This is a genomic window from Tindallia texcoconensis (assembly GCF_055383815.1).
Map to the genome: position 1 here is coordinate 1,095,467 of NZ_AP042431.1, position 57,671 is coordinate 1,153,137.

General features: G+C 41.7%; 51 protein-coding genes, 1 tRNA gene, 1 other RNA gene, 1 CRISPR repeat array and 1 riboswitch (2 of these 55 running past the window's edge). Of the genes, 5 read left to right on the top strand and 48 right to left on the bottom strand.

Annotated features, from left to right (window positions below):
- From saoB to ACZ47N_RS05110, 7 genes are all read right to left on the bottom strand, one after another.
- Positions 1-538: the 5' portion of an ABC transporter substrate-binding (seleno)protein SaoB gene (saoB, locus tag ACZ47N_RS05080; protein ID WP_464888053.1), read on the bottom strand. 296 nt of this gene lie to the left of the window's left edge; 538 of the gene's 834 nt are visible here — the first part of the coding sequence; it begins with the start codon at positions 536-538; the stop codon falls past the left edge of the window.
- A 29-nt stretch (positions 539-567) separates the two neighbouring features.
- A complete protein-coding gene (gene saoX / locus ACZ47N_RS05085) occupies positions 568-1,686 on the bottom strand; it encodes an ABC transporter substrate-binding subunit SaoX (RefSeq protein ID WP_464888054.1) in 1,119 nt (372 codons plus the stop codon).
- Between the two features lie 97 nt (positions 1,687-1,783).
- The gene (gene saoC / locus ACZ47N_RS05090; protein ID WP_464888055.1) at positions 1,784-2,248 is read right to left on the bottom strand and encodes a Cys-Cys-COOH (seleno)protein SaoC; all 465 of its coding nucleotides are present in this window, start codon (positions 2,246-2,248) and stop codon (positions 1,784-1,786) included.
- Positions 2,235-3,347: an efflux transporter SaoE gene (saoE, locus tag ACZ47N_RS05095; RefSeq protein ID WP_464888056.1), complete on the bottom strand. Its 1,113-nt coding sequence runs from the start codon at positions 3,345-3,347 to the stop codon at positions 2,235-2,237. The genes saoC and saoE overlap by 14 nt, the downstream gene beginning before the upstream one ends.
- 2 nt (positions 3,348-3,349) lie before the next feature.
- On the bottom strand, positions 3,350-3,610 hold the full coding sequence (saoT, locus tag ACZ47N_RS05100) for a thioredoxin-like (seleno)protein SaoT (protein WP_464888057.1): 261 nt from the start codon (positions 3,608-3,610) through the stop codon (positions 3,350-3,352).
- A 34-nt stretch (positions 3,611-3,644) separates the two neighbouring features.
- Positions 3,645-4,451 carry an ABC transporter ATP-binding protein SaoA gene (gene saoA / locus ACZ47N_RS05105; protein WP_464888058.1) on the bottom strand — a complete coding sequence of 269 codons (807 nt, stop codon included), beginning with the start codon at positions 4,449-4,451 and terminating at the stop codon, positions 3,645-3,647.
- A gap of 15 nt (positions 4,452-4,466) precedes the next feature.
- The gene (locus tag ACZ47N_RS05110) at positions 4,467-5,618 is read right to left on the bottom strand and encodes a double-cubane-cluster-containing anaerobic reductase (RefSeq protein WP_464888059.1); all 1,152 of its coding nucleotides are present in this window, start codon (positions 5,616-5,618) and stop codon (positions 4,467-4,469) included.
- Between the two features lie 302 nt (positions 5,619-5,920).
- Here ACZ47N_RS05110 and ACZ47N_RS05115 point away from each other — a divergent pair, with 302 nt between their 5' ends.
- On the top strand, positions 5,921-6,574 hold the full coding sequence (locus ACZ47N_RS05115) for a DUF1847 domain-containing protein (RefSeq protein ID WP_464888060.1): 654 nt from the start codon (positions 5,921-5,923) through the stop codon (positions 6,572-6,574).
- A 78-nt stretch (positions 6,575-6,652) separates the two neighbouring features.
- On the opposite strand, the gene ACZ47N_RS05120 is transcribed toward ACZ47N_RS05115, so the two are convergent.
- From ACZ47N_RS05120 to ACZ47N_RS05130, 3 genes are all read right to left on the bottom strand, one after another.
- Positions 6,653-7,861, bottom strand: coding sequence for an iron-containing alcohol dehydrogenase (locus ACZ47N_RS05120; RefSeq protein ID WP_464888061.1), 1,209 nt, complete (start codon positions 7,859-7,861; stop codon positions 6,653-6,655).
- A gap of 142 nt (positions 7,862-8,003) precedes the next feature.
- Positions 8,004-8,204 (bottom strand): sulfur carrier protein ThiS, encoded by a 201-nt coding sequence (gene thiS, locus ACZ47N_RS05125; protein ID WP_464888062.1) that lies wholly within the window; start codon positions 8,202-8,204, stop codon positions 8,004-8,006.
- 5 nt (positions 8,205-8,209) lie between these two features.
- Positions 8,210-10,108, bottom strand: coding sequence for an aldehyde ferredoxin oxidoreductase family protein (locus tag ACZ47N_RS05130; RefSeq protein ID WP_464888063.1), 1,899 nt, complete (start codon positions 10,106-10,108; stop codon positions 8,210-8,212).
- Positions 10,109-10,653: 545 nt separating this feature from the next.
- Between ACZ47N_RS05130 and cudC the strand changes: the two genes are divergently transcribed.
- Both cudC and ACZ47N_RS05140 read left to right on the top strand, forming a co-directional pair.
- Positions 10,654-11,217 carry a choline uptake/conversion transcriptional regulator CudC gene (cudC, locus tag ACZ47N_RS05135; RefSeq protein WP_464888064.1) on the top strand — a complete coding sequence of 188 codons (564 nt, stop codon included), beginning with the start codon at positions 10,654-10,656 and terminating at the stop codon, positions 11,215-11,217.
- Positions 11,218-11,237: 20 nt separating this feature from the next.
- Positions 11,238-12,266 (top strand): ABC transporter substrate-binding protein, encoded by a 1,029-nt coding sequence (locus ACZ47N_RS05140; RefSeq protein ID WP_464888065.1) that lies wholly within the window; start codon positions 11,238-11,240, stop codon positions 12,264-12,266.
- 39 nt (positions 12,267-12,305) lie between these two features.
- On the opposite strand, the gene ACZ47N_RS05145 is transcribed toward ACZ47N_RS05140, so the two are convergent.
- From ACZ47N_RS05145 to ACZ47N_RS05295, 31 genes are all read right to left on the bottom strand, one after another.
- Positions 12,306-12,509, bottom strand: a complete 204-nt coding sequence (locus tag ACZ47N_RS05145) for a DUF951 domain-containing protein (protein WP_464888066.1) — start codon at positions 12,507-12,509, stop codon at positions 12,306-12,308.
- Entirely contained in the window at positions 12,469-13,401 is a 933-nt protein-coding gene (locus tag ACZ47N_RS05150; RefSeq protein ID WP_464888067.1) for a mechanosensitive ion channel family protein, read from the bottom strand. Before ACZ47N_RS05150 ends, ACZ47N_RS05145 begins: the two co-directional genes overlap by 41 nt.
- Positions 13,402-13,437: 36 nt before the next feature.
- Positions 13,438-14,040 (bottom strand): sulfurtransferase-like selenium metabolism protein YedF, encoded by a 603-nt coding sequence (gene yedF / locus ACZ47N_RS05155; RefSeq protein WP_464888068.1) that lies wholly within the window; start codon positions 14,038-14,040, stop codon positions 13,438-13,440.
- A gap of 82 nt (positions 14,041-14,122) precedes the next feature.
- A complete protein-coding gene (locus tag ACZ47N_RS05160) occupies positions 14,123-14,569 on the bottom strand; it encodes a hypothetical protein (protein ID WP_464888069.1) in 447 nt (148 codons plus the stop codon).
- A gap of 197 nt (positions 14,570-14,766) precedes the next feature.
- A complete protein-coding gene (locus ACZ47N_RS05165) occupies positions 14,767-15,042 on the bottom strand; it encodes a hypothetical protein (RefSeq protein ID WP_464888070.1) in 276 nt (91 codons plus the stop codon).
- Positions 15,043-15,086: 44 nt separating this feature from the next.
- Entirely contained in the window at positions 15,087-16,496 is a 1,410-nt protein-coding gene (gene nhaC, locus ACZ47N_RS05170) for a Na+/H+ antiporter NhaC (RefSeq protein ID WP_464888071.1), read from the bottom strand.
- Positions 16,497-16,524: 28 nt separating this feature from the next.
- Complete coding sequence (locus tag ACZ47N_RS05175; protein ID WP_464888072.1) at positions 16,525-17,523, bottom strand: 1-aminocyclopropane-1-carboxylate deaminase/D-cysteine desulfhydrase; 999 nt, start codon at positions 17,521-17,523, stop codon at positions 16,525-16,527.
- Entirely contained in the window at positions 17,520-18,710 is a 1,191-nt protein-coding gene (locus ACZ47N_RS05180; protein ID WP_464888073.1) for a MalY/PatB family protein, read from the bottom strand. The genes ACZ47N_RS05175 and ACZ47N_RS05180 overlap by 4 nt, the downstream gene beginning before the upstream one ends.
- Before the next feature lie 252 nt (positions 18,711-18,962).
- Positions 18,963-20,990, bottom strand: a complete 2,028-nt coding sequence (locus ACZ47N_RS05185) for a sigma-54 interaction domain-containing protein (protein WP_464888074.1) — start codon at positions 20,988-20,990, stop codon at positions 18,963-18,965.
- A 292-nt stretch (positions 20,991-21,282) separates the two neighbouring features.
- Positions 21,283-24,380: direct repeats of the CRISPR family, unit length 30 nt; unit sequence GTTTACATTCCACTATGGTTCTATAAAAAT.
- Between the two features lie 166 nt (positions 24,381-24,546).
- Positions 24,547-24,825 carry a CRISPR-associated endonuclease Cas2 gene (cas2, locus tag ACZ47N_RS05190; RefSeq protein ID WP_464888075.1) on the bottom strand — a complete coding sequence of 93 codons (279 nt, stop codon included), beginning with the start codon at positions 24,823-24,825 and terminating at the stop codon, positions 24,547-24,549.
- Positions 24,826-24,828: 3 nt separating this feature from the next.
- Positions 24,829-25,809, bottom strand: a complete 981-nt coding sequence (gene cas1b, locus ACZ47N_RS05195; RefSeq protein ID WP_464888076.1) for a type I-B CRISPR-associated endonuclease Cas1b — start codon at positions 25,807-25,809, stop codon at positions 24,829-24,831.
- Positions 25,810-25,825: 16 nt separating this feature from the next.
- Positions 25,826-26,329, bottom strand: a complete 504-nt coding sequence (gene cas4 / locus ACZ47N_RS05200; protein ID WP_464888077.1) for a CRISPR-associated protein Cas4 — start codon at positions 26,327-26,329, stop codon at positions 25,826-25,828.
- On the bottom strand, positions 26,322-28,643 hold the full coding sequence (gene cas3, locus ACZ47N_RS05205; protein WP_464888415.1) for a CRISPR-associated helicase Cas3': 2,322 nt from the start codon (positions 28,641-28,643) through the stop codon (positions 26,322-26,324). The genes cas4 and cas3 overlap by 8 nt, the downstream gene beginning before the upstream one ends.
- A gap of 15 nt (positions 28,644-28,658) precedes the next feature.
- The gene (gene cas5b, locus ACZ47N_RS05210; RefSeq protein ID WP_464888078.1) at positions 28,659-29,411 is read right to left on the bottom strand and encodes a type I-B CRISPR-associated protein Cas5b; all 753 of its coding nucleotides are present in this window, start codon (positions 29,409-29,411) and stop codon (positions 28,659-28,661) included.
- Positions 29,398-30,294: a type I-B CRISPR-associated protein Cas7/Cst2/DevR gene (cas7i, locus tag ACZ47N_RS05215; protein WP_464888079.1), complete on the bottom strand. Its 897-nt coding sequence runs from the start codon at positions 30,292-30,294 to the stop codon at positions 29,398-29,400. The genes cas5b and cas7i overlap by 14 nt, the downstream gene beginning before the upstream one ends.
- The gene (cas8a1, locus tag ACZ47N_RS05220) at positions 30,291-32,045 is read right to left on the bottom strand and encodes a type I-B CRISPR-associated protein Cas8b1/Cst1 (protein WP_464888080.1); all 1,755 of its coding nucleotides are present in this window, start codon (positions 32,043-32,045) and stop codon (positions 30,291-30,293) included. The genes cas7i and cas8a1 overlap by 4 nt, the downstream gene beginning before the upstream one ends.
- The gene (gene cas6, locus ACZ47N_RS05225) at positions 32,042-32,785 is read right to left on the bottom strand and encodes a CRISPR-associated endoribonuclease Cas6 (protein WP_464888081.1); all 744 of its coding nucleotides are present in this window, start codon (positions 32,783-32,785) and stop codon (positions 32,042-32,044) included. The genes cas8a1 and cas6 overlap by 4 nt, the downstream gene beginning before the upstream one ends.
- A 472-nt stretch (positions 32,786-33,257) precedes the next feature.
- On the bottom strand, positions 33,258-34,439 hold the full coding sequence (gene grdD / locus ACZ47N_RS05230; RefSeq protein WP_464888082.1) for a glycine/sarcosine/betaine reductase complex component C subunit alpha: 1,182 nt from the start codon (positions 34,437-34,439) through the stop codon (positions 33,258-33,260).
- An 11-nt stretch (positions 34,440-34,450) separates the two neighbouring features.
- Complete coding sequence (grdC, locus tag ACZ47N_RS05235; RefSeq protein ID WP_464888083.1) at positions 34,451-35,989, bottom strand: glycine/sarcosine/betaine reductase complex component C subunit beta; 1,539 nt, start codon at positions 35,987-35,989, stop codon at positions 34,451-34,453.
- A 156-nt stretch (positions 35,990-36,145) separates the two neighbouring features.
- A complete protein-coding gene (gene grdA, locus ACZ47N_RS05240) occupies positions 36,146-36,616 on the bottom strand; it encodes a glycine/sarcosine/betaine reductase complex selenoprotein A (RefSeq protein ID WP_464888084.1) in 471 nt (156 codons plus the stop codon).
- A gap of 115 nt (positions 36,617-36,731) precedes the next feature.
- The gene (trxA, locus tag ACZ47N_RS05245; protein ID WP_464888085.1) at positions 36,732-37,049 is read right to left on the bottom strand and encodes a thioredoxin TrxA; all 318 of its coding nucleotides are present in this window, start codon (positions 37,047-37,049) and stop codon (positions 36,732-36,734) included.
- 49 nt (positions 37,050-37,098) lie between these two features.
- On the bottom strand, positions 37,099-38,406 hold the full coding sequence (gene grdB / locus ACZ47N_RS05250; RefSeq protein ID WP_464888086.1) for a glycine reductase complex selenoprotein B: 1,308 nt from the start codon (positions 38,404-38,406) through the stop codon (positions 37,099-37,101).
- Between the two features lie 83 nt (positions 38,407-38,489).
- The gene (locus ACZ47N_RS05255) at positions 38,490-39,776 is read right to left on the bottom strand and encodes a glycine/sarcosine/betaine reductase component B subunit (protein WP_464888087.1); all 1,287 of its coding nucleotides are present in this window, start codon (positions 39,774-39,776) and stop codon (positions 38,490-38,492) included.
- 32 nt (positions 39,777-39,808) lie between these two features.
- Complete coding sequence (locus ACZ47N_RS05260) at positions 39,809-40,189, bottom strand: GrdX family protein (RefSeq protein ID WP_464888088.1); 381 nt, start codon at positions 40,187-40,189, stop codon at positions 39,809-39,811.
- 168 nt (positions 40,190-40,357) lie between these two features.
- Positions 40,358-40,458, bottom strand: a riboswitch (glycine riboswitch).
- A gap of 336 nt (positions 40,459-40,794) precedes the next feature.
- Positions 40,795-41,059, bottom strand: an RNA gene (ffs, locus tag ACZ47N_RS05265) — signal recognition particle sRNA large type.
- A gap of 21 nt (positions 41,060-41,080) precedes the next feature.
- Positions 41,081-41,168, bottom strand: a tRNA-Ser gene (locus ACZ47N_RS05270).
- A 134-nt stretch (positions 41,169-41,302) separates the two neighbouring features.
- Positions 41,303-42,058 (bottom strand): acyl-CoA dehydratase activase, encoded by a 756-nt coding sequence (locus tag ACZ47N_RS05275; protein WP_464888089.1) that lies wholly within the window; start codon positions 42,056-42,058, stop codon positions 41,303-41,305.
- 38 nt (positions 42,059-42,096) lie between these two features.
- Complete coding sequence (locus ACZ47N_RS05280; RefSeq protein ID WP_464888090.1) at positions 42,097-42,390, bottom strand: putative Se/S carrier protein; 294 nt, start codon at positions 42,388-42,390, stop codon at positions 42,097-42,099.
- A gap of 154 nt (positions 42,391-42,544) precedes the next feature.
- Complete coding sequence (gene tadA / locus ACZ47N_RS05285; protein WP_464888091.1) at positions 42,545-43,030, bottom strand: tRNA adenosine(34) deaminase TadA; 486 nt, start codon at positions 43,028-43,030, stop codon at positions 42,545-42,547.
- A gap of 45 nt (positions 43,031-43,075) precedes the next feature.
- Positions 43,076-43,732: a TVP38/TMEM64 family protein gene (locus ACZ47N_RS05290; RefSeq protein WP_464888092.1), complete on the bottom strand. Its 657-nt coding sequence runs from the start codon at positions 43,730-43,732 to the stop codon at positions 43,076-43,078.
- 145 nt (positions 43,733-43,877) lie between these two features.
- Positions 43,878-45,923, bottom strand: coding sequence for a methyl-accepting chemotaxis protein (locus ACZ47N_RS05295; RefSeq protein ID WP_464888093.1), 2,046 nt, complete (start codon positions 45,921-45,923; stop codon positions 43,878-43,880).
- Positions 45,924-46,326: 403 nt separating this feature from the next.
- Here ACZ47N_RS05295 and ACZ47N_RS05300 point away from each other — a divergent pair, with 403 nt between their 5' ends.
- Both ACZ47N_RS05300 and mltG read left to right on the top strand, forming a co-directional pair.
- The gene (locus ACZ47N_RS05300; RefSeq protein ID WP_464888094.1) at positions 46,327-47,547 is read left to right on the top strand and encodes a hypothetical protein; all 1,221 of its coding nucleotides are present in this window, start codon (positions 46,327-46,329) and stop codon (positions 47,545-47,547) included.
- A 153-nt stretch (positions 47,548-47,700) separates the two neighbouring features.
- Positions 47,701-48,732 (top strand): endolytic transglycosylase MltG, encoded by a 1,032-nt coding sequence (mltG, locus tag ACZ47N_RS05305; protein WP_464888095.1) that lies wholly within the window; start codon positions 47,701-47,703, stop codon positions 48,730-48,732.
- A 197-nt stretch (positions 48,733-48,929) separates the two neighbouring features.
- On the opposite strand, the gene ACZ47N_RS05310 is transcribed toward mltG, so the two are convergent.
- The 7 genes from ACZ47N_RS05310 to ACZ47N_RS05340 all read right to left on the bottom strand — a co-directional run.
- Positions 48,930-50,048 (bottom strand): LPXTG cell wall anchor domain-containing protein, encoded by a 1,119-nt coding sequence (locus ACZ47N_RS05310; protein WP_464888096.1) that lies wholly within the window; start codon positions 50,046-50,048, stop codon positions 48,930-48,932.
- Positions 50,049-50,147: 99 nt separating this feature from the next.
- The gene (locus ACZ47N_RS05315) at positions 50,148-51,923 is read right to left on the bottom strand and encodes a protein kinase domain-containing protein (protein ID WP_464888416.1); all 1,776 of its coding nucleotides are present in this window, start codon (positions 51,921-51,923) and stop codon (positions 50,148-50,150) included.
- Positions 51,924-51,942: 19 nt separating this feature from the next.
- Complete coding sequence (locus ACZ47N_RS05320) at positions 51,943-53,439, bottom strand: Ig-like domain-containing protein (RefSeq protein ID WP_464888097.1); 1,497 nt, start codon at positions 53,437-53,439, stop codon at positions 51,943-51,945.
- A 36-nt stretch (positions 53,440-53,475) separates the two neighbouring features.
- Entirely contained in the window at positions 53,476-55,068 is a 1,593-nt protein-coding gene (locus tag ACZ47N_RS05325; RefSeq protein WP_464888098.1) for a protein kinase domain-containing protein, read from the bottom strand.
- 33 nt (positions 55,069-55,101) lie between these two features.
- Positions 55,102-55,668, bottom strand: a complete 567-nt coding sequence (locus tag ACZ47N_RS05330) for an FHA domain-containing protein (protein WP_464888099.1) — start codon at positions 55,666-55,668, stop codon at positions 55,102-55,104.
- A 12-nt stretch (positions 55,669-55,680) separates the two neighbouring features.
- On the bottom strand, positions 55,681-56,409 hold the full coding sequence (locus ACZ47N_RS05335; RefSeq protein WP_464888100.1) for a PP2C family protein-serine/threonine phosphatase: 729 nt from the start codon (positions 56,407-56,409) through the stop codon (positions 55,681-55,683).
- A gap of 10 nt (positions 56,410-56,419) precedes the next feature.
- Positions 56,420-57,671 carry the 3' portion of a trypsin-like peptidase domain-containing protein gene (locus ACZ47N_RS05340; RefSeq protein ID WP_464888101.1) on the bottom strand. The gene runs 254 nt beyond the window's last position, so the window shows 1,252 of its 1,506 coding nt (coding positions 255-1,506); its start codon lies off the right edge, out of view — the gene reads right to left on this strand; it ends in the stop codon at positions 56,420-56,422.

Here is a 57,671-nt window from a genome sequence, read left to right on the forward strand (position 1 = left end):
CTCCCATTTCATAAGCGTAGGGCAGAGCTGCCGGTAACATGGGAGCCGCATCTGCGCTCTCCCCGAAATGGTGTTCCACTATTTCTTTTTGGTACCAACGATTCTGTGTGATGCCGATTTTTTCCACATTTGCTGTCGGATGTTTCACCAGCATATCCGAATTGGCCAGTACCGGACCTATGATGCGATAGCGAGGATCTTTTTCTATCAACCTGGCGGCAGCGTCCGGACAGATAATCGCCATATGAAGCCGATTTCCACTTAGAGCCCATTCCGCCGTGCTGGAGCAGCAATCACGTATCGTATGGATTCCGAACATATCTTCTTGTTGAACAGTAAAGTCTTTTTCCTTTACCAGGTAATCTACCACCAATCCACCGGCATCATCCGGGACTCCTATGATTAAACTTCCCTCTGCCATGTCTGCCTCGTAATGAAAATGCATCCACAGGAAGGTAGCGCTGATTAACAGCGCCACCAATGTTCCCACTGCATTTTTAAGCTTTTTTCTTGCAGATTCACATTTCTGTGAGGTCATTTTTTTCAGTCCTTGTTGCCACCCAGGCTTTAGGATTCATACCGCTCCATGGCTGCTTCCAGCCAGTCGTCATAGCTCATACCCACAGGAAAGATTGGATCCACTTCTTCGGCGATAAACACTTCGAAGTCCGGTAAGTCCAGCTTGTTCTGAAGGTCATGATACACCCATTCTTCCTGCGGTGTAAACTCCTGCCAGTCTGCCATATCGAAATAATTTTGTGTCATGTCATAGTATCGCTCAACATTTCCATCGTCAATGACCCAGGTCATGGTGCGCCCTTCGCTGACGGTTTTTTGGTAAATGGTTCGGTAACCCACTTCCTCTGGGACATCGAATACTTCTGCAAATATTTTTCCAGACTCAATTGGATTGGTGTAGAGGTATTGGATGGCTTCTACGTGTGCCTGTAGCATCTTTTCAGCTTCCTCTGGTCTTTCTTCAATAAAGTCATCATGCATAATCAGCAGGGTTTTAAAACCCCAATCGCCATCCGGAAGCATTCTGCTTACGGCTAATTCATGGCCGATACCTCGATGTTCTGCCAAAGACCGGAATGGATCACAAACCAGCACTCCATCCAGTTCGCCTATTTCAAGGGCAAAAAAGGCATCCCGCTGTGACATGCTATAGGCTTCGTATTCTTCCGGATCATAAGGAATCCCGGCATCATGTGCAATAATGCGCCACTCCGGGTTTACATCATGAGAATCCGGACCTAAATTAAGTCTTTTACCTACCATATCCTGTGCGGTTTCTATCTCGTTGGAGCCTACCAAATAATAGGATCCCCCTAAATGATTAAAAGCCGTCATTTTCATTGGAGTTCCCTGATTAAGGGCGTTGTTTACCGCATTGCTTCCCATGTATCCAACATCCATCTGGCCGGCAGCCATCAAGACGCCAATATCGCTGGTCATGGTCAGATTTGTGTTAAGTCCATATTTTTCGTAGATTCCTGCATGGTATGCCACGGGACAGGCCACCATCATGTCGCAGTTGAAATAACCTATTTCAATAACGTCTCCACTGGTTGCACTTCCATTTTCAGCAGACCCACTGCCACCACTTCCTCCGCAGGCCGTCATTAGCACTGCTGCACAAATCATCAAAATCAATAAGTTCTTTTTTTCCTTCCAAACTCTCATTTTTCGTCCCCCATCTTCATTCAAATATTTTATTTAATCAATAAGCACTTGCTGCATAAGCCTCTTTCTTAGTAAGGACTTGCTGCATTGCTGCTCATTAACAACATAGAGTCATGTCCATGGAGAATAAGTCCACTAATTCTCCATCCACAATGCGGTAAATTGCATGCCCAACATGAGGCCCTTTTGAGCCAGATATATACAACTCATTGGGAGGTTCATTATCAAAATCAATAAAATCGATGACCTGATTTTCTACAGGAGCCGGGATTGGCTCTGTTATCAGATATCCATCCCCTTGATCCATGACCACCACCATTTGATTTTGTCGAGGCCCTACGCTAAAAAGAATCACCGTATCCATTCGGCCATTGTCCGTTAAGTCTTCTTGATCCCACAGAATTAGTTCGTTGTCTTTATACGTTTCTCGCCAGTAATCAATGGCTGGTGTTGTGGCCAAGTACTGGGTCGGAAAGGCTTCTCGCTGAGAAAAATTCCAGCCTGCCAATCCAATTAGCACGCCGACCAATAAGATTGGGAACCATTTTTTAATTGACTTCATGGACTTTCATCTCCCGTCGTCGATGTGCCCATCGACTGAATGTTTCTCCATATACTTTTAAAGCTAAAGCAATGATGAGCATAGACGCCATATAACGAAGAATCAAAGGCGGAGCAAATATGAAAAATCCTGCCCAATCAATGGTTTGTTGATTACGCGCCAGGTCAAAGACGGGTGTGAATCCTGGCATTAGCAGCGCATTCGTGATGGTCCCCACCAACAATGCACAGGTGAATAGGCTTACGGCATAAATGGTAACACTGCGTTTTCCAATTAATTTGTACATACTAATGAGCTCTGGCAAGTTTGTAGCCGTTCCTGCCATTAAAAATGTCAGCGCGACCCCAGGGGATGCACCACTAGCCAGCAATGCCGCCACAAAGGGAATATGTCCCACAGCGCATACATACATCACCGATGCCAATAAGGCGACCCCGCCAATTGAAATTAATCCAGGTGCTCCCAGATACTGTTGAATAAACTGGGTTGGAACAGCCATAAATAATAGTGCTACCAGAACCATTGCTGGCACTACGTATTTACTGACTTGGGCCCCCATATCTGCAAAACCCCAGTGAAGACCCCCTTTGAGTTTTTGATAAAGAGTTTCTTCACCTTCTGTTTCCAAGGTCACCCGTTCTTCTTGATTTCCATATTCCATGCCTGGCAAATGCAATTCTGGCCCTGCCAACCAATTGCCCAATACTCCCACTATAATTGGAACCGTAAACCCTGCAATCAAGTAGATAATGGCAATTTCAGGTCCTAAGAGGCCAAACGCTAAAATGAGGGATGCCGGGTTGATGATGGGGGCTGCAATGTTAAAAGCAATAGTAGGCCCTATATATGCGCCAGAGTAATATAGACTCATGCCCAGGGGAATAACCCCACAACTGCAAATGGGCAAAAACATTCCAGAAACTGTTGCTCGAAGGATCGAGGATAGTTTGGTGTTGCCCAGCATTTGATGCAATTTTGACGGACTCATAAAATTATGCAGTAAGCCAGCAATCAAAAAACTTGCTACCAGCCATACGGAAGCTCCGTTGAGCAAGTCTATACTGACTAAAAACACTTCTTTTACAAAGGAAACAAGCACCGCTATTCGCCTGCCTTCAATGCATCACGAATGGCATCCTCAATGGTTTTTTGATTTAGATTATCGTATTTTTTTTTCTCGTTGATAATCATCGTTCCTTTAGTTACCATGCCATATTTCCGAACATACTCATAATCTTTTCCAGCGTAATAAACTTTAACTTCCACCTGATCCCCTTTTTCCTGTGCTGCTTTTCGGATCATTTCTTCGTATCCAACGCAGGTTGGACAGGTATTGATGAATTCTATGAGCACTTTCGCCATTCTTTTTTCCCTCCATTGCAATATCCTGATTGTTTTACACAGCCCATTTATCTTCTTTGTTCTCTTTGGGTACTTCTTTAAGATTTTTCCCAGAAGAATTTTGCTGTATTAGCTCTGTTAAATGTTCAATGTACTCTTTATACTTTTTATTGTCCCTTTTACGAGGGCGAGGGAGGTCTACTTGTAGGTCTTCCACGATTTCCCCTTCATTGGTGGACATAAGCAGGACTCGATCACTCATAAAGACCGCTTCTTCAATATCATGACTCACCATCACAACCGTTACCTTGTCTTTCATAAAAATGCCTTCCAAATCTTCTTGGATTTGTCGCCTCATCTGGTAGTCTAGAGCTCCCAGTGGCTCATCCATCAAAAGTACGCTAGGCTGACATGCCAACGCCCTTGCCACTGCGGTTCTTTGCTTCATCCCACCAGAAAGCTGATGAGGATAAAGAGATTCTTTTCCCTCCAAGTTAGATAATTTTAGAAGTTCTTGTAATTTTTGTTCCTGTTTTTCCTTAGGTACTTTAAGTTGTTTCATTGGATACATAATATTGTCCCGGACGGTTTTCCAGGGAAACAATGCATATCCCTGAAAAACAAAGGCTCGATCTGGTCCTGGCTTGGACACCATCTGATCCTCCACTTTAATACACCCGGAATCTGCGGCCTGAAATCCAGCCATAATAGTCAGCATGGTTGTTTTTCCACAACCAGATGGACCTAGCAAACTGACAAATTCCCCTTCATTGATGCTAATATCAATGTTTTTAAGTACTTTTGTAATCTCTTTTCCATTGGAATAGGTTTTACAAATTTTTTCTGCTTTCAGTTTATTCACTTACAAACACCTCTTTCAGGACACCATTTCTAAAGTAGCTTCTATACGAACTTTTAATATTTCAAGATCCGAGTTTGAGTAATCACTTTCTAAATGAAGATACGGTAAACCCAACTCCTTGACCAGTTGATGTACACTGTGGGCTTCGATATTATAGGTATGACACGCCTGCCAGGTTAAGTCGATAACAATATCTGCAGAGAATTCCTGGATCATCGATTCTATTAGTTCCAACCGATATTCATTAGGACTCATACATGAACATGGAATTTTAAGGTAACTTTCTGCCAATGCTTGGATAGGATCTTCTTTTTCTTTGCTTACCAATAAATCCAAGGTTTTATAACTGCTACAATTCTCTAAGGCCACTACGGAAGCTCCCAGCTCTTCCACAATGCGAATTACTTTTTCGCTGCCCAATCCAGTGGGACATCCCGTCAACAACACTCTAGGTTTTCGTGGCATCGCTGTTTGGCTTGAGTCAATTGTTTTTCTTTCCTGCAATAATTTGCCTCGTAAATCATTTAACATTTTAATCGATGCGTTTTTATCCGCACTAAAGCCTTTAGACCATACGATGGTCAACAATTCGATGCCTGTTAAAGGTGCCGGATCCATTTTGTTCAGATCGCAAATCCCTTTAATGGCTTTGCGTTCTTCGTTTCTGGTATCTATGGCTTTCCAGATTTTTTCGTCGGTTATGGTTACCTGAAGCTTCTCTTCCAAGTATCGCCTTAACTCCCTAACTTCTTCCACCCACAACTGCAAAGAAGCACTGCTGTTTTTTCGGTGAGGCAGTTGCATAACGTGAACAGGCTTGATCGCTTCCATCAGTTCAAACATTTTCTTCTTTCCATCACAGGTGGTTTCTCCAATGATAAGGTCTGAAAAATAGAAAAACGGACAGGTATCCGTAATGGCAAAGCCGTAAGAAGATTTTATCAAGGGACACAAATTCCGTGGCAGGTCTTTTTCTGCTGCTGGAATCGGATCTTCCTTGGTCCCACATAGGCTTACAGGAATAGCATCTGCGGCTAATACCAATTCCGAAGGGCAGAACGTACAGTAGATACCCACCACTTTTTTCCCTTTTTCCTTCATGTCTTTTATTCGTACCATATTATCGCCACGTAAATTTTGAAATATTTCCAGTTCAGCTTGTTGCATTTCGCACCTCTTTCATGGAGACTTTTATTCTAATACCTCTATTATGCTTTCATCCCAGGATTGAAACCGTGGTCTTTCCGCCCTAATACTGTAACTATGGAGACTGGCCTATCCTAAGGATATTCGTCCTTTCAATGCTACACATCAGTTTAACAGGTTCTTTTCCTTAGGTCTAATTGAATATTTCTATCAAATTGACTTATTGCATTGTTCTTTTCTATAGCAGAAGACTTTTATCCACATCTTGTGTATACTGGCAAGAAGTGGGTCTTTTCCCATACCATTAAAGGAGGGTTATTCTATTGAATCAAATCAATCCATTAACCGAAACTGGATGTTGCCAATGCAAGGCTAAGGCGTGTCAAAACAACTCGGAACACTTGCCAGAAGCCTGTGTTACCACCTCTTTGAAATCAGCATTAATTCATGAATCTACTAGCGCCTACGCTGAAAATCCTTCTACTGTACAAATAATGCACACTGCTGCTGAAATCGAAGGACAATTTTATGGAAAATTAACTCGAGTGGAAGAAACCATTGAGTTTATTAAGCGAATGGGGTATCAAAAGGTGGGAATTGCTTCCTGTGCTGGTCTTTCTTCGGAAACCCAGGTATTTTCTACTCTTTTAACCCATCATCAGATTCCTCATTTTGGTGCTCTCTGTAAGGTGGGGGCCGCTGATAAGAGTCTGGTAGGCATCCCTAAAGAAAATCGAGTGAGGCCAGATAAGCAGTACGAAGCTATGTGCAATCCTATTTTACAAGCGGCTGCCCTTAAAGAGCAGCAAACAGATTTTAATATCCTCATTGGCTTATGTGTTGGTCACGATGTTCTTTTTTCTATGCATACGGAAACACCTATGACGACTTTAATTGTCAAAGACCGTGTTACCTGTCATCACCCTGCCGCTCCTCTTTATCATGTAAATGGATATTACAATCGTTTAAAGAAGTAAACACAAAAGAACCAGACAATGGTTCATCGCCTGGCCCTAATGCTATCTTTATAGTTTAAAGGAAGATAAAAGGATTTTTTAAAGAGTGGATGGGACTAAATCAAAGCACCGGTTGTAAATCCACTTGTAGGAGTCTTCGTTAAGAATTCTTGGATTTCCTACAGTTTGTGGATCCTTCATGGCTTCTTTTGCCAATCTTGGAATCATGTCTTGGGATACACCCATTTCTTCCAAACTTGGTACTTCAAGATCTTCTGCCAACTGATACACTTCTCGAACAGCGGCTTTTGCCGCTTCTTCTGTGGACATTCCAAAGGTATCTACGCCTAATGCTTGAGCAATTCGTGCAAATTTCTTAGGGGCTGCTTTCCAATTGTATTCCATTACTGGTCCCATCATGGTTGCTACGCAGTCTCCATGAGCAACTGGTAGAATACCGCCTAAGGTTTGAGCCATGGCATGACCAGCTCCTGCTGATTCACTACCGTAGGAAAGCCCTGCCAACATGGCGCCTTGGGCCATGCCGTAACGTGCTTCAATATCGTTTCCATTGGCATAGGCTCTTCGTAAATAGGCTCCGGTGTATTCGATGGCCAATAGTGCTACGGCATCGGTTACTGGCTGTGCAAAGTGCATGGTATAGCATTCCACAGCGTGGGACAGTACATCCATCCCTGTCATAGCCGTTACTCGTGGCGGCATGGTGACATGTAGTTCTGGGTCGATAATGGTTAGATGGGCTGCGATTAACGGACCACCGGTGTTGAACTTAAACTCTCTCTCCGTATCCGTGATAACGGCCCATTGGGTTACTTCCGACCCTGTCCCTGCAGTGGTTGGAATGGTAGTAAGGGGTGGAATTCGATTGGTTAAAGGTTTTTTACCGTCTGCAGCTTCATATTCCAATACAGATTCGCCATGAGCCACTTCTACACCAATGGCTTTGGCTGTATCCATGGAGCTTCCTCCACCTACGGCCACAAGACCGTCACAGTTGTTATCGTTATACATCTTGCTACCCATGCCTACTACTTTTACTGCCGGATTTGGTTCTACTTCTTTAAAGACTACCACTTCTATTCCCGCTGCTTTTAGGGATTCTTCTACTGATTTTGTAATCCCTGCTCCATAAATCCCTGGATCCGTTACTAATAATGCTTTGCTGACACCCAAATTCTTAATTTCTTCCCCTGCATACTGAATCGAACCAATGCCGTGCTTGATAACCGTCGGCACCTCAAAGCTGTGTAAGTTAGTCATGTTTTCAAATCCCATGTTCATTGCCATTTATAATTCCTCCTTAGTTTTTGTTGATTATCTTAAGCTTCCAGTCACATAAGCCACGGGGACGGTTCCATCGTCTTTCCTGCGGCTCTACGCTTCACTCCGAGGACGCTCGAACCATCCCCATGGCAGAGCGGTGACTCTGTTATCCACCACCCAGGATCCGTAAAAGCTTTACCTGATCCTGATCTTCCAATACTCTTTCTGAATACTCCTTAAGAAGCACCTGCCTGTTATTAATCCAAACCGAAGACCGAGGAGCATAGCCTTTTTGTTCCAATAATTGCTCCACGGTACAACCAGTTTCAAGGCTGATTTTTTTTCCATTAACATCAATTCGTATCATGACCTTTATCCCTTTTCTTCAAGCAACCATCCAAGCGATAAGTTTTTCAGAGTTTCTTCACTTGGATTTCCATTATCATCCCAATTTACCAGTTGATAATAGGTGTCTCTGAAGTTCATGAAGGTTTCTTTATCAAACTGAAAGCCTTTCTGTGGCCCATCTGTAAGCGGTTCATACATACGCTCTGGCAGATAGTCATCCTTTTTATCAAAGCCTTCCCTCATGTTGAAGTAACGCATCATATTGATTCTACGCTCTCCCACTTTCAGAAGCTCTTCAATGGAGGTTTCCCACCCTACGCCTACCTTACAAAGATCTATTAAATCGTCTGGCCCATAGAGTTGCCAACTTGGTCCCCAGGCAAATTGACATAGTCCGAGGGTATCTAAGGTAGAGAAAAATTGCTGGCCAGTTATCGTAAATCGAACCTTATCCTCATCCATGGAGAAAGAATCTTCGTATCCTTTTTCGATGCCGATCATGGCCAGTCTTTTTCGCTCAAAAGAATCTTCCGGCATGGTTAAGAAAGGATCGTGCTCACAGGATTGATGATCTGCTCCAAAACTATTGACCGCATACAGCAGTCCAATGGCCGGCTTGTAATGGGGCATATGGGCTGGCATTTCCTGCTTTTTTACACACATACTAAGTGGCATAGCTTCTGGCCCCATTTTTTCTGCTACCCTATGGGTGCCTTCTGCTAGTAAATCTCCAAAGCCTTTTCGAAGGGCTATTTTTTCGATCAGCTCTGGGAAGTACTCCGACTTACCAAATGCCAATTCCATTCCGTCTGTATCTTCTTTTGTAAGAAGACCTTTTTCATAACATTCCATGGCAAAGGCAATGGTAGCTCCACAGGAAATAGTGTCTAAGCCGTACATATTGCAGTACTGATTGGCAATAGAAACATCTTCCAAGTTATCTACATCGCAGTAGGAACCAAAGGTAGCTGCGGTTTCATATTCGGGACCGCCGTAAAGAGGGTCCACTTTACCTTCGATTTCTACTACACGTTTACAGCGAATGGCACAGGCAAAACAAGTGTCGCTTTCTTTGAAAATGCTGTTCATCATGGCATCGCCGCCGATTTTCTCTACTTTCTCACCAAAGTGCCCAGAAAGGAAGTTTCTCGTTGGTAAGAACCCTTCATCGCTGGTAGGAGCAAGTTCCCCATTGGTCCCACTGGCACCCAAGCCTTGAATGTTTGGATTATCCTCAATTCTTCCCTTTACGTTGCCGCTGAGTTTCTTAAATCCTTCGGCATCGTAAGGCTTTCGTGGCTTCACCTTTTTTACGGCGATGGCTTTTAAATTTTTTGACCCCATTACCGCACCAGTTCCATTGCGGCCGTTGGCTCGATTGGCCATATTCATAATGGCAGCGTATTTCACTAGGTTTTCACCGGCAGGGCCTATTTCTGCAATTTCAACCTGATTTTCACCCAGCTGGTCTCGAATAATCCGCTCGGTTTCACCAGTTACTTGTCCCCAAATTGCCGAAGCATCTTTTAAGATGGCTGTTTCTCCGTCAATGTATAGGTATACGGGCTTTGGAGATTTCCCTCTAAATACAAGGGCATCATATCCGCTATTTCTTAAGTGAGCTGGGAAAAAACCACCAGCCTGGCTATCCCCTATGGTATCTGTCAGCGGACTTTTAGTGGTAATCATTACTCGGCTTTGCCCACTAATAGGAAGACCCGTTACCACAGACGTTGAAAAAACGAGCATATTCTCTGGTGATAAAGGATCGATTCCTGGCTCCATCTCTTGAAGAATCAAGTAAAGGCCCAAGGCAGATCCACCCGGATATAAGCGGTATGTTTCTCCGGGAATCTTTCTGGTTTCAATTTTTCCAGCTGTTAAGTCAATATCAAGAATGGTAGCCTCTGGAAATTGTGTCATCGTTAACCCTCCTCACATTATTTCTACATTCAACAAAGAATTTTGTTAAATTTCTTTTAAACGTTTTAAATATATTTAACACATATGACTCTACCATAGTTTATTTTTCTCTGTCAAGTCATTCCAAAAAAATCCTTTTCTTTTTTACTCCCCTAATCCGGTTCTCTTTGTTGATTTTTCTTAGTCGGTAGAGTCCTTCTCCCATCTATTGTTTAATGTTTAACAAAGTCTGGTTTGACAAATCTTTCAAAAGTATATATGATGATCCCGATCCGTTAAGTTTGTTTAATAAATTCTTAACAGATTATATTTATTTATTTTTCGATTTCTTTCGACGATTTCTACCCAGAAGGAGGTGAAAGAGACCAGCACAAAAGCAAGCTTCCAAGATATGATTTCTTTTCTATCAGATTGCCTTTCGTTGACAAAAGGAGTAAAAAGAACTACTATATTAAGTGAATTTAATAATTTCTAAATCCACTTAATTCATTTAATTCGTCAATACAAGGGATAGAAAAGAACAATTGAGGGAGGCTATTCTTATTATGTCAGATCCACACGCTAGGGAAAAACAATTGGAAGAAATTGAACGTGCCAAAGACATTGTCATTAACTCCATTGCCGAAACCATGGATGTATATGGTGCGGCACCATCCGTTGGCCGCCTTTACGCTACTATGTACTTTGAAAACAGTCCTGTTACCTTGGATGAAATGAAAGACATGTTAGAAATGAGTAAACCTAGCATGAGTACTGGTGTGCGTGCCTTGCAGGAAAACGGTATGGTAAATCGAATCTGGGAAAAAGGATCCCGAAAGAACAAATATGCAGCAGAAAAAGACTTCTTTAAGTCGTTTATACGTTTCTACTGCAAGCGTTGGGAAAGGGAGTACAAAGAAAATCTACAAGCCATTGCAGATGCTCAGTGCCTCTTAAAACAAGTCATGGACAACCCTGCCAGCGACGAATCCATACGCCAGGAAGCAGCGGAACAATATCATCAAATTGATGATTCTAAAAAATACTATCGCTGGCTAGAACGCTTGGTGAGTAGCTTTTATTCCCAAGAAATTTTTGAATTGATTCCGAAGGAAAATGAAGGAAAATAACGAAGGAGGATCTATTATTTATGAAGTACCACAATCGCAACGGAAAGAAATTACTGGCATTGGCCTTGGTGCTTATGCTTTTTGCTACCTTGGCATTCACTGGATGTGGAGGCGAAGAAGCAGACGTTGAAGAAGCCCCAGCTACAGAAGAAGAAAGCACATCAGAAGAAACAGCCCTTGAGGATGAATTGGATATTCCAGAAGAAGTAAACCTTGCTATGGTTTCCTGGACCTGTTCTACGCAGAAAAATTATATTCATGCAGAAGTTCTTAAAACCTTGGGCTATGACGTGAACTTGCAAAGCTATGCCTTACCAGTCATCCTGGAAGGACTTAGCGATGGTCAGATCGATGTCTTTACAGATGCTTGGTGGGTTACTTGGGGTACTCCGTTGCAAGAAGCCGTCGAAGAAGGTCGTGTCATCCATTTAGACACACATTTAGAAGACGTAAGCTATGCCCCAGCAGTTCCTGTTTATGTATATGAAGCTGGTGTTACTTCTCTCACAGATTTAGCAGACCATGCGGAAGCTTTTGATCACACTTATTACGGATTAGAGCCAGGAAACGACGGCAATGAACTAATGCTGGAGGCTTTCGAGAACAATGTATATGGTCTGGGTGATTGGCAAATGCTTGAAAGTAGTGAAGCTGCCATGATTACCGAAGTTGGCCAGTTAATTGAGCAAGAAGATTGGGTCGTCTTTAGTGGATGGGAACCTCATTATATGAACGTAATCTTTGATATGGAATACCTAGAAGATCCAGAAGGTATTTGGGGCGAAGAGGCAGAATTTGTCGCCACTCTTTCTCGTCCAGGCCTAGAAGAAGACCGGCCTAACCTGGCACGATATATGCAACAGTTTAAGATTGAAATTGAAGATGTCAACGAATGGGTTTATGCCTTTGGATATGAAGAAAGAGATCCTGAAGAATATGCAGTCGAGTGGGTCAGCGAAAACGTGGATCTGGTGCTAACATGGGTTGACGGCGTACAAACCGTTGATGGCAAAGATGCCAGTGAAGCCATTAAGGCCACTTACCAATAAATCGAAAAAAGCCGTCGAATTTAATTCGGCGGCTTTTTGTTATGCTTTTTCCCGTTCTTCTTTGGTTTCTACTTTCCGGACTCTCCGTTCCAAGTTTGGTCGAGTAATCCAGATTTCATGGCCGCAGCCTACGCATTTAATGCGAAAATCGGCTCCGGTTCGAATAATATCAAAATCTTTGCTTCCGCAGGGATGGGTTTTTTTAAGCGTTACCCGATCCCCGGGATTCAGCTGCATGGGCATGGCCGTCTCCCTCCTCTTTCTCCCCATTTGCCATGATTACTACTCTCCGTGGATATGGAATCTCAATGCCTGCTCGATCAAAGGCTTGCTTGTAGGCTTTTCTCATGGCTCTAGCCACAGACCACTGGGTCATGGGGGCTGCATAGGCCAGGGTTGCTATCAAGACTCCCGAATCGGCCAATTCATTGACGCCTAACACTTCTGGTCCTTCTACAATGTCTCCATTGGTTTTGGCCAATTCCAGACTAGCTTCCTCTAAAACCTTCATAGCCCGATCGATATCCTCTTCGTAGGCAATAGGCATATTTACCCACGCCCACATTTTTCCACTGCTTTTATTGACCACTTTAGATATAACTCCATTGGGCATAATATGAAGGTCGCCTGTGAAGTCTCTCACCTTGGTGATCCGCAAGCCCATTTCTTCTACAATTCCTCCCGCACCTTCTATTTCCACATAATCTCCCACGGTAAACTGATTTTCAAACAATATAAAAAAACCAGTAATAATATCTCTTACCAAGTTTTGAGCACCAAAGCCAATGGCTAAACCGCCGACTCCTGCCGTTGCCAACATAGCCCCCACTTGAACGCCCATGGAACTTAGAATCGATGTACCCACAATAAAATAAACAATGTAGCGAACAATGCTTAACATTAATCCTTCTAGGGTTTTAATACGAGCATCATCCAAATCAATTTTAAAATGCTTTTTAGAAGCAAATAATTTTCTAATAAAACTTTTTAATACCCTAAGGGCTACTTTGGCCAAAATCAACAAGAAAATCGTTTGGAGCAAAATAGCAATCATTCCGCCAATATAGTCTAGTTCCGTAATCCTTTGATAAGTGGCGATAACGGGGTCCAGCATGCTGGATATTCCTGAAAACATGAATCAACCTCCTGCATTTTAAGCCTTGGCTTCGCTTTACAATTGAACCGTATTTTTAGATTTGTTCATGGTTTCTACAATGGTGTACATATTGCTAATACCACCTACCATTAAATCCTGCTTTATTTTGAAATAATCCAAGCAGGTTCCGCAAGATAAAATTTCCACTCCCCGTTCTTCCAGTTCTCGAAGATTTTTCAAAGATTCTGAACCAGCGCAGGCGAGTTTTACCCCACTATTAATGAAAATAACCGATTTTGGCAATGGCTGTACCTCTGTCAAGGTATATAGATAGCCTTTCATTAATATTTCTCCCAACTCTCTAGATCCTTCTCCTAAATAGTCTTTCCCAATAACAACAACTAAATCACCAGTTATATGGGATCCTGCTTCTAGATCCATCATATTAACTTCCCTATATTTATATTCTTTAAATATATCGATGTAAAAATCCCCCTGGCTTTCTTTAATCGCTACTTTATAATCCATACTCTTGGCAAATTTTGAAATGTTTTCCCTAGCTACTTCACTATCCACAATGGCTGTAACGCTGCCTTTTTCAATGGATTCTAAGGCTTTTTTTGTTTTAATAAGAGGCATCGGACATTGCAATCCTCTGGCATCCACTTCTGTGTTCATCATCATTCCTCCTGGATATTGGTATTCAAGGCTCTAAGAACCTCTTCTAAACTATATCATATTCCACTTCCCACCAAAACCTTCAAACTTTTTTTTGAATCATTTGACGTAATTCCTTGGCGGTGGCTTTAGGATATGCCTGTTGGCAACTTCCTCTTTTCCCCTTAAACCTAAGCACGGCTTTTTCGTCGGTTTCCTCTACGTATGCTTCTTTGATTTCTTCCCATTTTTCAATCCTTAGCAATACCGATGGCCCATGTAAATAGAGAATCCCTTCTGGATGAATTCCTGCAGAAGTAGCACCAGAGACAACAAAAGCTCCCGCCATGAGCGCCAACATATAATGGCCCCCTTGATTCCCACCTACCAGTGCCACCAATGCCAGCAATAAAACAGCTGCAGCGGCTTCCACTTTTCGAAACACAGGCAACTCCGCTTTATAGAGCCGCTTTCTGGAGCGTTGAATATTATTGGAGGCTCCCACAATAAAACCAAGCAACAGGATTAGGCCTACAAATAAATCGTTCATATTGGATCTTCTCCTTTGGGAGACAGCCACTCTGTCTCTTGTTTTTTTAGATAAAGAATCCTCCTTGTCATTCTTACATCCATGAACGCCATGCTTGCAAGAATATTACATTTTTATTATAGCATAGTTTCGAAGTAGAACAAGCCCACCCATTTTGGGTAGGCTTGTTTATCACCATGAATTTATCCATCCAATCTTTATGAGACTTCTATCCAATTCACCAACGTCCCCAAAAGCCTTCCAGTGATAAATAGTCCGCCACTCACTGCCCAGGTTTGCCATCCCCAAGGAAAAAAAAGCAAATTCCCGCCTGCGGCTGCCAACAATAAGCTTCCCACCATACACACCATATAGACCCGCTTGATGCCTCTATTTTTCATCATCACAAAGTACACCTGAGCCAATCGAATGCCCATGGCTATGATCAATACGCCTAAGATATCCTGTATCAGAAAGTAATATGCAAACCTCATTGACCTATCCCCTTCATCTGCTTGCTTTTCCTGCAACCCTCTTTTTAAGATGCTTCTATGGAACTCTCCGAATCCATTTCTTCTTTGGTCATGGCGATGCCAGTAATCGCATAAAACAACGTCACCAGTGGTGTCAACCAATTAAGGAAGGCATATGGAATATACTGCATCGGTGTAACGCCAAGCATCCCCGAAACAAAAATGGCATTGCTATTCCATGGAATTAATACACCGCCCAAGGTTCCACATGCTTCAATAACCCTGGAAAGATTTTCTGGTTTTAGTTGGCGTTCCTTATACAGCGGTGCCATCAAAGTACCTGTCATGACAGCGGAAAAAGTCATGGAACTACCAATAGCGTTGGTGACGTAGCTTACGATCATGGTGGAACCAACCAGACTACGATCTGATTTCACTTTGCTTGTTAAGGGCTGAAGCAAGGCATCCATCATGCCGACATGATGCATCATTCCTGCAAAGCCAAAGGCAAATATCATGATGAGAACAGGGCCTACCATACTCATCACCCCACCACGATTAAGCAAACTGTCTATAAATGCTGTGCCGCTTTCTATGCTAAATCCAGTATACATATATTGCAAAACTTCCCCATAACCAAAACCTTGGTTCACCATGGCTACTACAGCACCAGCCACCGCACCTGTAAGGATGGATGTAAAGGCTGGTTTTTGCATGACTAATAAAGTAAGGACTATAATTGCTGGAATTAAGGCAACCAAGCCTATATCAAATTGCCCCCCTAGAGCCGCTAATATGGAATCTAATTGTGCTTGATCCACGCTGCCGCTCCCGTATTTAAAGCCTATGGCTGTATACAAAACAGCAGACAACAGATACGCAGGCCCCACGGTATAAAACATGGCTTTCACATGAGGAATCAGCTGCCCCCCCGATACCGCCGCTGCCAAATTAGTCGAATCTGATAAAGGGGACATTTTATCACCAAAGTAAGCTCCAGATATCACTGCACCTGCTGTGATGCCAGCCGGAATACCAAGTCCTGCTCCCACCCCCATTAAGGCCAGTCCTGCAGTACCAATGGTGCCCCAAGATGTCCCAGTTGCCAAAGAAGTTAAAGAACAAAGGATTAAGGCCGTCAAAAGAAAAAACCTAGGTGTAATTACCACCAGCCCACCATAAATAATGGTTGGAACGGTTCCTGCTGCAATCCACACGCCGATCATCGCACCTACGGCTAATAAAATCATCGTAGGTTGCAAGCACTTCTTTATCATTTCAGAAGCGGCTTCTTCGATCTCCTTATAGGCGTATCCAAGTTTCATACAGGCTGGAATCACAATCAACCAAGCTAAAAAGAAGACAATTTGCAAAGACGCACCAAAACGAACCATACTTATTAGCATAAAGGCAACCACGACCCCTAAGGTTCCTAGGGAATACATAAAGGATGGGCTTAGTTTCTTCTTCTCCATTCGAAAAACCTCCTCATTTTTTGACCCTTTATTCTTCACTTTTCAGTTCATCAATACGAGCCAGTGCACCCCATTGGCCACCAGTATGGATAAATAGTATGTTTCCTTTTAAAACATTGTTATGGGTGGCAAATTCTCGAAACAAACCATGCATGGCTTTTCCTGTGTAAACTGGATCTAATAAAATCCCTTCTTCTCTAGCAAAGTTTTTGATAAACTGAATTCCTTCTGGTGTTGTAAGGCCGTATCCACCCTCCACATAATCATTTAGAGTGGTTACTTGATGGAAATCCAGCCCCTCCAGCAGACCTTCATTGCCAGTTTGTTGAAGTCCTTCTGTTATAATAGATTGGGTAATACGGGGAAAATCTTTTTCTTTGTCATAAATATTAATGCCAATTATTTCTTTGCCTGCCTTGAAATACTGATTCCCCAAGTATAAACCTGCATAAGTTCCTCCAGATCCAGACGCCACACAAATGGTATCAAATTCAATTCCCATTTCCTTTTCTTGTTTTAATATTTCCTGAAACCCATGATAATAACCAAACATCCCTAAGCCACTAGAAGCTCCTTCTGGCATCACATAGGCTTTTATGCCTTGGGTTTCATAGGTTTTTTTAATGTCCTCCATCATCTCTGTCCGACTTTCTCGGTACTGTTTTTCCGTGATGAGCTGGCATTCTGCTCCAAATAGTTTGTCTAAAAAATAATTTCCCGTCTCTTCTTCACCGGAGTCTTTTAAGAGCAAATGGGTTTTTAATCCCAGTTGTGCACCTATCGCCGCTGTTGCTCGACAATGATTGGACTGAACACCTCCACAGGTAATCAGTACCTCCGCTCCATATTCCAAGGCATCAGGAAGAATAAACTCCAGCTTTCGTACTTTGTTTCCCGATACTTCCATGCCAGTATAATCATCCCGCTTCATAAAGAGCCGAGCTCCTTGTATCTGCTTGGTGCTTCTTGTTAATGCTTGAATCGGCGTTGGAAGGTTTGCAAGTACTCTTCTGGTTGGTATTTTCACGATACATCCCCTCTTTCTTTTCTCCATTTGATAACGGCTTTTTCTATTCTGTGCATGGCTTCTTCCACTATTTTTCGCGGACATGCCGCATTAAGCCTCACATAACCAGAACCAAGAGCCCCATATCCCGCTCCCATATTGATGGCAATTTTAGCATCCTCCACCATCAATTTACTTAAAGCGTCGTCGCTTAAGCCTAATCCTTCGCAGTTGATCCACTGTAAATAAGTACCCTCAGGAAGAGTGGCCTGCAGTTCTGGCATTCTAGCTCTACAAAAAGCTTCTACAAACTCCATGTTTTCCTTCACGTATTCCAACATGGAATTTAGCCAGTCCTCACCATGGTTAAAAGCTGCTTCGACGGCTACTAAACTAAAACAATTATTCCGTTCCAAATCCATTATAGCAAAAAACTCTTGGAACTTTTGGCTATAGGCTTGCTGTGGCACATGAATAAAAGATGCTTGCAAACCGGCAATATTAAAGGACTTAGTCGCAGAAAAGCAGGTGATGGTTAAGGCCTGTACTGATTCAGACAAGCTAGTCATCGGGGTGTATTTTCCTCCGTCAAACACTAAATCTCCATGAATTTCATCGGCTATGATGATCACCTGATGTCGCACACAAATGTCTCCGATTCTTTCTAATTCTTCTTTGGTCCAAACCCTTCCTACCGGATTATGAGGATTACATAGAATTAGCATAGAAGCTTTTTCCGCCAGTTTTTCTAATTCCTCATAATTGATTCTGTATGTCCCTTCCTGTTGAATTAAAGGGTTCTCTACTAATACCCGCTGATTCTTCTGGATGGCATCATAAAAAGGGGGATATACTGGTGTTTGTATGATAATTTGATCTCCTTTTTGCGTAAGTTCTCGCACGGCTACATTCAAAGAAGTTACCACCCCTGGACTATGAATCAGGTCTTCCCTCTCCATTTTTAACCCATAGCGTCTTTGATACCAGTTGATGGCTGCCTCCCAGTAACTATCTGGTCTGGAGGTATAGCCATAAATACTTTCCTTACTCCTAGCTTCCACCGCCTCCTTAATGGCTGGCGCTACTTCAAAGTCCATGTCTGCTACCCAAAGCGGCAACAAATCACGACTTCCAAATTTCATCTCTAGTTCATCGTACTTTGCTGAAAACTGTCGTCTTCGATCAATGACGAAATCAAAATTTTTCATCGTCTCTTCTCCTCTTTTCTCCTTGGATTCTATTAAGCTGTTTCTCTATAAGCTCTAAACTTTTATTTCTTTATTTTCCGACACTTTTATAAAGAAGCAATTTTCATGCCAAGCTGCTAAGTCCATTGCTTTGGCTTTTTTAGGTGGCTTCTTAGGATCTAAAAGGGATCGAATTGGGATTTAGATCCCTTTCGATCCCTTTTTAAAACCCATTCATTCTTTTTTCTACCCTAGGGCCACCCTAAGATACGTCTAGCTTGACCTATTCTTACCTTTCCTTTCTAGAAAGACCTTTACCCCTTGATCCGTCAGAAACGTACCCTTTCTTCCTTTCCTTACAGTTACCCATTCTTCCTCTTCAAACTCCTGCAGGATCTTTCGAATCCCCCTCTCGGATAGACGGATTCCTTCTTTGGTTGCCAAATTCACCATGCCACGCCGCCCTAAACCTTCCCCCTCTTTTCTTGCTTCATAAAGACAGCCTAGGACAAAGTCTTTGCCAGAGGCAGGAGTGCTTTCCCAGTCCTCTGTTTCCTCATAAGAAAGATCTGGCAAGCTTTCTTTTATATCTTCTTGATGAATCCTCTTTTTATCCAAATAAACCAGGTATTCCACACAGTTCTGCAATTCTCTGAAGTTTCCCTCCCAGCAATATTGGGTTAAATAGGTTTTCGCTTCCTGACTCAAGACAAAACTAGCTTGCATTTCTTTCTTGAAATAGTCAAAACCTGTCATAATATCACCAATTCGTTCTCTCAACGGAGGTATCTTCAAGGACAGCACATTAATGCGATAGTATAAATCTTTTCGAAATGCGTTTTCTTGTATACGCTTTCTTAGATTTTGATTGGTGGCTGTGATAATTCGTGCATCCACATGGATGACACGATCGCCACCCACACGCATCACTTCTTTTTCTTGAATCGCCCTTAACAACCGACTTTGAAGATGAATAGACATCTCCCCAATTTCATCTAAAAAAAGTGTTCCTTTATGTGCCAATTCAAACAACCCTATGCGGCCACCTTTTTTAGCACCTGTAAATGCCCCTTCCTCGTATCCAAACAGTTCGCTTTCCAGTAGTGGCTCCGGTATACTGGCACAATTCACCGCCACAAATTGATAATTTTTTCTTCGCGACCCGTTATGAATAGCTTGGGCGAACAGTTCTTTTCCTGTTCCAGTTTCCCCAGTGATTAGCACCGACGAATTGGATCTAGCCATTTTTTTCGCCGTGTCTCTTGTTTTTTGTATTTCTTTGCTGGTTCCTATAATGCTGTCAAAGGTATATTTGGCTTTATGCCCCTTGCCTAATATTTTTGTTCTCAGTTGATGCTGATATTTTTCTTTTTCTTCAAATTGATTAATTACCATTAAAATACTGGAAATGATTTCACCGGTTACTACCGGTGCAGACCGAAAGGTAATCGTGGTGTTATTAAAACGGATTAACTCTTGGTCGACAATTTGTTTGGAACCAATGGCTTTTTTTACCACATCAAATTCAAAAACTTCCAAAATATTTTTTCCAATGCTTTGATTGTTTAAGGCCAGTATTTCATGGGCTTTATCGTTCATGCCTAAAATAAACCCCTCTGGATCTGTGGTGATAATCCCTTCATCAATGACATTAAGCAATTTAAGAAATCGACTATCTGAAATATTAAGACGATCCAAAAGTGCCGAGGCCACCGTCGACACTTTGCACAAGCCATTAAAGTGGCTTACAAACCGTTGGCTCTGCAACAAATGCTCCATCTCCAAACCTACGGCTACGTCCATAATGGTGGTTTCATCCAAGGTTCGATGCCCTGTATCAATAATTTTTTCCACAAAAGCCGGCACCTGCTCCCTTTCTCCCAAGGTGACCGCTGTAGGAATCCTGGGAATATCGGCTTTGCCTGGATATACGGGGAAAAATTTATAATTGGTTAGACCAATTTGCCTCAGCAATGCCATGCTTTCCAAGGTCATTTCAGGGCTATAGTTCACCAGTAAGACTTCCGAATCCTCTTGAATTCGCATAATCATATGGCGTTGTTCTTTGGTTAAGGTAGTGGTCAGAATCATTACTTTCGTATGCAGTGGAATGAGTTCTTTTATTTCTACATAAATAGAGTACAAAGAAATAAGCAGCACATCCGCATCAATCTTCTTGGAGATTCTATCTTTATCAAATCCCAGCGCAACAATGGATATCCCTGGAAAAAGATGATGCAACACAGATTTATGAAATTCTGCTACACCCCTAAAATTCGTAATGATCGTTACTTTTTTCATGCCTTCACCTTACAATGGGATGCAGCCACAACACCAACCCCTTGGGCAATTAGCCCTGTTACCTCCCGATCCTTGGGCTTTGCTCGTAACTGCATCTTGCATCCCTTTCAGCATTTTAGGTCTGATTCCAAACCTATTTCCATTATAGCATTCCCACTCTGCCTCTTCCATCAAAGCCTTTTTGTTTGTTGAGGTGTTTTGTATTTTCAATAAGCTAGTTTTATTATGCAAATATCCACTATGGTTCTATAAAAATATTGTTGACAGAGCACTGCTTTGATGTGCGAACCTTGTTTACATTCCACTATGGTTCTATAAAAATATTTAATGGAATCCGAAAGAGCGGAACAAAGAAGGTTTACATTCCACTATGGTTCTATAAAAATGGAAAAATGGCTTGAAAAATCATCAGAATGGTTTGTGTTTACATTCCACTATGGTTCTATAAAAATGCCATACCCGCAATAAAACTCAAATTCTATTATCACGTTTACATTCCACTATGGTTCTATAAAAATTCAAGTACAATTTAGGGTCTACTGGGCTTTTAGAGGTTTACATTCCACTATGGTTCTATAAAAATTCAAGTTTCATTATTACATTTATAAGCATGTAAGGTGTTTACATTCCACTATGGTTCTATAAAAATGATAAAAGCAGTTATTACTACAATTTTGGAGATGGAGTTTACATTCCACTATGGTTCTATAAAAATAGAATGTTATAGATGTATTGATCGAAGAGTACACACGTTTACATTCCACTATGGTTCTATAAAAATATTGCTTGATCTGGTCAGCTACTCTTTCGTAAAGTCGTTTACATTCCACTATGGTTCTATAAAAATGGTTTGTGTCTTAGTTCTGTCCTTATGCGGCGTAGTTTACATTCCACTATGGTTCTATAAAAATTCTAAGACAATTTCTTTCATACGTCTCCCTGTTTCGTTTACATTCCACTATGGTTCTATAAAAATCATGCAGGAAAAAATTGAAATATTAAAACAAGGAGAGTTTACATTCCACTATGGTTCTATAAAAATGTAAAGAAGCATCAAAAATACGCAGAAAATCAAAGTTTACATTCCACTATGGTTCTATAAAAATGCACATCCGAACAAGTTTAAGGGCGAAATAACTAGGTTTACATTCCACTATGGTTCTATAAAAATGGCACAGAAATTACTGGTCTGCTATGGTTCCAGAGTTTACATTCCACTATGGTTCTATAAAAATTGGAAGAAGCCACCGACACTATGAGAAAGTTGAGGGTTTACATTCCACTATGGTTCTATAAAAATACGCCGAACGAAAATAGATCGTCAACCGTTATCGTTGTTTACATTCCACTATGGTTCTATAAAAATCCTCTGCCCCGAGGTGTCTAGCAATGAAAGACAAGTTTACATTCCACTATGGTTCTATAAAAATGGAGAAGCTGATTGAGGAATTGGAGGAGTAGAAAAGTTTACATTCCACTATGGTTCTATAAAAATGCAGTTAATCAAGCAAGACAACGTTGTAGTCACTCGGTTTACATTCCACTATGGTTCTATAAAAATCGTAGGAGGAATTTATGATAAACACAATCATTCACGTTTACATTCCACTATGGTTCTATAAAAATACGTCTACGGCTTCCTCTATTAGCCTAGCGTTGTCGTTTACATTCCACTATGGTTCTATAAAAATGTAGAACTAGACGGCAGGACACTAGCCAAAGCAGTGTTTACATTCCACTATGGTTCTATAAAAATCAGGCTGAAAGCATCCGAATACATCGCTAAGACTAAGTTTACATTCCACTATGGTTCTATAAAAATATAGCAAGTGTCACACATAATAACTGTTTTGCCATGTTTACATTCCACTATGGTTCTATAAAAATTGTGAATCCTTCATTTATGGCTAAGTCTGCTAGTGTTTACATTCCACTATGGTTCTATAAAAATGGTGGAAAGACAGTAGAGCATATGGGCTACAAAGTTTACATTCCACTATGGTTCTATAAAAATTGGTGATCGGAAGGCAGATCATCGGGACGGACAGAGTTTACATTCCACTATGGTTCTATAAAAATCAACCCTCCTAAAAGAAAAAGCCACTGGGTTAATAAAGTTTACATTCCACTATGGTTCTATAAAAATTGTTCGACATCGGAATGTGGGCAATAAAGGCAGGAATGTTTACATTCCACTATGGTTCTATAAAAATAATGACGCCGCACCGCTTAACATTGAATCTTTTGCGTTTACATTCCACTATGGTTCTATAAAAATTTTAAGCGAGAATATCCCGTACTCGCTCGAGATGTGTTTACATTCCACTATGGTTCTATAAAAATAAAGAGTGTGAGGAATATTGCAACTGGCTAAACAAGTTTACATTCCACTATGGTTCTATAAAAATACGTCTACGGCTTCCTCTATCAATCTACTATTGTCGTTTACATTCCACTATGGTTCTATAAAAATTCAGCTTTCTTTTCCGATACCCACCGCAACTTTCTCAGTTTACATTCCACTATGGTTCTATAAAAATTCGGCAGCGTTGTCCTCTAGTGCAATTTTTGCCATGTTTACATTCCACTATGGTTCTATAAAAATAGGGTCTCCGCTATAACACATACCTTCAACAGCATTGTTTACATTCCACTATGGTTCTATAAAAATTATGAATCCAAATATATGTCAATTGAAGAATCTTGTTTACATTCCACTATGGTTCTATAAAAATCGGATTTCCAGAAAAGCAATTCAAAAACGCCGCTACTGTTTACATTCCACTATGGTTCTATAAAAATCTGCGTACCATCGTCAAATCTAATATATCTACCGTGTTTACATTCCACTATGGTTCTATAAAAATAATCTGCCGCACCGTCAAGGTCATCAATGGCTGGCATGTTTACATTCCACTATGGTTCTATAAAAATTCTGCAGCAGCGAGTTATACGTAAAGGAAGATCTGTTTACATTCCACTATGGTTCTATAAAAATACTATCACCGGTAGGCGTACCATAACCGCATATCCCAGTTTACATTCCACTATGGTTCTATAAAAATAATACAGGAGTGGCTGGAAAAGGAAACGAAGCAAGTTTACATTCCACTATGGTTCTATAAAAATAAACCATCGAGGTCACGTTGCAACACTTGCAAACAAGTTTACATTCCACTATGGTTCTATAAAAATTTACCAACGAATGTGAGTACGAGGATATGGAATATAGTTTACATTCCACTATGGTTCTATAAAAATGGTGGCAAAAGCCAAGATCCTGTGCAAATAATATGTTTACATTCCACTATGGTTCTATAAAAATGAAATAGCCATACGGGATAATAAAAATGTAGTTTAGTTTACATTCCACTATGGTTCTATAAAAATCCTCATCTCTACATATGTTGAAAACAAAGACTTATAAGAATCACAACAGTCAACCTACATTAAATTATAGCAAATATTATTTAAAATTCAACTCTTTGTTTTTACCACTGGTGAAATTCCAATAAAGTCGAAGTCCTAGATATTTTGCATTTCCGATGGTCGACTTTTATATAAAATTATCCAGTAAGTTATCTTCCTTCCCTAAAATACTACGTTCTATTCCATTATAATATTTTATTTCATAAATGATAAAAGAATCCAAATCTTTACGAACGATACTTCTAATCTGTTTTTTAAGAATAACAACCTGGCTTGCCGTAAGGTCTCCTTCAAACACAGAATTTTGAACATGGTTAAGGTATTGTTTGCAGCATTTATACACTTTTCTCCATACTTGCGCCCCCTTCTCATCAGAAGCAATATCATAAACAGCTATAACATACATAAACTACCACTCCATTTTAAAAGAATTGTAAGGTGCATCTTCCATTAAATGCTTAACAATTTTCCAACACTCTAACCGAATCAACGTTCTATATGAGACATTTCTATTTAATTCTTTATTTTTTATTGTTTCTTTTAATTTGTCATCAAATGCCCTTGTAATGATCTTAGTAGCTTTTTCAGACATATTGATTCCATTAAAATCAGCTAACTTAATTTGTTCTCGATTGATCAAACTAAAAATAAGACGATCTGCAAGAACAGGCTTAAAAACCTCCGCTATATCCAAACATAATGAAAACCGCCTCGTTCCTGGTGCGTGCAAATAACTAATAGTAGGATTAAGTTGGGTCTTATATATTTCCGTCAAGCAAGTTGTGTATATAAGCATATTTACATAGGAAATCATCGCATTAACTGGACTTGTTGCCGGCCTATATTCCCTCTTTTCTAAGTCGAAGCCTTCTTTAAGAATATAACTCCAAGCAGAGTAATAAACTTTTCTCAAACTACCTTCTACACCCATAAGTTCTTCAACCGAATTACACCTATCAATACCTTTTGATAATGATTCCATCGTTACAATGGCATCTTCAAGGTTTTTACCTCTTGTTCGATAATATTTTAGATTACGCAACATGTTTTTAAACGAAGCCAAAATAAATTCTTTTGCAATCAAAACTCTATGTTGCATATCTTCAAAAGCACGCACCTGTTTTATCAATAATTGCCCTGAAAAAAAAGATTCTCGTGGTATATATGAGCCATTATAGTGTCCATAATAATCAAAAATATGAAGATTTATATTCTTTTTCCCTAAGAAGCGCAAAACAGATAAATTTACATCCGTTTCAGAAAACAAATATATGTCACGCACTTTTTCAACAGGTAAAGGACGAAAGCTATTATCTTTTAAAATAAGCACTAATGTATCGTCTTTTCGTTTCAAAACTCTAGCACCAAAAATGTAATATGTTTGATCCATATATGGATTTCCCTTTCTAGCAATAGCATAATTCAAAATATGAACACTTCTTGCAAAATGCTGTCGCTTTCGTTTTTTGGGGTGGTCCTTCCTTACCTACAATATCAGCGATATGCTTTTTTATACGTTCCCATATCACAAAAAAATCTTCGTCATAATGAACGGTTACTGTCTTCCCTTCTTCAGGGTAATGTAAAACTCCTTTTTTGACTTCAAGACCTCGCTCATTAGCTCTTTCCATATAAAATCTAAGCTGCAACAGATGTGCATTTTCATTTTTAGAGCTTTTTTTTACTTCGTGAATCGTTTGATCTTTATCAATGAAATCGATTCGAAGATTAGCATCCACTTGTATTTCTTTCTTCTTTCGCGGATAAGCGTATTCATGAATCGCTTTTCCTATCTTTACATCTTCATTGAATGCCTCTAGACAGATCCCTCTTGAAAAGTACCAAAGCTTCCGATGACATATCGCATAATAATGTATATGTGTACCTGTAATATTTATATTATCATTCAATAAAATTACTCCCATCAACTTTATCTTTTTTGCGTAGTCCCACACCCATCATAGCTTCAATAGAAAATTCATACGTATAATCTACAATACTTATTCCTAATTGATCCAAAAATGAATAGCCAGAGGAATAGCTCGCATCATAAGTTTTCCCCGAGAGGTTTACTGTAAAATCCTGAATCTCTGATATAGTTTTAATCTTTTCATGGTACGGAACTTTATCTTTCTTAAAAGTATTTTCCCATTGTTGAATCATACCAGATCTCGACAATTCATCAAACACTTCCAATGGAAGCACCGTATCGCTCACAATATTTCTCAAACTCCGTTTTGCCTCACTGGTATTTACGTTGTATAAAACTGCATTTTCCAGCGACTCTAAAATAGATCGAATTTCATCTTCAAAGTACACAATCTCTTTGTTGAACTTTTCAGAATAAACTCGATCCATCAAGTCTCCTTTATCTTTTTCCGATACCCAAGAATCTGGATTTTCCCTAATAAATGTGGTGATAGAATGTACAGATGCATCATAAATAATTGGATGGATAACGTTGTTTTTACCTCTCCCATTTCTAGTATCGTGAATCACAACATTAGGAAATATACAACCTTCTTCTCTTGAACGATGCCTCAAAATTCGACCCATACGCTGAATTATACTATCAACACTGCACATTTCTGTATATAAAATATCAAAATCAACGTCAACAGATGCTTCAACAACTTGAGTTGTAACCCAAATACCAGCTTCAGCATGTTTAGGATTACCAAACTTCAAAATAGAATCCTCCAACATTCGTCTATCTTTTTTCAAAAAACTGCTGTGCAACAATTTCACAGGAACACCCTTGTTGCCACCAAGTAAATTAAGGCTTTCAAAATGAAGTTGTGCTTTTTTAACTGTATTAGCAATCACAAGAACCTTATGCCCCTGACCTTTTTCTAATATTTCTTCATAATCCATTTCATCTTTCCGATAACATAGCTGGTGTTTTTCAGGGTTTACATCTAAAAAAGTTTTTCTAATAACGTTAGCATCCGCTAATTCACGTTCTAATAGTCCAAGTAAATAATTAGGTACCGTAGCCGTCATGATAGCAAATTTCCCGCCCATTCGATGGATCAATTTTAAACCATACAGTAAAAAAGCTACCATTGCAGGATCATACATTTGAATTTCATCAATAACTACTTTGCTGTACGCTAAAACTGCTAATATTGGCTCAAACCCGTTATGTTTAAAACTAAAATAAAATAACTGATCTACCGTGCAAACCGTTAGAGGACTAGACATTAAACGTGCAGCATTCATACGCATAGGAATATCCATCTCATTGCCATCTTTGATTTCCCGAAGATAGATTTCACCAATCCCTGAGTGAAGCACTTCAACAGGTTTATAACCATACTGTCCTTCTTCATCTCCTTTAATGCGTCGATAAATTGCATTAATAGCAACCTTTAAAGGCAAAGTGAAAAAACCTTTTTCTTGACCAATCCAAAGAAGAGCAGCCTCTGTTTTACCTGATCCTGTGGATGCAGTCAAAACGATGTTGCTATTCTGATGATCTCTCATCCATTTTTGTGCTGGTCGGAGCATAGATTCAAATGTATTGGCAGGATTTCTGTCAACGAATACTTTTTCAATTCGTTCTGGCAAACTCAACCCTTCAGAATCAATCGATGATTTTTCAATTTCATAATTGGTCAAATCTGCGCTTGCGACATAATCAATGCGGTTAAGTAACCCTTTAATTAAAACGTAACGTCGGAAACTTTCTAAGCGAAATGACTTTTTATTGCTCATGTTCTTTAGAAATGTTTTTGCTTTTCTTAAATTTTTTCTATTTAGATGTTCCGCACGATAAATCAAATCATCATATTTGAAATCCTTAAATAAACATGGCAATTGATTTAAAATCATATTTTTTCGATATTGTACACCTTCTTTTTCATTGCCTTCGATATCTTCCCGATCGTGATGATAATAAATACTCGCGAGAACAAGATCAGCATCTTTTTCTCCAACTTCACTAGCAAATGCTTCGTAATCCAAAAAGACCGGGCTCAAAAAGTTATGCGGTATTTCAAGCGGATTCTTTCGTTTTTTAAATTTGTTCATAATACCGAACATTTTCGCCTGAAAATCAGGGTTAATTTTTCCAACATCGTGGTAAAGAATGGCTACTTTCAAAAGCAGCCATTCCTCTTCATTTAATAACGTTGAATATTTTTGTTTGAATACCTTATAATGAAAAAGCAGATCATTAGTATGCTCCTGTATGCTTTTGTGCGGTTTCGCATAGTTTACGATATGATCGTCCTCCTTCTATGCTAAATAAACCGGAATACCATCCTCATCAACGGGCAATTCTCCACCATCAACAAGATCAAAGTTAGAATTGGTGATGTAAACTGCCTTGACTTTTTCCTTCCAGATTCGCAAATACTTCTTTCCCTTTTTTACGTAATCAAATTCTTTGTTTAGCCTATAATGCGTACCCTTTGATGGCATAAGAGCTTCATCCAATTTGAGTTTCTCATATGGCCAATAAGCATTGTAAGGTAACCTTTCAATTTCATATAACTCGTAATCAAAATCTACTATTTTAACTTCATCAATGCGGACTAAATCTTCGAAACGACCTAGCGAAAGAAATGTCATCGGAGTTTTTATTTTTTTAAAAACCTCATCCAGTTTTGAGGAATCATGCACATGGATATGAATAACCAACTGCACTTCCGACAAAATATTAACCTGCGAAAGTCCCCTTGTAACCCCCCTGAAAGTACCATCTTCTAAAGGAATTTTAATGGAGTAACGTCTCTGAGCATCAGCATCCCAGTTTTTAGGATTAGCTGTACCAAACTCATATCTTGTAAGTTCTTCCATCTTTTTTTCAGTATATTGGCCTTGGATACTAACATCCATCGCTTCATATTTAGTAAACCCGCAAGCAGCATGAACCATTCCGATAACAGTAGAATAAGGTGGTAGCGGATACGTTTCTTTAATCTGCATACTTCCTGGACGTTTATAATTGGCGAAAGGTTGGTACAGTTTCACTCTAATTAGTTTCATAATACTCATCCACCTTAGTTTTAAGATGTTCAAAAGCACCTTTAACATCTTTCACCGCAAGGACTTTTTCTTGCAAGGCATCAGTTAGAAACTGATCTCTTTGAAAAATACCTTTTGTCAATCCAACTATGGTGTTCGCAGATATGGATTCATCCAGACTTAAAGTATCCAAAATTGGGTTGGCAACAATAGCACCGTTATCAAGCTTGATTCGTCCTTCAAAAAACGGATTCTTACGTTCGTAAACACCACCAATGATAAACAGCGGAGTCAAATTTTCCCTACGACCTTTAATATCTCGATAGAGAAACTTAAAGCCGTCTAACAAAGTTTTAACACGATTTGCTTTCTCCGGATCATCTACTTCTAAATCACCATCAATACCTACACGATCCAGATCAATTGTCGCTGTATACGCATAGAAAGACCGATGCGACTCACTTTGAGCAATCGAATTATCGAAACCACCGCGCTTTGCTAATCCCATATTGTTTAAAAAATTCATATCCATTTGAAAAGGCTCCAGTGATATGGCATTGCTTAGTCGACAAACTGCATTACGTGTTTTTGTATTTCCACTCCCTTCTGCTGTTTTCATATATCCACCGAGATCAATTTCTGGATAGTCAATAATGGTTGCACTAGGATCATATTGAACCACCTTATTATCACCAGACCCACTTGCAATCACAGGCGTATCATTCCACCCAATACCATTTTTCAGACTGTAAAAAAGAGCTTCTCTGGAAACCTTAGTGCTAATGGATCCATCACCACGAGTTGAGGTTTTTAGCGTAGATAAGTTGCCAAATCCTTCACCATGATTCATGCTTTCACCTTCTACAACTACTGTCATTGTCAAACCACATATTCTTTTTTTCATTCACTTTTTCCTCCTTCTAAAGATTTTTGGAGCTTCCCCTCATCATTTCCCAAACTCTTTTCAGTTCCTTTTAAACCAGCAATATAGGAATATCCTGCTAAACGCAACTCTTCAATTTCTCCCTGTGCCTGAACAAAAACATCTGGAACTGGCTTGCCAGCACCAATGTAATATCTCAGCAGTGTATCCATAAACAGCTTCTTATCTCCTGCTTTTAATGAGTTTAGAAGTCGATACGTGAACCCACTCATTCGTTTATGAGCGTTTTTAGCACCACTTCCTTCCAACGCCACTCTGATATTACTGCCTGCCGCTTTTGCTTCTTTAATAACCATCCAATTTTTCTTTTGATACTTTTCCGCCATAGCCTTAGCTCCTTTCAGTTGTATCCCTACCACTTTCCGATGCATTTCAATGTTCAATAACTTTCCGACTCCAACCATTTCCTGTTTTCCTCCGATACGAATGAGTCTATCAATCTCTTGATATAAAGACCCACCCTCAGACACCGTTTTAACCGTCTTGCTAAACAACGGTCTTCGAACAGAATTTTTAGACGTAGAGCCAGGCTGCTCGACCCAAACTTTACTAATTGCCGTTAAATCTTTTGCTGCCAACTTAATAAGTTCATAAAGCTTTTCCGAAAGATCTTTTATCTCATACTTAGGCACATTATTCGCACTAGTAGTTCTGCGAATAATCTGTATCCCAGACGGAAGATGATGTTCATGTTTAGATAAGTGTTTTTCTTTATAATATTCAGCAATTCCGTGGTACAGTTTACTTTCAATGTCATCGATACTTCTTGGCTCATCTTTTATGGCATCAAGTGAATTGTAACGATCCAAATTAGATATGCAATCGTTTGCATTAAGAAAAATAGATTCCCCATTTGTGGTTTGAAATCCCGCTGGCATGCAAAGATAGACCAGCCTGCACACAGGGCACAGTTCCGTATCCGACTGTAAATTCCAAAAATGTGATTGTTTGCGTGAAATGTCAACACCTACATCATTGATCCATGTCAATCCCCAACTACCAACGGTTGGTTCCCCACACTCAGAACAAGCCAATGCGTTTCTATTTCTTTTTCCTTGGTATGCATCGATGATGGGTTGAACAAAGTCTTTTTTGATAAGCTGATCCGCTGGTTCCTTCACTTGAACAAAGAAAGATTTGCCTGATAAAAAGCGACTTAAAATGTTATAGGTGGCTTCTTTGAAATAAAATACATCTTTATGCTGATTTAAATAACCCAAAATAGATTGATGTATTTCTTGAACCTTCCGATAATCTTTTTCTTTGAGTCGAGATGACGCTTCCTTCACAAGCAATGAGATATCCGTTGAATCCATGTAATGCTTGGTAACGATCTCATACCCTGATTTAAAACTCGCCCTCTCCAACTTAGCCTTTAGATATTCGTGATATATCTTTACAGGATCCTTTTCTTTTTTAGTAATCCTCTTCTCCCGTGCTTGATCTTCTGACTCTTGATAATCCAAACAATCGAAATCATCAAAAATTTTCTTCAAAGGCATACTTTGCTTAGCTGCAGATTTCACAAAATAATCGATGTATAGATTAGGAAAGGTTTCCAAAGAAGCTACCGGAATTTCAACCACATTTGAGTGATCTTTTTTAATAATCTGGGCTTCAATATCCTTATCTTGTGACAGTACCTTTATTAACCCAAGAACTCCAGCATTATACAATGCATGATCCAACATGATTGTCATTTGATCGCTCATTCTGAAACCACCTCCTGCAACACATCAATCAAGCCAAATCCTGCAGATCGATGACTTCCAATCCCATAATCATAGATATGTTGCAATAATAATGTATGTCCAGATAGTTTAAACGTACCAACCATTGCGTCTTTTAACATTCCATAGTGATGCACCACAACTTTTTTCAAGTTAAATGGTTCAATTTTCAAAGTGTCCACATAAGGTAAAAGCGCTGGCGCCATGGTTTCCAATTGATAGCGTGTATTTTTTTGTAGACATTGGATAGCTTCATCTCCATCCGAAAGCAAAAAATAATGATCTGAATTGTCACTACGGTTGTGCTTCCTAATTAAAATAGGAGACATTGTTTTTACCAAAATATTCTGGGTATTTAACTGATGATCAGGCAAAAGTGTTATTTTTTCAAGTGTTAAGTAATCCGAGTAAAAATGGTGTTGTTGACCTTTTTGCTTTTGAAAGGCATTATACAGCATCATGCCTGTGTAGGGATCACCGGTTGAAATAGTAATAGACATTTTTGGTAAGGATAATGCAATATTTTGATGATTAATATTACCGATAGGCACATATGGTGCAAAACAATACTTTTTTTGAAAACTTCCATTTGGCTCAAATAAATCATCATAATATCCTTGATTATAGTCTTTAATCGATGCCTTAAAAAAACTAAGTATCCCAGATCGATAATCCGTTGGCATATTCAATCCCTCCGTTTTGAATATAAGCCTAAATCTCATTCCATCAACTCCTTTCTATGCATATAATAAATCTTACAAATAGGGTTGTTTAAAACATACCATAGATCTATATATAAAGCAAGGGAAAAGCCATAAATATTATTGTGCTTTTCCCTTGCTTTGTATGCTTTTGCTATTTTCAGTTCACTATGAGTCTATAAAACACCTGCATTCACATGATAAATCTTACAAATTTTTACATTTCATTATGAGTCTATAAAGGTTTTTAATTCACATTAATATATCATATTTTAGTAAATATGCCAACAAACATTTACTTCAACACTAAGCTTTAAGGCAATCTTCACCATTAATAAAAAATCCTCATTTGAAAGTTAGTTTGTCGGAAAGTCAGAAAAGAACATCAAGATCAAATCTTTTAACGCCTTATCTACCTCCAAGAAAAAAAGACGATGGCTGGGTGTCTCTATGCCATCGTCTTTTTTGGTTTCTTTTTTAAAGGTTTTTAACCCTAGCACACATCGCCTTCGCCAGCTACATAGCCAGCTTTTGAAAGGATGGCTGCGGCTTTAGAAACTTTCTCCTCGGCCACCATCACAACTGGACCAGTGCAACCCATGCCACTTTCGGCATAAATCCCTTGTTTCCAGAGCACTTGTACGGCGTCTTCAATGTCCATTACTTCGATTCCTGAAATATTGCCTGTGACGATCTCTTTTGGTGGTGCTTTTACTTCTTCTTCTTTTTCTTTTTTGGTCTCTTTGGTAAATCCTTCTAAAATATCATCTAATCCGGCTTTTTTCGCTTTGGCCATTTCTTCTTCCATGACTTGCTGTACCTTCCCTTTAACCAGTGCTGCTGCATATTGCAGGGCATTGGCCACTACGGGAGTGCCTGAAGCTCTGGAAAGGATCAAAACAATGCGTTGCTGCCCTTCTCCAATGCCAGGGCCATAGCCAGCGCCTAAAGATTCGTAGCTGCCGCCGGTGGTATAGGACGAAAATACTTTCATCATGATATTTCCGGTCAGACTGTCTGTTACCATAACATCCGCAGAGCCGGTCAGTAGATCATTACCTCGCATGATGCTGCCGCCATCTGAACGAACAGATTCGGAAAATTCTATGTCATAGCCATTGGCTTTTAAGGTATTCAATGCCCGTTCTACCTGTCTTGCGCTATCTAAATTTAAAATGCCTACGGTGGGTTTTTCGATGCCCATGGCTTTGGCGGCCACGATGCCATAAAGTGCATTTTTTAGCATTGCAGAGGCTCTTTGTGTAGCAGCGGTTCCGGTAGTAGTGGCGATAAACATTTCTCGACCAAAACCTGGTGTCACTACTTTTCCCACAGTTGCAACGCCAATGGGGAAGTTGTAATGCATGGTAACGCAGGCTTGAATTTTACCTTCGTCCAGCAATGTTTCCATCACTTGGTGCATTTCTGATTCCTCTGTGACTTCTACAGTTTCCAGGGTTGTTTGCTCTTTGGGACCAATCAACACTACTTCCAGATCTGTCGATCGTCTAACAGCTTCCTCTGCACCTTTTACCAGATGAGCTGGTTCCAGTTCGCTGCCCAAGGTGGTTAGTCCAACTCTGATTTTCGGACCGAAGTCTTCCCGATCCAGGGACTCGGTAAAGGAAAGAAGGGTTCGGCCGATTTCTTGCTTTATTGCAGTTCGATCCGTCATTCGTAGCCCTCCTATTCCTTCATTAATTGATTGGCAACGTCTTTCATGGCTTCCAGAATCATTTCTTTTATTTCTTCTCTGGATACGCTTTCTCCAGGAGTTGCCACAGTACCTGTGTTTTTCTCTAAAATAACGGATACTCCGTCAAAAAGGTTGGTCATTCGCCCAAGGAACAGGCTTCCTTTTCCAACGATCATGGCTTTATTAAGGGATCCTGATGTCAAATCTTGCTGTGCAAACCCTAGGTAGGGAATACCGGAAGGAATATGGCCTTGGGTAGGTGCCCAACCTGGCATTCCGTGTTTGGTCACAAAGTTCGGTAGTTCTTTTCGTTCTATTTCGCCTCGTTTAACTCCTAGGGCTCCAATCATTTTATAGTTGGCTTCTGGAACATCACCAGCTCCCGCAGGTTTGGTGACGTCTGGATTTTGCATTTCTACGGAATATTTATCGATATCTGTGATTTGCAGTCCACCTTTTTCCAGAGGGGTCGTGATCAGACTTGTGATAACAGCCTGTGGAGATGAACCGGTACCAACGGTGTGGCGTCCGATCAGGTCTGTTCGAATAATGGGGTTGATCCCATCATTGGCGGTTACCAAAAAGGCAAAGGCTCCTAATACATCTTCCAGTAATGGCATTTCTTTTTTCATATGGTCTTTGCCATTCATCCCCAGTTTAGCTGTAGCACCACCAGCTACAACGACTACATTTTCGTAGACCCCTGCTTTCACTAGAGCTGCAGCTTCAATCAAAGCGTGGGTAGGCGCCGCACAAAAACCTCGAACATCGGATCCTGTAGCATTAACGGCTCCTACGGATTCTGCAATGGCTTTGGCAAAGTTACCGCCGCCTCGCTGGTTCATATCGCCGCAAGCTTCTTCGGAGCATTCGATCACATAATCGATGCTGTTCACATCTATCTCTGCTTTATCAATCAAGTGTTTCATTGCCAGCATCCCAGATGCTTTTGATACTAAGTTTTCGAAAATGATATGGGCTGTTAGGCTTAAGTCTACATCGTGAGCTCTTTTTACGCAGCCGATCAGTTCTCCTTCATGATACATCGGATCTGCATGGTATTTATCAATGTAAGTCTGAATATCGCTTAGGGTTTCGCCTTTTCCCATTTTTTCCGTATCCGCAGCAAAGAGAGGATGGGCTTGGAGTTTTGTCTTTGCTTGTTGCCAAAAGTTTTCTTCTAGGCTGACAAGGTCAAAAACATCGGCAATTTTCATTAAGCCGTAGAACTCATCCTGTGGCATGATTTCGCCTAAGGGGCCTTGTCTATCTGCATTTTCTACTGGATTTTCATACCATGGTTTGGCAATATCTCGCAGTTTTTCTGGGTGCAGGGCGCCAATATAGGTTTGGTTTGGTGCATAGGCTACGGCTTCTTGAAAAGGTCTCGTATGCTTGGTTAATGCTTTTAAGTATTCTGAATCTGGATGTGCTGCCCTCTCTAGACTTTGGGTCGTTCCATGCCAATGCATGATGTCTGGTGTATATACCAGGGCGTATCCGGTTCCTTTTATCACTGGAAAATCCAATTAACACACCTCCATAATAGTGGTCAGGGTTTAAAATAAGGGTGATGCAACATCCATCACCCTTATCATTTAGCTAAAAGCAACTTGTGGTTTGCTGGTTCAGCACTTTGTCTTCTACTTTCCAACTTTCCACTATCAGCTTTTCCAACTTTTTCCTTAGTATTTACAGAACTGCTCTCGAATACTGCTCATTTCTTCAATAATTTCATCGACGTCTAGTACCATTTCCATCATGCCGATTTGCTCTTCATATACTTCTTCCTTGACAGCTTCTTTAAATTCTGGTTCAACTGCGTGGTATACTTTGAGTCCTAACTGGACTCCTGCTAATGGACCTGCAAAAGTAGGATCCCCATTGGTTACGGTTTCGGCGGCCAGTCCGGCAGATTCTGCCTCTGCTCCTCCAAGGAGAATTAACATATTCTCCGCTCCGTGTTTTTCCGTCAGGGTATTCACTCGATTTTGATTTTCTAGGTCCATTGCACCTGCAGCCGTTCAGACGAAGCATTCTGTGGAAGAGAATACTACTTCTGCTCCGGTACCCTGCAGGCATTCTTCCATTGCCGGTGCCGGAATACCATCTCGGTCGCCAATGATAATGACTTTTTTGCCATCCAAGATACTCATTTAGAACCATCCTTTCTTTTTTTATTTTTTTGTGTTTTCATCTTATTTATGAGATATCCAGAAGCATGGAAAGGCCATCCTTCTGGATAACTTCTACGCCTTATGGTGGATCTGTTTATGCATGATCCGTTATCATTTTTTCGATATTGGCTTTTGTCGCATCATCTTTGGTTACTTCTGCTGCTTTTTCTCCATCTTTGTATAGAATAATGGTGGGCAGTCCCAATACTTTTTGGGAGATAGCCAAACGACGGGCGCCTGTTATGTTTAACTTAGTGAATTTCACTTTGTCTCCATAGGCTTCTGCCAAGGCTTCAATATCTGGAAGCAATGCTTTGCATGGTTCGCATCCATCGCTCCAATAGTCTACTAATACAAATCCTTTTGCATCTAACACTTCTTCTTGAAATGTGTTCTTATCTAGTTCTAGCATTGTGACCCCTCCTGTTTTCATTCTCTTCAATAGATTGTTTGTTAGGACTTTATTCTATAACGGTTTGGGTTTCAATATGCATTTTCAAGGAGTTCATTGCTTTTTCTACTAATCGACGTCTCAGCATTTTCTCTTCCTTCGGCTCCAGAACTGGATTTCCAAATGGATGAGGAATGGCTACTGCTGGGATAATTCGATTAGCTCCTACGGTCATAGAAATAGGTACTACCGTGCATACATGAACCACTGGAATTCCAAAACGTTCAATTTCTTTAACCATCGTTGCACCGCAACGTGTACAAGTACCTCATGTGGAGGTAAGCAAGACCGCATCTACCCCTGCTTGCTTTAGTTCTTTTCCAATAGAGATTCCAAAGGCTTTTGAATTTCCTACGGAGGTTCCGTTGCCCACAGTACTATAGAAATATTCAAAGATACTTCCAATAACCCCTTCTCGCTCCATGTCTCTCAGTACATCTAGGGGCAGTACTCGATCTGGATCTTCATTGGCATATATTGGGTCATAGCCACCATGAGCGGTTTCATACATTTCTTCCGTTAAATCCTCTACTCCTTCGATGGAATATTTTCCAAATTTAGAAGCACTGGAGGATTCTACTCGATCTGGGTTTTGTTTTGGCACTATACCACCAGAAGTAACCATGGCTATCTTGAGATGACTAAGGTCTTCCAACGGATCCGCTGGTGGTACTCGGTCAAATTCTGGCATGGCATATTCGGTTTGGTACTCTTTGCCGCCTAGCTTGGCAATCATCATGTTTACGGCTCGGCGGGAACCTCTTTCTTCCATAAAGACATTTTTCCGAATGCCTCTCGGAATATATCCTTCTTCTTCTGGCTTACCAATTTCTTCGCCATTAAGCATTTTCTTCGCCATTTTCACCATGGCTGGCACTGCCTTACGCATGGCAGCAGCGGAATTGCCGGTTTCAATGATATAGATTCCCTTTCGGAACAAATCTGCCCCTGGGTTTTCTACGTACATTCCTGTTAATACTGGAATGTTTAATTCTTCCTGCACCATCCAAGCCACCGTAGCGCAAGCAACTCCATAGCGTCCCGCATTAAAGGCCGGTCCTGCTATAAATAGGTCTGCTTCGTAGGGTTTGATCATTTCAAGGATTTTTTGTTTTGATGTTTCAGGATTTTCGTTGAAGTAGGAATCGCCGCAAATAATGGTGGCTACAATTTCTGCTTCCTCTCCAAAAGCTGAATTGAAGGCCATTCCAGGGCCCACTACGCCTTCTCTTAACTCTGGTGGTATATCTGCTTTTTCTTCGCCACCAATACCGGCAAAGAACTGATTCACATAATGAATAATTCGCTTTTTGGCCATCGATACCATCCTTTCTTTGTATACCCTTTATCATTAAAAATAACGTTTATCTACCTATTTTTTGACTATCTGTGTCTTTGTTTTTAATAGGCTACTGCTGACAGATGGCCGAATCCAGTTTCGTTGGTGGCACCTGTAATCGCTTGTAGCTCTACTTCTATGGATCCATCTTCTCGAAGACTTCCGGAAAAACCGCCGGCAATAGAATCAATGTAGGCTGTTGTTCCAATCAGTCGGTTCATATCTGGAAGAAGGATGGTTTCGTTGGCGTTTCCGTTGGTGACAACGGCATTTGCTTTTGGATCTGCATCTGCCAAGGACTGGGATGCGCCATCTCTGCCGGCATATTCGTCTGTCACAATTACGGTTTTAATTCCTTTTTCTTCGATTTTTCGGCAATTCATAATTAAGTCTGTATCTGGATTTCCAAAGCCTTCCTGTGTCACAATGGCTCCGTCTAAGCCCATAAATTCGCAAAGCTTTGCTGTCCAGTTAGAGGATCGTTCTTTGTCTGCCAGGGTAACGTTTTCGTTGGTGATGATGACTCCCAGAAAGTTAATGGTCTTTCCATGTTCTTCGTATAAATCTTCAATAACCGGATTGTTGAGATGAATATAGGTAGGGTTCTTATCGCAGGCAGAAACGCAGTTTCCACTAACAATAGCGCCGTCCATGATTTCTGTTGGATACATGACAGTTGGAACCAATTTCTTAGCATCTACGCCATATACGTAAGTGTCATGAAGCAATCCTTGGGTTTGAAGCATATACACATATCCTACCCGTGGAAGGTCTGGATATAATTCGGCTGCTTCTCTTGGTGCAAGGGTTTCGTATACCTTCACTTCATCTGGCTCTACTTCTTTGATGGCTTGTCCCAAAAATGCGGCTGCTTTTAGTCCCACGGTTCTTAAAGCGGCTTCGTGGTCGTGGGCTTTGATGCCTGGTTTCGGCTCTGCTGTAATGACGACATTATGGGTCTTGGAGAAGGGGGTATAGTCGGCGCCTGGACCGGACATATCGATAATTCCCTCCTGAAAACCAACTACTTTTCCTGCGGTTACCACTGCTACGTTTTTCATGGCATGGGTTCTACCATTTCCTACGGTGTGTACTTTGCCCAACATGCCTGGGAAAATCTCCCCATGTCCTTTTACCTTTACCCGTGGTTCAATCACATCTTTTACGGGTGTAATACGCACAGATTCTCCTGGATGGGCTAAATCTACTCGGATTTTCCATAGGTGCTCATCGCCTCCAATGGCTTCCAGCAGCTCTCTGTGATCCACAACCAACACGTGTCCGTCCACATGGGTTTTTTCCCCAAACTGAACGTCTTCAATAAACACTTTTCCTACTTCGAGTTTCATACATTTCGCTCCTTTCTTTTCTTTTATCGTTTTTAATGTTCCTCTATAACAGACTTGATTAAGTCCAAATCCACTAATTGAAGGTCTGGCAAATCTTCTTCTCTGTACGTTCGCAGAGAATGAAGTTTTCCATCTTTGCCTTTAAAGGATGCTAGCAATGCAAATGCCTGCTCTAAGGTTTGAAGGGACGGCATGTGCAAGGTGGTTTTTTCGTCGGAAATCACCACTGTACGGTAAGGCGTCTCATAGGGCTTAACGCTGCCCGCTAAGGGATGGGTAAGCATTTGATGTCCTTCATGAACTCGATTTCGTACCTCTAACAGTACGTCCTCGTAATCCCCTTCTACCCAAAACAAGGGCTTTCCCTGCTCTTCCAGATAATGTTTTACCATTGGATTATTTGTTGTTACCATGCCACCACCGCCTAGGTAAAAGAATGTTTAGGCCGATTTCCTTGGTCGCAAAAAAGAGCAAACAGGAAATTCATCCTATTTGCTCTGTATTGGGACCTGAGAGTTTCTCCCTGTTAATGAAATCATTAACAGGACTTGCTCCTTCGGTGCTTTCGCTTTCCAGAGGTCTGTCAACACACGGTCTTTTTGCCTGAGAAATTCACTAAGGATCTTAGCCATTAGCTTTTACCTTCGGCGGCTCATTTCGAGCTCTCTCCCGCATGCGTCATCCAGTGTTCGTATGAAATTTTGTCGATGCACTATATTGATATCGATCTCTGCAATAATTATATAACGTTTTCCTATAAAAGGCAATCCTTTTTTTGATAAAAAATTAACATGGAAAAGAACGCTGGATCTATTGTAATTCAGCCCTCTGCGATTTCCTTGGTTAGTTGGAAAGGAAAAACAAAGTCAAAGTCACAAAATAATCCACACGTTAAATGCGCATGCTATTTCCTTAGCCACAAAAAAGACAAGTGTATTATCACTTGTCTTTTACGATCATTTTTTTTGGTTTTGGTCTTTTTTATTACGCTTACTCTTTTAACTGTAATTAATAAAAGCTGTGCACCCCGATTCGACAATGCTTCATAGCCGGTACCCGAACAGTTAGCTCAAATCAGGCTGGCCCGCAGCACACAAAAGGGATCACTTACCGCTGCTTCCTTCCGGACCTGACGGGGTTCATGAGCTTTCGTTGAGCGGGACCCAATCGTCATAACCACTTATCCGAGTCTGCACCACAAATACAATGCCTCCACGGGGAATTCAACCCTGCTATAGCGGTTTGCAGGTTATAGGGCACCGCTACCTCCCCATCTAGCACAGCAACCTTTATGACAAATTTAATGGCGGAGAGAGCGGGACTCGAACCCGCGGGGCCGTTAAGCCTTACACGCTTTCCAGGCGTGCCCCTTAGCCACTCGGTCACCTCTCCTTGATTATCCACAAACAGATCTTTTAAACAGATCCTCTATTAGGCTTCCTTTGATGAATAGCCGCACAATCTATTATAAAGAAAACTCTTGTCTTTGGCAAGGCTTTTTTGTAAATTGATTGTATTCACTCCTTTTACCCTAAAAGCGCAGCCCCAATGGCTCCTGTATACTGAGCCATGGAAGACACTTCTATGGCTTTTCCCAGGTTTTCTTCAAGCTTCTGTTGTAGGTATCTATTCCTCGCCAAGCCTCCTGAGAAAAATATGGATTCCTCCACGCCTATTCTCATTGCCTGGGTAGAAATTCGACCAGCCGTAGACGATAGCAGTCCGGAGGCAATGCTTTCCTTAGAAGCCCCACCCGCCAACATTCCGATGATTTCTGATTCAGCAAAAACCGTACACATACTATTTATTTGAGCTGGTTTATCCTGCAATGCCATTTTTTCTAGATCCTTAACATCGACTTCTAAACGGGTAGCCATTACCTGTAAAAACTGCCCTGTACCAGCTGCACATTTATCGTTCATAATAAAATCCACTACATTTCCAGCATCGTCCATCCGAATTACTTTGCTGTCTTGCCCTCCAATATCAATGACGGTTCTGGATGTAGGACTAAGGTAAAAAGCACCTTTGGCATGGCATGTGATTTCTGTTATTTTTCGAGTAGCAAAGGACAAGGTTTTACGTCCGTAACCAGTGGTCACCACCGAACTAATTTCCTGTTCCGAAAACCCTTGCTTCTCTTTTAATTGTTGGATGAGGGCCTCTCCGGTTTCTTTTGGGCTCCAGCCAGTAGGTAACCGATGGTATGCGATAATGTCTTGTCCTTGCAGTACCACTGCTTTTGTAACCGTTGAACCAATATCTATTCCAATACGAACCACAATGATCCTCCTAAGCTACATCCAAGTAGTTTCTTTGTTTATTCTTCTCCTGCCACTAGAAGTTTCCATTTCTTGCCATTTTTCGGGGCTTTCTCTGGTAAGTATACGCCGGCCCAAAGAATTCTTTTTTCCTTCAGTTTCTGCATCACCGTTGCTTGGTCAGTCTCCGTGGAGACTGGAAAATGTAGCGAAAGGCCACAACTAGCTGAAATATCCCTTGGGGTAGGAATCATTTCCATGGACCATCCAGCCTCTTTTCCCAAACGTTCTGCCGCTATAGCGTGGTGAGTGGAATGAAAGGCTACGAGCCATTCTTCTTTCACGTTTATCATCCCTTCATCTTCCTATGTATTCTGTCAAGGTTTATGGACATCCTAAGGACGAAACCGCCTATAGAAAGGAAGTCTTCTAAACAGGATTCATTCGATACTTTATCATGGAGCTGCTTTTAATTGAAATAGATTTTTTCTATGGGTATTTGAATTTCTATAGTTTTTTTGAATAGGTCTTTTTCTCTCGAAGCTTCATGAAAAAATTTTTCATTATGCGAGAACACTGATCTTCCAATACCCCTGTAATGATTTCTGCTTGATGGTTCAGTCGTTCATCTTGCAAGGTATTCATCAAAGAACCACAGGCTCCGGCTTTAGGATCCATGGCACCAATCACCACTCTGTCAATTCGACTTTGGAAAATAGCTCCTGCACACATAGGGCAGGGTTCTACGGTTACGTATAGCGTACTTTCTGTCAGCCTCCATCCACCAGCGGTTTGACAAGCCTGTTGGATGGCCAACAGTTCCGCATGGGCCGTTGCCATTTTATCTATCTCTCGCTTATTATGGGCCCTGGCAATGATTTCTCCTTTTCGAACCACTACAGCTCCAATCGGCACCTCTCCTATGGCTTGGGCTTTCTCGGCTTCTTCTAGGGCTAGTCTCATATAGTATTCATCTTTATGTTCTTCTATCATTTAAAAACTCCTTTGCCAAAGGCTTCCAGCACTTTTTCTGGCTTTTTATGATTCTTTCTTTTTCCGCATATATCTTTTGTAGCCATGAGGTGCTATGGCCATCGCCAGTAAGATCCCATAAACCATCAGGGTACTCGGCGATAAATAATTGTCCAGATTTTCTCCTAAATACGTATAGAGAATTCCCTTGGGCAGCATTCCCAGCATGGTTCCCACCATGAATTTTTTAAAGGGAAGGCGAGCCAGTCCGGAAGCTGCTGTGATGGAGTCAAAGGGCATTCCTGGTGTTACTCGGATGGAAAAAATCTTAGGCATAAGGTCTTTTTCTGTTACATTATAAAGCATCCTGATGTATTTATACGGCACCATTCGACGAAAGATCCGATGAAACCGACTGGAAAACAAATAGATAAGGGAGGTGGAGCCAGCCATTCCCCCTAAGGCCCAAAAGCTTCCTTCCAAGGTTCCAAAAGCCAGTCCGCCGGATACAAAGAAAAAGGAAACAGGTATTGCCATTAAGGGTCTAAAAATAGAGAGCGCTAAAAAAACCAGTCGACTCCAGCCTCCATAGGCCAAAATCATTTGCTGAATTTCTTCTACATCGACCCTAAGCAACCAAGCACGGCGGCTTTCTGTCATCATAGCGAACCCTACCATCATAGCAAGGAAGATTGCCAGCAACAAGTATTTTTTTCTTTTCACGCCGGAACGCTCCCTTCTGTTCCTAAAGGAATCCCTTGAAATAACAAATGGACCACAAAAACAATTTGTGACCCAAGAAAAAACTAAGTGTAGTGAAGTAAGAGGCGAAGGAAAGAATCCTTCACCTCTTACTGGATATCAAGGCTTAAACCGTAAACTCTTTCACTCGTTCTTTCATTTCGTCTGCTAGTTTCGAGAGAACTTCACTGGACTTAAAGATGTCATTAACAGACTCTCCTTGAGTGGTCATACTTGCAGCCACTTCCTGGGTGCTGGCAGCATTTTCTTGAGAAATAGCTGCTAGATTATCAATCACAGCGATAATCTCGTTCTTTTTATCCGTCATTTCTTGGCCCGAGGTGTTGATGGCTTCTAAGGATTGTTTCATGTTTTCCAAGGATTTTGCAATGTCCTTGAAGTTGTCTGATGTATGGGTCACACTTTGCATTTGATGATCCATAATCTTTTCTAGATCTTCTACGGTGGTTACTCCTTCGTCGGTTTCTACCTGTAGGGTGTTGATGACCGTAGTAATTTCTTCGCTAAAGGTATTGGATTGTTCTGCAAGTTTTCGAATTTCCTCTGCTACTACGGCAAAGCCTTTACCAGCTTCACCAGCTCGAGCTGCTTCAATGGAAGCGTTTAAAGCCAATAGATTGGTTTGCTCTGCAATGCTTCCAATGTTTTCAATGGCTTGAGTAATGGTATTGGCGCTTTCATTGGTTCGATTAATCAATTTCTTTACCATTTTAGAGGCTTCATCGCTTTTTCTTGCATCTTCTACCAGGTTATCTACGGTTTTAAGGCCATAATCTTTGAGTTCTGATATTTGTTGGATCGAAGTATTAAGTCTTTTCATTTTATCCTCGTTGGAGTCCATTACATCTCCTAAGGCACGAGCATTTTCTGCTCCTTTTTCTGTCTCTTCTGCCTGTTCTGTGGCTCCTTTGGATATTTGTTCTACCGCATCTTCTACTTCTTTAGACGCCGTAAAGGAAACTTTACTAATTTCTTCTAACTCATGGGAAGAGTTTGAAAGTTGCTCTGCTCGCTGAATAATATCTTCTATCATCGATTTATTGCTCTTCTGGGTTAATAATAAGGATGTTGAAATTTCTCCCAGTTCTCCCTTATCTTTTAGGAGTGCTTCATCCATTTCATTGGTAAAGATCCCCTCGCCTAAGCTTTCGACAAAGGTTTTAATCTTGCTTAAGCCTTTTACCGATTTACTGACATTGAAATATAACACTAGGGCAAGAATAATGAAAATAACCACTGCTGTCATTAAGGTAATCCGAATTACTTGTTGAATGGATTCGTTTACTTCTTTCATCGAAAAACCAATATTAATCGCTCCCGTAATGTGACCATCCACTTCAACGGGAACCGCCACGTCAAACACTTCAATTTCCTCTTCTGTATATAAAAAAGTACTGGAGTATCGTTGGTTCTCGTTTATGGTACTAATGGCGGCTTGGTCATCGGAAAGGTCCATGCCTATTCGGTCTTCATCGCTATGGGCAAAGGCTGTAAAGTCATTATCAATAAATAATGCATATTCAATGCCTTCCGTATTGCTAATTTGCGTCACTAAGGTTTGATATTCGGCACTTTCCAATAGTTCATTTACTACGCTGGCCTCTAAGCCTACCTGAAGAATATTGCCGTTTTCCAGCCTAAGATAACCAAATTTAAAGGATTCATCGGTTTCTGTACTTTGGCGAATTTCTTCAAATAAATAGGGTTCATTGCTTGGGATAAACTCCGTTAATACATGATCCTCTGGGAGCTCCAAGCCTTCAAAGCCATCGGTGGCAGAGTAGACAATTGATTGATCTTCAGCACTCCAATAATGAATACGATGAACAGCTAAATCATTGGCTAGTTCTTCGAGCCATGCACTGTTCACTCTTTGCTCTTCTACTGGTAAAGATAACTCTTCTTCGACAACCCGAGCAGTCCCAATAATTTTATCTTCTAACAAAGCATTGATGGTTTCTGTAGCCAGAAAGCCATCATTGGCTCTTGCTATAAAATCGGTAGCTCGGTTAAAGCCTTCTCTCTCCATCTCATTTAAAATTTGATCTCTAACCAAAACAATAGAAATACTCGATAAGACAAAAATTCCTATAAAGATAATCATCAAGGGCAAAATCATCAAGCGAAATTTTAGTTTTGTCAATAGTTTCATGAATGTATCAGCTCCTTTAGTAACCATTAAAAATTCGAGAAGTAAAATCGTTTATTAAACATACCCCAAAACTACCTGTAAAATCACCTCTTTGGAAACTCTCTAAAAATTCCACAAATTCCAACTCTTTGCCTGGGGCAAGTAGTTCCGACACAGGGTTCCATTAATCTTTATAAAGTAAGGAAAAACGCCTATTTTTTATTTTTACGCTGGCTGTCGTGGGCATTTTAAATGATCTGTGTTAGAATGAAGATTACTTACATTAAATTTCTTTCGTCATCCTTGAAGTGCTTTAAAAACCAATAAAAATCCTAAACTTCAGCAAAACAAAAAACTTTTTATATTCTGTCTCGTAGTGAGACATGTATATTGCACCAAAAAATCTAAAAGGAGTGTTGAATGCATGAAAAAAAACCTACTAATTCTGTCGCTGGTGGCAATGATGTTCATAAGCATTATTCCTGTATCAGCAGAAACCACCGCAGGCCAAGACTACTGGAATGAAATGAAGAAGATTTACGAAGAATGGCAAGGCATCGAAAGCCAAATGACCATGGAGATGGAACTTGCCTTTCCTGGTTTAGTAGAAGAAACCGTATCCATTAAAGCTACTGGTATTTCTGACATGGAAGAGTTCGACAGCTATATGCAAATCCATGTGGAAACGAGTGATCCTGAGATGGTGATTCCCACCATCGAACTGTATATCCAAGGCGCCGACATTTATTTGAATCAGGAATTCGTCTTGTTCCTGGCTGATATGACTGGCATGGGTGAATCTGTCACGATTGAAGAAGACTTTGTTATGCTGCAGGATAACCAGACAGATTTTCAGTTGGATTCTGGTTTCTTGGTTCAGATTCTTGAATTTATGGAAGGAATGAACTTGGATTTCGAATTGGATATGACCTTCGAAGACGAGACCTACCATTTATCCATGGATGCTGATGACATGATTGATTTATTAAGTGCTTATATCGTCTATGCTCTCACCAATATGGAGGATATGGCCATGATGATGGGCATGCCTTCAGAGGATTTGGAGCTAAGCGACGAAGAACTTGCTGAACTCATGGCCATGTATGAAGTCTATGTTGCGCCCATGCTAGAAGAAGCTCGAACCGCTATTGCCGGCAGTACTTATGAGCAAAGCACCGTATTTGAAGATGATTCTTATCACGAAGTTGCTACCCTTTTACTCAAGACCCCTGACGGAAATATGAACCTAACCATGGAAAGCAGTGCCCTTAAACTGGAAACCCCTGAGATTTCCTTACCAACCTCTGTTAAGGTGGTAACCGAAGAAGACCTTGCCATGCTAATGCTTGGGGGCATGGAAACCACTGTTACCAATGAAACCTCTGTTGTTGCTGTGTTCGAAGTAGATGCTGACCTAGTGTATCACTTTGATCACTATGACGTTTCCGAGCATGAAGCCAATATGACCATTTCTACGGATGGACGTTCTTCTATTCCCACCAGCTTAGCCAGTGAATTATTCCAACTGGACACAGTGCCTGATGAAGAAACAATGGCTATTAAATCCTTAGAAGATTATGGATACACCATTGAATGGGACGAAACTTCCAGAGTGATTATGGTATCCCTTGAAACGATTTACTAACGTAGGTCTCTCTCCTACCAAAGAGCCATTTCTGATTTTTCTCAGAAGTGGCTCTTTTTTTCCTCTGCAAGGATGCATTCATCCTATGATCATGGTAAACTATATTTATTCGATTTACTGATTCTTAAATTCTCTTTGGAAGGATTGTCTCCTATGAAAAAAGGTTGTTTGATTGTTGTTGCACTTTTGTTTGTCTTGATTGCTGGTGCCACCCTTGGTGCTTTCTTGTTTGCTCCCTCTCTATTGACAAAAACCCTTCATGAAGAACCGATTGTTCTAACCATCGAAGATGGGGACAGCTTGCATCGAGTTTCTGAAAACCTAAAAGACCATGGGGTAATTCGCAGCGCTATGTGGTTTCGAAAAGAAGCCCAAGCTGCTGGAGCGGATCGAAATATCCGTCCTGGTGAATATGAAATTCAGCCTGGCAGTAGTTTTGAAGAAATTTTTACGCTTATCCAAACCGGACAGCAACGGGAGCAAATACGCATTACCTTTCCAGAAGGCTATACCCTCTATCAGATGGGAAGTCGCTTAGAAGAAAATGGATTAACCACACGAGAAGCCTTTTTAGAAGCCACTCATGGGTATTTTCAAAATGCCGACCTTGATTTTGATTCATCCTCCTTGTATTTCCCTATGGAAGGCTATTTATTTCCCGATACGTATTTTTTTGAAGCAGATCAGACGGCAGGTCAAATCGTCTCTATCATGGCCAATCAAATGGAAAAAGTGCTGGACGATTACCAAGAACAGGCCAAACAAGCAGGCCTTAGTATCCACGAGCTCCTTACGATTGCCTCTTTGGTAGAAAAAGAAGCCTTTGGTGATGAGGAGCGGGATACCATTGCAGGTGTTATTTATAACCGGCTAGAAATTGATATGTTGTTGCAATTTTGTTCTTCAGTTTTGTACGGACTAGACGAAGGGAAAGAACTGGCCAACCGTCTGTTGTACCGAGATTTGGAAGAAAAGCATCCTTTTAATACCTATCAATTTAAAGGTTTGCCTCCTGGCCCTATTGCCAATCCGGGCCGAGCTTCTATCCAATCCGCTTTACAACCAGAAAGCCACGATTATCTCTATTTCGTGGTTGGCAACGGTGGCCATAATTTTAGCAGGGATTATCAGGACCACACCCAGAATGTTGAGGCTTACCGAAGTCAGAGGACTTTAGACCAATAGTGCTCAAACTCATCAAAGATCAAAGAAGCCTCACGTCTAATAAAAAAGACGCTTCGCGTCTTGTTCGTTGGAAAGTTGGTTAGTTGGAAAGGAAAAGCAAAGTCAAAATCACAAAATAATCCACAAGTTAAATGCGCATGCTATTTCCTTAGCCACAAAAAAGCAACTCCTCTTTATCAAGGAGTTGCTGAGATTACCTATTTCTTTTTCTTGGAGGTTACCAGTAAACCGCCAGCTCCCATCAGGCTCATGGCTAAGATCATGCCCATGTTTACAGCGGTTCCACCATCGGTTTGAGGCAAGGCTACCGGTGCTTCCGGCGTGGTTTCTGCTTGCTCTACTGGCATTGGTGCTGGCTCTGGCTCTGGAGCTGGAGCCGGTTCTGGAGCTGGAGCCGGTTCTGGGGCTGGGGCTGGAGTAGGTGCAGGTGCTGCATCCGCCACTGCTACAGGTGCTGAAAAGAGACCAAAGAGACTAAAATCTTCCACCTCTGCCCAAATCTGTCCACCTACGATACGAGAAGGTAGCTTATCCCAAACTCCGGTTCCTTCATTAAATCGATACATGGCCATGGTTTCCATATCTACTTCTTCATCTACCTCTGGCAAATCCAATTTAATGGTGGCCTGAACTCCTGCTAATTCTTCACTTCTTTCGATCTGAAGGAAGGCTCCCAAACTATTTAAATCTTCTGGAATTTCCTTTTCTGTTGCTGCCATTCGATCCAGTTGAACGGTTCCAACTCCACCATCAGGAAGAATAAGTTCTAGTTCTACGCCTACGTTAGAAAAATCTACGACTCCAGGAACGTTAGCCTCTAACTCAACGGCCCGCTCATTGGCTGCAAGCTCCACTACTGGCTCTGGTTCTGGCTCTGGTTCTGGTTCTGGCTCTGGTTCTGGCTCTGGGGCTGGGGCTGGAGCGGCTTCAATAAAGAAGGTGCCACTGTCCATCGCTTCCCCATCCACGACTAAGGTTAAATCATATTCTCCGGACTCCCATCCTCTTGTATCAATCAGGAGCTGATCTGCATAAACCACTGCACCATTTTCTGCGATCATATCGGTTCTAAGGGTTTCTACTCGCTGTCCATGCAAATCATACTGAACTTCCAAGGTACTGGTTAATCCATCCGGTATATCATCCGGATACCCAATGTTGAATCTAGCTGTCCCATTATCAAAAACACCTTCCAATTGAACATAAATCAAATAGTCTTTTACAGTTGAAGCAAATACCGATGGACTTAGGGCCATGGTCATCAACACTAATAATGCTAATGTCACCACAAGAACTCTTTTTCCATTTCTTTTCATCTCGCTGCCTCCTTTTTCATTTAAAATAAATGTACGCTGCTATTCATTCTACGGTTTCTACCCGACACATCCCTCCTCTCTATGTCTTTTTTAAAACGACTACTCCTGAAACTCATTATTCACCCATTGGCCTTGTCTTGCCTGACCATTTGCATAGGTTAAAACGCCATAACCATGTTGAAAACCGTCTCGCCACTGGCCTTCATATCGATCTCCATTGGCCCAGGTGTAACTTCCCTGACCATGGCGCATATCTTCTTTATATTCTCCGGTATACTCGGCTCCATTGGGCCATACTTCTGTTCCGGTGCCATTTCTTCGGTTGTTGACCCATTCACCAGCATATCGAACCTTATTGGCGGACACATATACGCCGTATCCTTCCCGATTCCCATCCACCCATTCACCGTCATACAGATCGCCATCGGCACCGTTGAGAACCCCCTGACCATGGGGAAGTCCATTATGCCACTGTCCTTCATACACTTCGCCATCCGGACCTTCCCATCTCCCAAAGCCCTCCGGCAAATCATTATGGTATTCACCGGTGTACTGGCCGTTCTGGTATTCAAAGCTTCCTTCTTCCAACTGATCTGGTATGGTCTCTGGCTGGGTATCTGCTTGAATTTCCTCTGGTTCCAGATTTTCTGCCATGGCTTCTCCAGTCTCCACCGTACTCTCTGGTCCCCCTGCAACAGCACTTCCGAGATCATTATTTCCTCGGCTCATGGCAAACCCCACAATCACTACTACTATCATGGCCGCACCCGCCATGACTAAATAAAATGGTTTCACTGGCGAGGATTTCTTTGCAACAGGCGATCCTTCTCCAGGATGCGGCGGAGCTGGTTGTGCTGATCTTTCGGAGGTTGCAGAAGGTTTCGACGAATGCAGGGCTACGGGTACATCTGAAAGCAGAGCCTGCTGAAATTCCTCTACGGATTGAAAACGGTCTCCGGCTCTGACAGCCATGGCTTTTAAAATGGCACTTTCCAGAGCTGGAGATATTTCCACACCCAACTGGGATGGTGGTGTCAGGGTGTCCTGGTCTAATCGATCTAAGGATTCTGGTGGCATTTGGGCACAAAGCACCCTATAGATCATGGCTCCCACGGCATAAATATCTGTCCAGGGGCCTTGCACTCCTTTGCTTCGATATTGCTCCTCTGGTGTGTATCCAGGCTTTAACACAATGGAAAGACTTCTTCCTTTTTCTCCAATTGCTTGCCGGGCTGCACCAAAATCTATGAGAATCACTTGGCCTTTACTGGTGATAAACACATTATCTGGACTGATATCTCGATGCAAAATCCCCACTTGATGCACTTCTTTCAGAGCATCCAACACAGGCATCACAATTCCAATGGTTTTTTCTACCGGAAGTGCGTTCCCCTCACCTTGAACATATTCCTTTAAGGTGACGCCTTGGATGTAGCTCATCACAATATACGCGGTGCCGTTGGCTTTAAAAAAATCACGAACGGATACAATATTGGGATGGCCTTCAAATTGTGCCAGTGTCTGGGCTTCCAATAAGAATTTTTCTAGTCCATACTCATATTGATGGCTAAGGCCAGAAGTATACACGGATACTTGGCTATCACCCAAGGCTCGACTAGCTAAATCCTGGGGCATGTATTCTTTAATGGCCAATTTAAGGCGTAAATTCACGTCCCATCCCAAATAGGTAACGCCAAATCCACCTTGCCCTAAGGCTTTTCCAACCAGGTATTTATCGTTCAGTATAGCCCCTGGCTGCAAATGCATATGGGATTCATTTCCTGTCCCATGAACCCATCCGCATACCGGACAAGCTTCCTCTTCGGTTTTTTTCGCCATACACCCCAGGCATACATCAATGTCCGGCATATCCATCACCTTCCGTCTCTCTTGATTAAAATTCAACTTCAAACAATTCGGTTTTCACTGCCATATAAAATCGAGTTCCGCTAGAGATTGCCATTTTCTGATCATGAGGTAATCGTTGGTCTGTATCGGCCAAATAGGTTCCGTTGGCGGATACATCTGTTATCCAGCAATCTCCTTTTTCCGAATCAAACTCAATTTTTACATGCTTGCGACTTATATCTTCTCGATGGGAGGGGTATACAAGATGTGACAAGGATGCATCCCTGCCAATAATCAACAGGTTTTCTGCTAATTCTATGCCTTGGCCTTCAAATTCACCAGCCAAACCCCATACCACTGCTCTTCCTGGAATTTTTTCTTCCTCTGTTTCTGCTTGTTCTAAATCCACGGCGGTAACTATTTCCTGCTTTTTCATTTCACCAGATGAGTTTTTCCGAAATATCATTACCAGTACCACTAACAGGATTACCAATGCGGCCCCTATAAAGAAGGGGGTTTTAGACCTTACCCCACCATTTTTTTCGGATTCGCTTTCTGCTATGGCCGCCGGTTCTGTTGGTTCGCTTTGTTCTGTGGCTGGATCTTGATCCGTCGGTTCCTCTTCCTTTAGGCCAATCATAGGCATTTCTTCTGGAGCATGAGCACCATCTACCAATACCAGTAGGTGATCAAAGATCATTTGATCTTGATGAGAACGAAGAATGATTCTGGCCGCACCTTCCCCATGGGCTTCTACTTTGCCATTTTCGTCCACAGTTGCAACAGATGGTTCTGTAGACTCGTACCAAACATCCTGATTGGTAGCGTCTGCAGGTACTATTTCAAATTGAGTCTGAAGTGTATCTCCAGAATTCATTTCCATGATTTCATCTTGGAACACAACGGCTTCCACCAACACAATCACATGGATATCTACTGCGGCACTTTGGTTTCGATCTTGGGTTTCTACCCATACCCGTGTCCTTCCTGCTTCCATGGCTTCTATGGTTACCTCATTCCACGACCCAAAGTTTCCTGCACCAGCCTCCTGTATTTGTATGGTCTCTGGATCATCACTGCCCCACCGAAGATGGTGATTAGTGGCATCCGATGGTTGGATCCTTGCGGACAGAGAAGTCCTTTCCCCCCGAACTAGTTCCAGTTCTGTATGAGACAGACTAACCCCTGTCACTGGAACCACTACTTGAATACGAGCCGTTGCACTATGTCCTTGAGGGGTTTGAACCGTAAGAGTTGTACTCCCTGGAGCAAGGGCTTTCACCGTGGCCTGTAAAGGGTTCTCCACAGATGGATTTACCGTAGCAATGTGGCCATGCTCCACCGACCACTGGATGCCATCCGCCGTTGCCTCTTCTGGTGTTAAGGTAGCTGTCAAAGAAAGTACTGCTCCTCTATTCATGGTGGTACTCGAGGGGGTCAGGGAAATGGCTGTAGCTGAAATTTGTCCCCATCCTTCCAAGGCCATCAGTAACACCATCAGATATACCAGCACAGCCAATCCAGTTAATTTTCCATTTTTCATAAGCATCATCCCTCCGTCCTCTTTCCATGGGTATCCTTATCCGCTTACTAAGTAAATGAGGACAATCACTGTTACCATTGCAATCACAAGACCGCCTAAAATCATTAATCGCCTGGAAGCGGTATTGGTGTTTTCTAAAAATGCAGCCTGCTGTCCAACAGGACGGGGGCTTGCTGAGGAAGGAGCAGGTTGAAGGGTATGCAATACTTCGCCTCTCTCGGATAGTAAGTGTTTCCCATTAAAATAAAACATCGCTCTGCTTATTTTAATATAAGCCCCTTCTTTTAGTAGCGTTGCCTCTTTCACTGGACGCCCATCTACAAAGCTTCCATGGGTACTGCCCAGGTCCTGAAGATACCATTGTCCATTTTCCTGGGTCAGCCGAGCATGATGCCGAGAAATACTTTCTTCTTGTATGACAATATCATTGTCAGCAGATCTTCCTATGTTGATCACGGTGCTATTTTTTTCTCCCCGATAAATAGGTGGTTGGACTGGCTCGTAGGGTACCCCAGCAGACTGATCCGCCACGGTTGTCTGGTGAGACGACACCGGGGCTGGTGGTGGCACTGGGGATGATGGCACTGGTGATGGTGCTGGTGGCCTTTCTGGCATATAAGGCCTCTCGGCTTCCACCACCGTGGTTTCAGAAGCAGCTCTGGGGGCATCGCTCAACAGGGCGTTTTGAAAGTCTGCTATTCCTTGAAACCGATTTTCTACTTGAACCGCTAAGGCGGTTTCTAGGGCTTGCCGTTGTAGAGGGCTTGTCTCTTGATACATCCAATCTGGCCAAGGTACTGCTTCATAATCCATTCGATCTAGGGCATCCGGCAGCATTTGTCCCGTAATGGCTTGATAAAAAGTAGCTGCTGCTGCATAAATATCTGTCCATGGACCTTGATTTCCACTTTGGCGATATTGCTCTGGTGGGGCATAGCCGGGCTTTAAAATAATGGAATAATTTCGTTTCTGTTGCGTCATGGCGTGTCGAGCTGCCCCAAAATCTAAGATCATTACCCTCGCACCTAAACTAATAAAAATATTGTCTGGGCTGATATCTCGGTGCAAGAGTCCCGCTTCATGTACTGCATTTAAGGCATCTAGCACCGGCATCATGATGGGGAGTGCTTCATGAAAAGCCAGGGGCTGACCTTTTTCTTTCAAATAATCATTGAGGGCAATTCCTTGAATATAGTTCATGACCAAATAAGCGGTTTGATGTTCTTTAAAAAAGTCCTGTACGGAAACAATATTGGGATGTTCTTCGAATTTCGCCAAGGTGCGGCCTTCTTCTAAAAACTTTTCCATTCCGTAATCATATTGTTCTTCCATTTCCATATCGTGAACCATCAGGTCATGGGTATCATAATCTCTTCTCACTAAGTCCCTGGGGAAAAACTCCTTAATCGCCAGCTTTCGATCTAGGTATATGTCCCGAGCCAGATAGGTGATGCCAAAGCCACCTTGTCCTAAAGCCCGGCCTAGGACATATTTCCCATTGAGGATGGTGCCTGGAGGAAGGTGCATATGGGAGGAAGCCTCTGTTCCCTCTTCCCATTGGCAATGGGGACATTTCTCTATACTGCCCTTTTCCTCCATACAGCCCATACATAAATCTTTGGCTTCCATTCATCATCACCTTCTTCCCTTAAATCCTCTCATCTACTCTTCCTGTTTCTTTTCTTTTTTCCAAGTGAATCCTTCTCCACAAAAGGGTACAAACAATAGTTTTGTTTCCCCCAGTTCAATGACATCATAGGGATTTAGCACTGCTGGCATCACCAGTTCTTCATCGTTAATATAGACCAAGCCTCTTCCATCTCCTGGATACAGGCGAAACTTATGATCCTTCGGATTATAACTGACAATAGTATGGTTTTCCCGAGAAACCGTTTCATCACCTTCAATACAAATATCCATGTCTGGACTTCGGCCTACAAAATTCTTTTCTGCCACAATTCGATAATCCCGACCTTTATCTCCGCCTTCGATACAAACAAACCATCCCACCACAGGATCAATGCCCATTTTTTTATGAAAAACCCCCATGGTCCGCCCCTCTTCTGCAGGCCTCCCTGGAGAAGCTTGTTTCCTAGCGGATGGCGTAGATCTTTTTGCCATGGTTTTTTGAATATCGATGTCCAGGCTTTGCACACCACAATAGGGACAACTGCTATGATTGCCAGCATCGTAATAATGTCCGTTATCGCATCGTGTTAGTTTACTCATCTTAATCGCCTCCTATATTCCCATTAGCCCTATGGCTGAATAATTGTCATGCTGTTGGGGTGCTCTTTCTAGCAATCGCATTTCCATAGCCTTCAGCCATGCTTCCGCATCATGACTTTGCTTAAGATCTGATTCCATTTCTTTTTCCACCACATACTCCCAGAATCCATCGGTGCACAGTAGAAACCCATCCTTTGGTTTGATGTTCATAGGTTTCTCCAAAATCCGCCACTTCATGGAATCGCCACCATCCATAACAGCTGTCAATCTGTTTCGGTCTTCATGATTTCGTATTTCAGAAGCTTGAATTTCACCAATATCCGCTAACTTTTGTGGCAGGCTGTGATCTTTTGTGCAGGATATCACCCGATGGTTCCGAAAGTGATAGAGCCTGGAGTCTCCAATATGGCCCCATATGGATTGGCTTCTATTACCCACCCAAATCACCATAGTGGTTTTCATACTCGCCAGTTTCGAATCTTTTGCTTGGCCTGCGGCCAAACTGCGGTTCGCCTCTATAAAATAGGCGTGTAAGGCTTCTGCTGAACATTCTGGTTTGTCTCCAAAGGCTTCCAGTACCTGTTGAACTGCGGTTCGGGAGGCTTCTTGGCCTCCCCGATGACCTCCCAGTCCATCTGCCAACACTGCACAGAGCCACCCATCCTTAAGGAAACACCCACCATAATCTTCGTTGTATTTTCTTCCACCAGCTTTGGTTATCGTAGCACGTGAAATCTCCATTTTATTCACCTTACTCCTTTAAAACCAGTTCAAATACTTCCTTAGGATCCGCTAAATAGAATCGGTCTCCAGGTTTTAAATAATAGGGTTTCCCTGAATCTAGTTTTTCATTAGAAGATAAGAAAGTCCCGTTAGAAGAGGAATCTTCCAAAATAAATTGTCTGGTTTTATCATCAAATCGCACGGTTACATGCTTACGGCTAATCTCTTCCATGGATTGAGGATACACTAGATGGGCCATCCTTGGATCTCTTCCTATAATAAGCTGTCCCTCTACAAATTCAACAGACTGACCAGAAAAATGACCAGAAGTTCCTTTCATGCCTGGACCAGAACTAACCGGCGTCTGCTTTGGCTTGGCTCGAGTAACTGGCGCCGTCTGTGGATCCATTCTTGGCTGTGTCACCCCACTTGCTGCTGGTGGTGGTGGCATGTTGGGAATTTGCTGTGGAGGCGGCTGATGAGGCAGTGGAGGGGAAGAGCCTGACATTGGTACTCCTGCAGCCTGTGGCACTGGCTTGCTACGGCCTTTCATGGCGATGACAATGCCTCCTAGCACAACCAATAGGCCAATTCCTATGCCACCAGCTAGCATCATATTCATGCCAGATTCTTCTTCTGGCGGTTGTGTCGTTGCCGTTGCTTCTGGTTGCACAGGTGTAGCTCCTTCTTGTGCGCTGGTGTCACCTGGGCCTTCAATACCGCCAACACCTACTGGACTCTCTTCTTCCTCTGGTTCGCTTATGGGTGCTGGTGTGGCATCTGTTGCACTTAGGTAGTTAATGCCACGACGCATTAAAAATTCTGTTAAATAGTCTACCTGTACTGCAATATTAGAGCCTTGGGCATCGGTGAAGCCCCAGGAGTTGATCCCAACGACTTCTCCCTGTTCATTGACTAGAGGCCCCCCAGAGTTCCCTTGATTAACGGCTGCATCTGTCTGATAACTACCGATGCCACCTGGTGTGGCAATATTGCTGACAATGCCTCTTGTTACGACTACATCCGTATAATACCCCGTAGGAAAGGCGGTTGCCGTTGACCAGGGGAATCCCAATGCCCATACATCATCGCCTACAGACATCTGCCCTCTGTCGCTGAACACCAGGGGTTCATATCCAAAGAGTTGATGATTTGGATCTACTCGAAGTACGGCAATATCGCTGGTAGGCAACTGATGAAAAATCGTTGCAGGTACCAGATCATCGGCTGAAATCCATATTTTGATTTCGATTCGATTCACTTCTGGCAACCCATCGTTT

What these genes read in the sequence shown, in the direction of transcription:
- saoX (WP_464888054.1), bottom strand. Translation starts at nt 1,686, where the DNA reads ATGAGAGTTTGGAAGGAAAAAAAGAACTTATTGATTTTGATGATTTGT.
- saoC (WP_464888055.1), bottom strand. Translation starts at nt 2,248, where the DNA reads ATGAAGTCAATTAAAAAATGGTTCCCAATCTTATTGGTCGGCGTGCTA.
- saoT (WP_464888057.1), bottom strand. Translation starts at nt 3,610, where the DNA reads ATGGCGAAAGTGCTCATAGAATTCATCAATACCTGTCCAACCTGCGTT.
- ACZ47N_RS05110 (WP_464888059.1), bottom strand. Translation starts at nt 5,618, where the DNA reads ATGCAACAAGCTGAACTGGAAATATTTCAAAATTTACGTGGCGATAAT.
- ACZ47N_RS05120 (WP_464888061.1), bottom strand. Translation starts at nt 7,861, where the DNA reads ATGGCAATGAACATGGGATTTGAAAACATGACTAACTTACACAGCTTT.
- thiS (WP_464888062.1), bottom strand. Translation starts at nt 8,204, where the DNA reads ATGATACGAATTGATGTTAATGGAAAAAAAATCAGCCTTGAAACTGGT.
- ACZ47N_RS05130 (WP_464888063.1), bottom strand. Translation starts at nt 10,108, where the DNA reads ATGACACAATTTCCAGAGGCTACCATTCTTGATATTGACTTAACAGCT.
- cudC (WP_464888064.1), top strand. Translation starts at nt 10,654, where the DNA reads ATGTCAGATCCACACGCTAGGGAAAAACAATTGGAAGAAATTGAACGT.
- ACZ47N_RS05140 (WP_464888065.1), top strand. Translation starts at nt 11,238, where the DNA reads ATGAAGTACCACAATCGCAACGGAAAGAAATTACTGGCATTGGCCTTG.
- ACZ47N_RS05145 (WP_464888066.1), bottom strand. Translation starts at nt 12,509, where the DNA reads ATGCCCATGCAGCTGAATCCCGGGGATCGGGTAACGCTTAAAAAAACC.
- ACZ47N_RS05150 (WP_464888067.1), bottom strand. Translation starts at nt 13,401, where the DNA reads ATGTTTTCAGGAATATCCAGCATGCTGGACCCCGTTATCGCCACTTAT.
- yedF (WP_464888068.1), bottom strand. Translation starts at nt 14,040, where the DNA reads ATGAACACAGAAGTGGATGCCAGAGGATTGCAATGTCCGATGCCTCTT.
- ACZ47N_RS05160 (WP_464888069.1), bottom strand. Translation starts at nt 14,569, where the DNA reads ATGAACGATTTATTTGTAGGCCTAATCCTGTTGCTTGGTTTTATTGTG.
- ACZ47N_RS05165 (WP_464888070.1), bottom strand. Translation starts at nt 15,042, where the DNA reads ATGAGGTTTGCATATTACTTTCTGATACAGGATATCTTAGGCGTATTG.
- nhaC (WP_464888071.1), bottom strand. Translation starts at nt 16,496, where the DNA reads ATGGAGAAGAAGAAACTAAGCCCATCCTTTATGTATTCCCTAGGAACC.
- ACZ47N_RS05180 (WP_464888073.1), bottom strand. Translation starts at nt 18,710, where the DNA reads ATGAAAAATTTTGATTTCGTCATTGATCGAAGACGACAGTTTTCAGCA.
- ACZ47N_RS05185 (WP_464888074.1), bottom strand. Translation starts at nt 20,990, where the DNA reads ATGAAAAAAGTAACGATCATTACGAATTTTAGGGGTGTAGCAGAATTT.
- cas2 (WP_464888075.1), bottom strand. Translation starts at nt 24,825, where the DNA reads ATGTATGTTATAGCTGTTTATGATATTGCTTCTGATGAGAAGGGGGCG.
- cas1b (WP_464888076.1), bottom strand. Translation starts at nt 25,809, where the DNA reads ATGGATCAAACATATTACATTTTTGGTGCTAGAGTTTTGAAACGAAAA.
- cas5b (WP_464888078.1), bottom strand. Translation starts at nt 29,411, where the DNA reads ATGAAACTAATTAGAGTGAAACTGTACCAACCTTTCGCCAATTATAAA.
- cas7i (WP_464888079.1), bottom strand. Translation starts at nt 30,294, where the DNA reads ATGAAAAAAAGAATATGTGGTTTGACAATGACAGTAGTTGTAGAAGGT.
- cas8a1 (WP_464888080.1), bottom strand. Translation starts at nt 32,045, where the DNA reads ATGAGCGATCAAATGACAATCATGTTGGATCATGCATTGTATAATGCT.
- cas6 (WP_464888081.1), bottom strand. Translation starts at nt 32,785, where the DNA reads ATGAGATTTAGGCTTATATTCAAAACGGAGGGATTGAATATGCCAACG.
- grdD (WP_464888082.1), bottom strand. Translation starts at nt 34,439, where the DNA reads ATGACGGATCGAACTGCAATAAAGCAAGAAATCGGCCGAACCCTTCTT.
- trxA (WP_464888085.1), bottom strand. Translation starts at nt 37,049, where the DNA reads ATGCTAGAACTAGATAAGAACACATTTCAAGAAGAAGTGTTAGATGCA.
- ACZ47N_RS05255 (WP_464888087.1), bottom strand. Translation starts at nt 39,776, where the DNA reads ATGAAACTCGAAGTAGGAAAAGTGTTTATTGAAGACGTTCAGTTTGGG.
- ACZ47N_RS05260 (WP_464888088.1), bottom strand. Translation starts at nt 40,189, where the DNA reads ATGGTAACAACAAATAATCCAATGGTAAAACATTATCTGGAAGAGCAG.
- ACZ47N_RS05280 (WP_464888090.1), bottom strand. Translation starts at nt 42,390, where the DNA reads ATGATAAACGTGAAAGAAGAATGGCTCGTAGCCTTTCATTCCACTCAC.
- tadA (WP_464888091.1), bottom strand. Translation starts at nt 43,030, where the DNA reads ATGATAGAAGAACATAAAGATGAATACTATATGAGACTAGCCCTAGAA.
- ACZ47N_RS05295 (WP_464888093.1), bottom strand. Translation starts at nt 45,923, where the DNA reads ATGAAACTATTGACAAAACTAAAATTTCGCTTGATGATTTTGCCCTTG.
- ACZ47N_RS05300 (WP_464888094.1), top strand. Translation starts at nt 46,327, where the DNA reads ATGAAAAAAAACCTACTAATTCTGTCGCTGGTGGCAATGATGTTCATA.
- mltG (WP_464888095.1), top strand. Translation starts at nt 47,701, where the DNA reads ATGAAAAAAGGTTGTTTGATTGTTGTTGCACTTTTGTTTGTCTTGATT.
- ACZ47N_RS05310 (WP_464888096.1), bottom strand. Translation starts at nt 50,048, where the DNA reads ATGAAAAGAAATGGAAAAAGAGTTCTTGTGGTGACATTAGCATTATTA.
- ACZ47N_RS05315 (WP_464888416.1), bottom strand. Translation starts at nt 51,923, where the DNA reads ATGGATATGCCGGACATTGATGTATGCCTGGGGTGTATGGCGAAAAAA.
- ACZ47N_RS05320 (WP_464888097.1), bottom strand. Translation starts at nt 53,439, where the DNA reads ATGAAAAATGGAAAATTAACTGGATTGGCTGTGCTGGTATATCTGATG.
- ACZ47N_RS05325 (WP_464888098.1), bottom strand. Translation starts at nt 55,068, where the DNA reads ATGGAAGCCAAAGATTTATGTATGGGCTGTATGGAGGAAAAGGGCAGT.
- ACZ47N_RS05330 (WP_464888099.1), bottom strand. Translation starts at nt 55,668, where the DNA reads ATGAGTAAACTAACACGATGCGATAACGGACATTATTACGATGCTGGC.
- ACZ47N_RS05335 (WP_464888100.1), bottom strand. Translation starts at nt 56,409, where the DNA reads ATGGAGATTTCACGTGCTACGATAACCAAAGCTGGTGGAAGAAAATAC.